Here is a 57,671-nt window from a genome sequence, read left to right as displayed (position 1 = left end):
ATGAAGCAGGCGTAGTTGATCCTTATGTAGCAGACGTGCGCCCTTGTGATATGGATTTTTCCATTGCAAGCGCAGATCTGGATCAACCGCATCCATTCTTTTTTACACAGACTGACGATATACAACCGCAAACACAGAGCACAGTTGATTGCTTGAATCCGCTCGCAACCTATATTCCGACCGCTGAAACAGCCCGGGCAGAGCTGAGTAACCCGGACAGGCGACGGTTTCTCAGTGCAGCCAGAGGCTCTTTTAAGGTGCCCACATTGAGAAATATAGAACTCACCGGGCCTTATATGCATAACGGGAGTATGGCGACGCTTGGGCAAGTCATCGAGTTTTATGCCCGTGGCGGTAACTTTGAAATAGATACCATAGAATTAATAAAGATTTTTAACCAACCGCCCTTATTGGATCCTCAACGACTGGAAGATTTGCTCAATTTTTTAAAAAGCTTGACTGATGAACGCGTACGGTATCAGAAAGCGCCATTCGATCATCCCGAGTTGTTTGTTTCAAATGGCCATGTTGGGGATAACGTATTAATAACCCTACCTAACCTATTTAACCCCATCCTTGCAGCAGATGAAATACTGGTGATCCCAGCCGTTGGCGCCGGAGGTTCGAGCGAACCGCTGCAACCGTTTGAATTTTATCTCGACGAATAATGCATATTACGAACGCGAACAAACCAGTTTGTGAAATCAACGTAAACGATAAAACGTGATTTGAGAGACCTGATTTCGCAACGATGAATAAAGAGGAAGAACTGTGTTTATTGCTATAAAGAAAATTACCGCCGATCTGGCCGTCATATCATTACTAACCTTTTATACCGCATCACTGCTGTCGGCCGGCGGCTTTGGTCCGTTACCGGTATCGTTGAAAGGCGCGCCCGCACCAGAAGTTCCAGGACTTCTTGATGGCCCCGATCCGATTATTGTTGATCAGGAAAAAGCGATTATTCTCGGCAAGGCGTTATTTTGGGACATGAATGTCGGCAGCGACGGCGTAGCCTGCGCCACGTGTCATTTTCATGCCGGCGCTGACCGGCGCACCAAGAACCAGCTTGCGCCAATCGGCAGGAATAGCGAGTTACCCGCCGAATTTTCATTCGGTAAAAATGGATCCCTGCGCGGACCCAATGCGACTTTGAAAAAAGTTGATTTCCCGTTTTTTGATCTCGAGGATCCTGTAGATCCTCGCAGCCCAATTACATACAATAGTGACGATGTCGTTTCCTCGGCAGGGACTTTTGGCGGAAACTATCTCGATACCAGCTGGTTCCATGACGTCAATGACAACTGCGACCGCAGCATCGATCCGGTTTTTCATGTTGGCGCCAAAGGCACGCGCAAGGTCGAACCGCGTAATACACCAACCGTCATCAATGCTGCTTTTAATTTCCGCAATTTCTGGGATGGGCGCGCCAATAATATATTCAACGGCAGCAGTCCTTGGGGAGATCGCGATCCCAATGCCGGAATCTGGGTAAAAAATTCGGATGGAACGGTGACCAAGCAACGTTTACGATTAATCAATTCATCACTGGCTTCACAGTCAGTAGGCCCTCCGATGGATGGTTTTGAAATGTCCTGTGAAAATCGAACCTTTGCCGACCTCGGGCGTAAACTGTTTTACCGTATACCGCTCGAGCACCAGAATGTACACTGGAACGACAGCGTGCTCGGAGATCTCGCGTACAGTACCGAAGGTACGCTAAGAAAAGGATTAGAAACCCGCTATTACCGATTAGTTACCGAAGCATTCAATCCAAAATACTGGTCGTATACTCGCCGTGACCGGTTCGGTTCTCCGCCACCGGGTTCACAAATGGCTCGTTTACCTTATTCACAGATGGAAGCCAATTTTGCGATGTTTTTCGGATTGGCACTGCAAATGTATCAATCAACACTGATTTCCGATGATTCACCGTTTGATCGCAGCGCCAGAAATGAACACGGGACGCCCATTGATCTGAGCGAATCGGCGCAGCGCGGCATGGAAATTTTTCGCGATTCACATTGCGCTTTGTGCCATGTCGGCCCGAATTTTACGTCATCTGCAATCGAAACCAACGCTTTCATACAAAAAATTCATCCAGAAGCATTCGGCAATGAAACTACCCGGGTCAGTGTAACCGATGTAGTGACGCTATTGCCTTTAAATGGTGGATTCATGTTTCAAGATGTTGGTTTTGCCAGTACAGGCGTGACGCCGGAGAAAAACGATCCCGGTCTGGGCGGTTTCGATCCATTCGGCAATCCGTTATCTTTCGCCGACCAGTACATGCAGTTGCTCGTTGGTAGTGAAACCGGTGTTGTAGACCCGTATGTGGCGGATATACGTCCTTGTGATCTGGAGTTTCCTATCGCACTGGATATTGACGGTCCACATCCGCTGATTTTTACGCGTGCAGACGGTGTTCAACCGCAGGAACATGATACTGTGGATTGTTTTAACGCGCCTGCAACATTTGTTCCAACCGTTGAAGCAGCACTTGCAGAATTACAAAAACCCGACAGAAGGCGGTTTTTGAGTGCAACCCAAGGTACATTTAAAACACCAACACTCAGAAATATCGAACTGACCGGACCTTATATGCATAATGGCGGTATGGCAACGCTCAGACAGGTGATTGAGTTTTATGCCCGTGGCGGAAATTTTCATCTCGACACGATAGAATTTGGTAAGTTTTTTGTGCAACCCCGTTTGCTGGAACCACAACGACTGGAAGATCTGCTGAATTTTTTAAAAAGTTTAACCGATGAGCGTGTACGCTATCAAAAAGCACCATTCGATCATCCTGAGTTGTTTGTTCCACATGGCCATGTGGGCGACAATCATAGTATTGAAGCAACGAGTGAACTGAGTGAGAAGCTGGCAGCCGATGAAATACTGGTGATTCCAGCGGTTGGCGCTGAAGGTTCAGCAGAGCCTTTGCTGCCGTTTGAAGACTATCTGGAATAACAACCCAAAAAAGCTTACAGAATCAGGTTCCGGTATACGGCTGGAACCTGATTCTGCAACAGTATATATTTCAGACCTCGCATCAGAATAGTCTGAAAGAGTACCCGTACTCTTTCCATCTGAATCGGCCTTTAACAACACCCCCATTCAAGAATACTTTATGAGATGATAATGCTGTCAGCGAAATAATGGGATTTTTACAATGACAGAAAAATCAGAACGACTCAGCGTATTAATTCTGGGGTATGGTGAAATGGGTCATGCGATGGAACATTTACTCTCGGCCCGCCAGCACCTGGATATCTGGGAAAAGTATCCCCAATCCGGTTTCCAATCCGCCATTCTGGAAAAAGCAGTTCCGGATGCAGATGTTGTTATTTTTTGCCTGCCGGTTAACCCGCACCGGGAAATCGTGACACATATCGCACCCTTGCTCAAGAAATCAAGCATCTGTATCAGTATTGCCAAGGGTCTCGATGAAGCAGGGCAAACAGCCGCACAAATTTTCGAAGATGTTCTCAATCCAAAAAATGCCTATGCGCTGCTCTATGGCCCCATGATCTCTGAAGAGATTTGCGCGGGACGCTATGCCTTTGCCCAGCTTGGCTGTTTAAACCATTCCGTTTATAACAAAATCCATTGCTGTTTTCAACATACCCATCTTTTTATTGAACACTCTGATGACATTCCCGGAATCAGCTGGTCTGTTATTCTGAAAAATGTCTACGCCATGATTTTTGGCATGGCTGATGAATTGCAATTGGGTGACAATATGCGTGGTTTTCTCAGCACAGCCGCACTACGTGAACTGAGTCAGATTGCGCATCACATGGGCGGGAAGGAAAACAGTTCCTATCACCTTGCAGGTTTGGGAGATCTCATCACCACAGCCACCAGCGAGGATTCCCATCATCATACGCTCGGCCGCATGCTGGCCAGGGCCGAAACCGGAAACATAACCGGCGAAGGGGTTCATACACTTGAAATGGTCTGCAAACACCGATTATTTGACATCGCCGATTATCCGCTTTTTCAATTGATTAGAAATATTGTTAAACGACCCACAAATGTTTCTCGTAAAATAACTAATTTTATAAAACACACATACATCACACATGAGAAATAGTCATTTATGGAAAACCTTCTTCCGAATACGAGCATTACTGTTCAGGCACCATTCAGGTTTCTCCGTTACTCTATATCCAACCAATCATAAGGGTAATTCGTAATTATCATTTTGCCGGTATAAAATGAGTTCAGAATTAGACAGAAGGATTTTATATTTAAAATAAAAATGAAAAAATGATTTTAATTTGGCATTGATGAAATTTGATATTCCTATATCATGTTACGACTAATGTTTGAAAAACAAACTACATTATCTTTTAACCATTCTCTATAATTTTTGCATTTTTCATAAAGGCCTTACGCAGACTATGCAGACCTTTTCATTGCGGTATCTATTTTTTATTCTTTTTTTTATTTTTCATTCGACGTTACTATCGGCGCAAGGATCTTCAAAACTGACCATCAAGGAACTACAAATCCTGGGTTTGCAAGCAAATGGTATGGTGCATGCAGCACGTTCGCAAATTGAAATGGCTGAGGCGGATGTGGTAGCGGCCAGTGCTTTTCCCAATCCCAATGTCTCCTTCAAAATCGGACCTCAAAGTAAGCGATTACCTCCATCGATAACTGGCCCATCTAATGACTATCGTGAAGTAAACGTAAGTCAACCCATCGAAAATCCTTTTTTTCGTTCCGCCCGCATTGACTCAGCTGAAGCACGTGTTGAGGCAAGACAGGCCAACTTGGACCAAGTACGTGCCGATCTTGCCGCACAATTAAAAGTTCGCGCCTACGAATTACTGTTGCGCCAGGAACAGGCGCAAATGGAAACCAGCATTTATGACCTCATGAAAGAAATACAACGGCGTATTAAAGTGAGTGTGGAAGTAGGCGAAACCGCCCGCTTTGAATTAATTCGGGCGGATACCGAAGTACTGAGTGCTGAAAACCGTATGGAAGCAGCCTTGTTAAATGCAAAGCGCGCACGGGTGGCTTTGATACAGCTGGCCGCTGGCGCATTGCAAAGTAGTTTTGAAATTGATGCATCGCTAGAAGACAGAGTTAATTTTCCTTCGTTAGAAGAATTACGGCAAGAAGTTGTTGCATTGAACCCGGATATTTTGCGCCTTGAAGCCGAACAAAACAGCGCTAATCTGCGCATTGATCAGGAAAAGGCATCAGTTTTGCCTCGCGTAAATATTTTGTATGAAAATTATCAGGACGCCCAGTTTTCCACCAATGTGGCAGGTGTAAATCTGGAAATTCCTTTATTTTATAGACGTCGTGGCGAGATTGATAACGCCATTTACGACTCGGCCCGTATTCGTGACACGCTGACATATCGCCGTTTTGAAATTGGTCAACAACTTGAATCAGCCTGGCAAGCCAAAGAAATCGCCCGGCGCAGAGTCGAAATGTTTGAAGGTGGCATCGTCACAGAGGCGCAATTGGCGCTTAATATTGCACAAACAGCTTATCGCCTTGGTGAACGTGGTTTTATCGAGGTACTGGATACACAACGTGTCCTGCGCGGCGTGCTTGCTGAGCTGCTTCAGGCTCGCTTTGAATTACAGTCTGCAGCCGCAGAAATAGATCGACTACGCGCCCATTATCCCAAGGAGCATATCATCGAATGAAATTCTCAATCCGCATTAACTTCTGCTTCCTGATCATCGTTCTTCTTACTATAGCCTGCACCAATGGAGAAAACACAAGCGACCAGGAAAACAAAGAATCGGCTAAATTGACTGATGCCAATGAGTTAATCAATTCAAACATCATTACACTCAGCTCTGAAATGGCGGAGGGTATTAAAGCTGACACACTCAGACTGATTAGTCTGGCGGATAAAATTCAGGTACCCAGTCAGATCCAAGTCAATGAACAGCAATTGATCCGTGTCGGTGCAAACGTCACAGGGCGCATAGTCGAAGTAAACGTTGAATTAGGCGATCACGTTGACGCCGGCACGACTCTCGCTAAAATTTCCAGTCCTGAACTAACTACAGCGCAGTTAGCGTATCTTCGTGCTCATTCTATGACAGCTTTAAATGAACGCGCGACAAAGCGTGCAAAACTGCTACTTGACGCAGACGTGATTGGTGCAGCAGAACTACAGCGCAGAGAAGCCGAATTACAGGTCTCAAGGGCTGAGCTCAGCGCGGCAAAAGATCAATTACGTTTACTGGGTGTATATAAAAACGCAGTCGATGATTTGGTCAGGCGTGGACAAATACTCCCCTCTGTCGGTATCTCATCTCCTAAAAGTGGCACTATCATTGAACGTAACGTAGTAGCCGGTCAGGTGGTGCAACCATCCGATCAATTGTTTAAAGTCGCTGATCTATCGACTGTTTGGGCGGTTGGCGATGTACCCGAACATATTGCCAGTAATGTGATGGCTGGCCAGCATGTTGAAATTCAGGTGCCTGCTCTTGGAAATATTACGTTAGACGGTTTGATTATTTATGTCTCCGACACGGTCAATCCCCAAACAAGAACAGTGATGGTACGAACAGTCGTTGAAAATCCAGACCGCAGACTTAAACCCGCCATGCTGGCATCTATGCGCATCATAGAAACTCCGCAAGAACAACTTGTACTACCTGAATCTGCTATCGTGCGTGAATTAAACAAAGATTATGTATATCTAGACAAAGGCAACTACACTTATTTACGTATACCGGTAGAATTGGGGCCTGAGATAGGCAATTTACGTCCTGTCATATCGGGACTCTCAGTCGGACAACATATTGTAATCGATGGCGCTTTCCATATAGATAGCGAACGCAAGCTCGAGAGAAAGGAATAACTCATGTTGTCATCCATTGTACAAGTCATGCTCAGGCAGCGGCTTCTTGTCGTTATTATTGCACTCATTCTGCTTGCTTTTGGTTTACGGGCTGCCACTAAACTTTCAGTCGATGCGTTTCCGGATGTCACCAATGTTCAGGTTATCGTAGCCGCACGCGTTGAAGGGCGTAGTGCTGAAGAGATTGAGCGTCTGATAACAATTCCGGTAGAAATTGCCATGACTGGCCTGCCCGGCCTGATAGAGATGCGCTCTCTCAACAAAAGCGGTTTAACCATTATCACGTTGGTATTTACCGATGAAACCGATGTCTATTTTGCCCGGCAACTCGTGATGGAGCGTTACATCGGTGTCGTAGATCAACTACCACGTGGTGTAGTTACGGAATTGGGTCCGGTAACCACAGGACTGGGCGAAATATATCAGTATACATTGGATCATCCTGATGACGGTAAGCGCGAATTAACCGTGGAAGAATTGATGGAGCGCCGCACGATTCAGGACTGGGTAGTACGTCCCATGCTGCGCTCAATTCCGGGTGTTGCCGGAATAAATTCACTCGGCGGTTATGAAAAACAGTACCAAGTATTGGTCAACCCGGAAAGATTGCGTCATTATGATCTGACACTGTCACAAGTCGATCAAGCGCTCGAGCATAATAACGCTAATGCCAGTGGAAATATCCTGGAATTGCACGCTGAGCAATACCTGATACGAACAAATGGATTGATCTCGACTCTTAATGACATCAGGAACATTGTGCTCAAGGAAATTGATGGCATTCCCGTATTTGTGCGCGATGTCGCCGAAGTGGAATTTGGCGGGCCCGTGCGTCAAGGCGCATTGATCAAAGGCGGATACACAGAATCAGCGGGTGGTATTGTCATGATGTTAATGGGCGGCAACGCCAAGGAGATTGTGGCGAAAGTTCAGGAAAAGGTCATTGAAATAAATGAACAGAACCTGTTACCCGGTGGCCTGCAAATTGTCCCTTTTTACGATCGATCTGATTTGGTTGATGCTGCACTATGGACGGTAACCAAGGTATTGATCGAAGGTATTATTCTGGTCATTATCGTCTTGTTTATTTTCCTGGGCGATGTGCGTTCCAGCGTGATAGTTGTGGCAACATTGATTATCGCACCGCTGATTACCTTTATCATTATGAATCAGCAGGGTATTTCGGCCAATCTGATGTCATTGGGGGGGCTGGCAATTGCCATCGGCCTCATTGTGGATACGACCGTCGTGGTGGTGGAAAATGTTTACCATCGATTGGGACATGCTGGTAATTCCTTAAAAGAAAAGTTAATAGTTATACGTGATGCCGTGCAGGAAATCGGAACTCCTCTGATTTTCGGCATCTGTATTATCATACTGGTATTTTTACCTTTGATGACCTTGGAAGGCATGGAAGGCAAAACGTTCAGCCCACTGGCCTATACCATTGCCATTGCTTTGGCGGTTTCATTAATCGTCTCGCTAACGCTATCTCCAGTGCTTTGTGCTTATGGCCTTAAGGGCGGCGCCAATCATGACACGCCGGTTATTGCATATCTCAAAAAGCGGTATCAGAGCCTATTGAATAAAGCACTGGCTCATGAAAAAACAACTATCTTGGTTGCAGTTGGCTTGCTGATTTCTTCCTTTATGCTGTTTCCGTTTTTGGGTACATCCTTTATTCCAATATTAAAAGAAGGTGCATTGACGCCTGTGATTATCAGGGCACCGTCAATTTCATTGGAAAATTCGATAAAAATAGAATTTGAAGCGATGAAGCGAATTGCTTCTGTACCCGGGGTCGAAAGCGCGGTTTCCAGACTCGGGCGTGGCAAAGAGCCATCCGATCCCGCAGGACCGCATGAATCAGATCCTATTGTCGCGCTGGATCCGGAATCGGGACGAACTCAGGAAGAAGTGGATGAAGACATCCGTAAAGTGTTGTCAACCTTGCCCGGTGTCAGCATCGCCATTTCTCAGCCGATCGCGCAACGTGTTGACGAAATGATTACAGGCGAACGTTCTCAGGTTGCTGTAAAAATTTTCGGCGACGACCTGGAGCAATTGCGACTATTGTCTGAGCAACTGGCGCGGATAATCAGAACAGTCAGAGGTGCCCGGGATATCCGGGTACAACCGTTATCGGGACAGCAAACCCTGGTGATTGATATTAACCGTGATGCCATTGCGCGATACGGAATCAATGTTGAAGATGTCAATGATTTGATCCGGACCGTTGGTGGCAAAGTAGTTTCGACTGTTTTCGAGAACGAGCGGCGATTTGAACTGGTTATGCGTCTACCACTGGAATTTCGTGACAATGTTGATGCAATTAAAGATCTGTTATTGCGTACCCCAGAAAAACTCCCTGGTTCAAATGGCGGCAAGGTTCCCGGCGGCGCACTGATTCCCCTTGAATCCGTTGCTGATATCCGGGTCGTTGACGGCCCGGCACAAATTAATCGCGAATTTTCCAAGCGCCGTGTTGTGGTTGGCGCCAATGTTCATGAGCGTGACATGGGAGGATTTGTAGAGGAAATACAACAGCGGGTAGCGGAAGAAATGAAACTGCCGGAAGGTTATTACTTTGAATGGGGCGGCCAGTTTGAGAATATGGAGCGCGCCATGGCCACGCTTTCCGTTATCGTGCCATTAACCATCGCAGCCATTTTCTTTTTATTGTTCATGTTGTTTAATTCGGTCAAATTGGCTTCACTGATTATCATGGTGCTTCCTTTCGCTTCAATTGGAGGAATCACAGGTCTATTTATTTCTGGAGAATACTTATCAGTCCCCGCTTCGGTGGGCTTTATTGCCTTATGGGGAATCGCCGTTTTAAATGGCGTTGTACTGATTTCATTTATCCGCGACCAGCGTGAGCAAGGCGTTGATGTGTCGACTTCGGTCATACGCGGGTGCGAACAACGTTTCCGTCCCGTTTTGATGACTGCAACAGTCGCCATGCTCGGGTTGGTGCCCTTTTTGTTTGCTACTGGCCCGGGCTCAGAAGTACAGCGGCCACTGGCGATTGTTGTGATAGGCGGATTGATCACATCAACGTTATTGACACTGGTTGTTTTACCCACGCTGTATCGCTGGTTTGACGTAAAACCCAATAGTGACGACGATGAAACACAGGATGATCAACCTAAAAAAACCGAGCCACACTCACCATTATCTGAAGTACAGGAAAAAACGGTAGCAACAGTACCTTCGGATCAGACAGACACGACAACAATTGGGGTGCCTTCCGCAAAAACAACCTGATTATATTATTAATCAGAAATCAGAATATTAATGAAGAATTCCTGCGACATTTACCTGGCCAGGAATTCTTCAAAAAATCCTTCTTCAGGCATTCATTCTCCAAAACATCCCCATAAAGACATTTAAAAAACCGTTTGTAGAACCGGTCGGAATTATTGGCGATCGGGATTATATTCGCGTTTTTTGCTGAAAAGCATTGCTTCCAGAACCAATTCTTCATAATATCTCCTCGGAATATACAAGAATTCTCCCAATATAAATCACAGAACCGCAGAATATAGCCATGATTAAACCAGATAAACAAACTATCGCTTCTACATTGACAGTGCGTCCGGTAATGTCATACCGCGATATGAGTGATTTTATTGATGTTCCATGGCATATCTATACCGATGATCCGATGTGGGTGCCACCATTGCGCCTGGAACGGCGTTTTCATTTTTCCAAATACAATCCCTTCCTGCAACATAGCGAATGGCAGGCCTGGGTTGCATACCAGAATAATCAACCAGTCGGAAGAATCAGCGCACAAATCGATACCCTGCATCGAGAACGGTATGGCAACGATACGGGCCATTTTGGCTTATTTGAATGCGTTGATGACGACAAAGTCTGCAACGCATTAATATTGCATGCCGAGTCCTGGCTTGCCGCCAGACAAACGCGTCAAATCACCGGGCCATTCAACTTGTCGATCAATCAGGAATGCGGTATTTTAATTGATGGATTTGAAACACCGCCTGTTGTCATGATGCCGCATACCGCACGCTGGTATCCAAGATTGCTCGAGGAACAGGGTTATCAACCTGTCAAAGACCTGCTCGCCTACTGGATAGCGGTAGATTTTGAAGCACCACGCGTTATGCAGCAACTCATTAAACGCCATGCCGATCAAATTCATATCAGAACAATAAAGCGCAAACAGTTTGCCGAAGAAATGGAAGTGCTGCGCGATATTTTTAACGATGCCTGGTCTGAAAACTGGGGATTTGTCCCCTTTACCGAAGCAGAGTTTGCTGAACTGGGTAGCAGTCTCAAATATCTGGTACCAGATGAATACATCCAGATAGCAGAAGTCGATGGATACCCTGCAGCATTCATGGCGGCATTACCGAATCTGAATGAAGTGTTTGCGAAGCTTAATGGCCGCCTGTTTCCCTTAGGCTGGCTGAAACTGGTCAGAAAACTTAAAAAGCATGAAATTCATACCGCTCGCATTCCGTTGATGGGCGTTCGCCGACAATTCCATAATACACCTTTGGGTATGGCGCTGGCCTGCAGGGTGATTGAAGCACCCAAGAAAATCGGACTTGAACACGGCATAAGTGGCGTAGAATTGTCATGGATACTTGAAGATAACATGCCTATGCGCAATATTCTGAAAAATCTAGGCAGTAAGGAATACAAACGTTACCGTATATATGGGAAAACGCTGTGAGCAATCAACAGGAAACAACGCACCAAAAATTTGCCGCATTGGTACTGGCCGCGGACCGGACGACAAACGATCCAATTACACTGCACACCGGCGCAGCCTGCAAGGCTTTTGCACCGGTAGGGGGAACACCCATGATTATTCGCGTTCTGGATTCACTTGCTGCCAGTAATTTGGTTGGCTCCATTGTATTATGCGGCCCACCCCGTTCCAGACTGGATGACTGCCCTCCTTTAAAAAAGCGAATTGAATCGGGCGAAGTAAAGTGGCTTCCCAACATGGATACACCGGGCCGCAGCGCCGAGCAGGGATTGCATCATCTGCCTGATGACATGCCTGTTCTGTTGACAACAGCCGACCACGCATTACTGACGCCTCATATCGTTCAAAATTTTTTAACCGAGTCGTTAATTACCGATAGCGACGCAACCGTTGGCATCGTTACAGAAAAACAAATGACTGCGTCATTTCCAGATTCAAAACGAACAGTCTTCCGGTTGCGTGACGGCGGATTCTGTGGCTGCAACTTGTTCACATTCAAACCAGGCGGACGTGCACTCGTTACGTTCTGGCAACAGGTTGAAGGTATGCGCAAAAAACCATGGCGATTGATTTCACAAATTGTTGGCCCTGATATTGTATTGTCTTATCTCTTCAGACGCTTGTCGCTGGAAAAAGCCCTCAACATCCTGGCAACCAAATCAGGCGTTCACGTAAAAGCCATTTTACTGCCCGAAGCACGCGCAGGTATTGATGTTGACAAAGTTGAAGATTTGTTACTCGCCGAATCCATACTCAACAAGGCGCCCGTTCCTTTCTATAAACGCCGGAAACCGCTCAATTGATTTTTCATGGTTGCTTATCCAATGGGATACCGCTTTATTTCTGACAGGATTTGTACATGAAAATTATTGAGCGGTATATTACCCGTGAACTGGCCATTCCCTTTATTGTCGTTATCCTGATTCTTGTGGGTTTATTCGCAAGTTTCAGCAGTGCACGCTTTTTAGCGGGCGCAGTTACTGAAACATTGGGATTGGGCGCACTGTTCAAGCTGGTCATGCTAAAAACACTCATCGCATTGGAGGTGCTGATCCCTGTAGCCCTTTATATTGCCATAATCAGCGGTCTGGGCAGATTAAATAAGGATCATGAACTCAATGTATTACGTTCTAACGGTATCAGCGGCAAACGCATCGTCTTCACTGTTTTAATGGTTGCCATACCGGTTGGCATTATCAGCGGAATGCTTTCCGGTTATGTCCGGCCATGGGCTTATTCAGAAAGCTATATTCTTGATGCGCAAGCGGAAGCCGAACTCAACACCAACCGCTTTCAGGCTGGGCGGTTTTATGGCAGTGAACGCAGCGGCAGAGTTGTTTATGTGAAGAGTAAAGATGATGCCAACAAGCAAATGAACAATATCTTTCACTATATCAAGACACCTGAGGCCAGTGAAATCATTATCGCCGAAGAAGCGATACAAGTTCAGCCCGCCACCCAAAATGAACGGCCCAATATACAGTTATCAAATGGCTATATTTATCAATTGACACATACCGCATCCCGGGATGACACGATAGCGTTTGAAAAGCTGACTTATTTTACAGACAGTGAACTCGCACTCAGATACCGGCGGAAAGCTGCGCCCACAAGAACGCTTTGGGAATCCGAGGAACCTTGGGAAATTGCCGAGCTGCAATGGCGGCTTTCGCGCCCAATTTCAACGATATTAATGGCCCTGGTCGCGGTAACATTTATTCAAACGGCGCCGCGTCAGGACAAGGCCACAAAAACATACCTGCTTGCCGCAATTGTTTTTGCGGTCTATTACAATCTGAGCGGTCTGGCCAAGAACTGGGTTGAGCAAGGGGTTGTTGGCACCATGCCGGGCGTCTGGTGGCTTTATCTCACCATATTCACCTTGTTGCTGTTATATGCGCTAAAACCTGGTCAGAAATTATTTTCCCTTCGGTAATGCTTATTTTTCGTTACATTTCAATTCAGGTGCTGATTGGCTTAGTGATCGCCACAGCTGTTTTATTGCCTTTGTTCAGCTTCTTTGACCTGTTGGATCAACTGGATGATGTCGGCAAAGGAACCTATCGGACGATTGACGCTTTTTTATATACTTCATCATTGTTACCGCGCCGTTTTATCCAAATTGCACCTTTTATTGCCTTACTGGGCACCGTTGCCGCGCTTGGAACCTTGGCAGTAAATTCCGAGTTGATCGCGATGCGTGCCGCCGGAATCTCTCCATTACAAATCAGTTTAGCGCCGGTCGCAGTTGGCATTGCACTCATTCTATTGATTGCGGGACTTGAACAGTTTGTCGCGCCACAACTGCAACAAAAAGCCATTTCAAACCGGGCTGTCGCTTTGAATCAAACGGCTGAATTGGGCAAAGGACTCGGTATCTGGACGCGCAACGAGCAAAACATCCTGCGAATTGGATACATGCTGCACGCCAAAAGAGCATCAGATATTGAAATTTTACATCTTGATCAATCAGGCTTCTTGTTGGCACATATACACGCGCAATTCGCCGATATTCGCAGTAACGATGCATGGATCTTGACGAATGTGGTCATACGAAAGTTCACCGAAAATGATATCGAGTTAAAGCGCGCTAAAACGCTGAGCTGGAATTCCTTCTTGAATCCTGAAGACATCGCAACGCTTACAAAACCGCCAGAGAGTCTTTCGCCAGTGGAACTCGTTCGCCATGTGGATTTTCTGCGCAGCACCGGACAGGATGCCGATTCCTATGCACTTGCCTTATGGCGCAAAGCAGGCAGCGCACTGCTCACTATTGCAATGTTAATGCTTTCAATTCCGTTTATTTTTGGATCGATTCGCTCGGGCCTGGCCAATAAACTGGTACTGGCCGCCCTGATAGGCGTTGCAGTGTATTTGCTTGATCAGATTTTTGCCAATGCGGGCTTATTATTACGCCTGGAACCCGCCTTCGTAGCGCTCGCGCCCAGTTTAGTACTTATTCTGTTGGCTATACTTTGGTTACGAAGAATTTTTTAAAATTCCGGTTGTTATAATACAATGATCAATCTTAAAGGCTTGGAAGTGTCGACAAGCCGCTTATCAGAAAAACGAATAACACCCTATCAATAGAATAAAAAATATGCCAAAGACAACATCCATCTACATTCTAGGCGCAAACAATACCAGGCTGTGGGGGCTGGATGGCCGTGAGCGGTTACACCGCATGATAAAGGCTATCGACAACGTCATGTTGATTGAAAACATCGATTCACTGCCCGATAACGCGCCGCTGTTGATATTGAATGCACATTATTTATTCGACGCCAGGGTACTGGCGGCATTAGTCAACATGCATGAACCCATGGTGTTATACAGTCATGACAACCAGCATGTTGCCGTCCGCACCCTTGGACATCAGGCGAGACATCTGCTCGCGGTGCTGACAAAACAAAGAGCCCAGAGACCGGAGCATATCCTGTCTGGACTGCCACACTGCACGCTCGACGATCTCAAAATCGATTTTCAGCAAAACCTGAAAAAGAAAGACCCGCCCTATATCCTGCCAGTTACCGAAAACAACCGCAAATTACTCGAAAAAGAATTATTCTCAGGGTCTTACAAAGGCGTTACCGACCTTGTCACAAAATGGCTGTGGCCGTTACCCGCTTTCTGGTGCACGCATTGGTGTGTGCGGCGCGGCTGGCAACCCAATCATGTCACGGTATTGAGCGCCGTTTTTGCACTGCTGGCCGGCGTTGCATTCTGGTACGGATTCTTTGCAATCGGTCTGATCATGGGCTGGTTCATGACGTTTCTGGATACCGTTGACGGCAAACTCGCGCGGGTTACTGTGACTTCAAGCCGTTTTGGCGATGTGCTTGACCATGGCCTCGATATTATCCATCCGCCACTCTGGTATCTGGCCTGGGGCATCGGGCTGGCGGGCACGCTGACGCCGATTGCCAACCTGGATTTGCTGATCTGGCTGATGTTTTTCGGGTACATTGGCGGGCGCTTATGCGAAGGCGCTTTTCAGTTGTGGCTCGCACCGTTTGACATGTTTATCTGGCGCAAACTGGATTCCTTTAACCGCCTGATCACTGCGCGGCGCAATCCCTGCCTGATCCTGTTGACTTATGGTTGGATTACAGAACAGCCCGATCTCGGCCTGTTACTGGTCGTTGCCTGGCACTTGCTGTCGACCGCGATTCTCACCGGGCGTTTAATTGCCGGATGGCGTGTCTGGCGCCAGCAAGGATCACTGCGTTCCTGGTTGCAGGATATCGATCCCGCTCGCGACCGCAATCAACTTGCAGTAAAAATATTTACACGCGCGCCGATTGATCCAAAAAGCCTCGAGTCCGTAAAAACCTAGTTAGCCACGGCGCTTCACCATGACGATCGAATCAAAAATTGAACGCCTAAGAACCCGGTCAGGTAAAATAGGGCTGTTAATAAACCCATTGAGTGGACAGGTTCGCAAGCGCGAAAAAGCAATCCGGCAAGCACTCGATCAGATCCCTGGCGGCATACGCTGTGAAGCATCGGATGGCCCGGGTTTTATTTCTGCAACAGACAACCTGATACAGGCTGATGTCGATCTGCTGGTGATTATTGCGGGCGATGGCACATCGCATGCCATACTGAGTCATCTTTTCGCATTATTGCCGGTTGCACAATGGCCCATTCTCATGATCATACCGGGCGGCACCACAAACATGACGCCGCTCGATCTGGGCATGCAGGGCAAACCGGAAAAGATTCTGCATCGCCTGGCCGACCACCTGCAGCAGGCCGATGCACCCGACCTGGTCCAGCGGCCGGTGTTATGCATTACACAAAACGGACAAAACACAATTTACGGCATGTTTTTCGCAGTGGGCCTGGTCGCGCGCGGGGTAAAATTTTCGCGCAGCAGTGTCAAACAGATCGGCATAACGGGGGGTATTTTTACATTTCTGATCATGCTGCGTTCGCTGTTCGGCATGATTCTTGGCCGCAACCAGACTGAATGGGCGCCCGTCAACATGTCGATGATCAAAGAAGATGGCGAGAAATTTCACGGCACCTATCTTTTCGCATTGATCAGCGCGCTCGACTGCCTGTTGCTAAACATCCGTCCCTACTGGGGCCGGGAAACAGCGCCACTCCATGTCACATGGGTCGATCAACACCGCAAAAAATTGTGGCGATCCGTGTGGCCGTTGCTAACCGGGAAAGGCCATTTACTTAAAACACAGGACGGCTATCATAGCCATAATGCAACTACACTCACCATTTATTTAAATGACGAGTATATTGTCGACGGTGAATTATACCGGTCGACCGATTCCGACGAACCTTTACGCATCAGCGCAACACAACCTGTTACATTTCTTGTTCTTTAATAACCCCTGTCATGTCAAATTCAGCACCGTCATTAGCCAAAACACTACCCGAAGAACTGATAGCAGCAGTCGCCGTACAAAGCACGCGCAGCGTTTCACCGGATTACCCGGCTTTTGTGGACGCCTTGCTGGAACGATTTGGCACGTCGGCAGATGCTGTTATTCTTTATGGATCATGCCTGCGCACCGGCGAGCTTGATGAAGGCATTGCCGATCTTTATGTGCTGGTGGACGATTACAAGAATGCTTACACACAGCGCTATTTAGGTCTTCTGAATGCATGGCTGGCGCCGAATGTGTTTTATCTCGAAGTGTCCCATCAAAACAGGACACTGCGCGCCAAATACGCGGTTATTTCCACATCGGATTTTGAAAAAGGCGCGCAGTACTGGTTTCATTCCTATATCTGGGCGCGCTTTGCGCAACCGTCTCGACTGCTTTACGTTCGCGACGACACCACCCGGCACCGGATATACAGCGCATTGGCGCACTCGGTCATCACCTTCCTGACACAAGCCGGCAAGGCGTTGGAAAGTAATCCATACACTGTTGAGAGTATCTGGACCCGATGCCTGATGCTCAGCTACGCCGCCGAAGTACGGCCTGAAGACGAAACCCGCGCCCGCCACCTGGCCACAATGAATCTCGATGATTTTACCCGGCTGACAAAGGCAGCCTGCCCTGCGCTTGGCGAAATTTTTATCGATCAACCTGACAGCAACACCTATCTATGCCAGAATACCGTCGAAACCAGCCGGCGCGCTTTAAGGCGCTGGCGCCTGCGCCGCTGGCAGGGCCGTGTTCTGTCAGTTTTGCGCCTGTCAAAAGCCACGTTGACTTTCAGAGACTGTCTGGATTATGCCGCCTGGAAAATTGAACGGCATACCGGTGTGCGGCTCGAGATTACGCCCTGGTTACGCCGCCATCCGATCCTCTGGGGTTTAAAAGTCATGTGGCAACTGCTACGCCGCGGCGCCATACGTTAAATGTACACCCCTAATCCAACCATACAACCTGTGACGGAGGAACCATGAATCCAAAAACTTTTTTACCTGCACTGGCACTTTTTCTACTGCTTGGCGGCTGTTCGACCATGTATTACGAAGGTCTGGAAAAAATCGGCATACCCAAAAGAGATGTTATGGTCTATCGCGTGGAACAAGCACGTGACACGCAGGAAGAAACCAAAGAACAATTCAAGTCGGCCCTGGAGCAATTCACCGCCGCAACCAATTTCCATGGCGGAGACCTGGAAGCGATTTATACCAAGCTGAATGATGAATACGAAGCCAGTGTCAGCAAGGCCGAAGAAGTCAGAGGCCGTATTGAAGACATCGAAGATGTCTCTCAGGCGCTATTTGAAGAATGGGAGCAGGAAATTGCCCAGTACAGCAACGCCAATCTGAAACGCAGCAGCCAGAATAAACTGGGCACGACCAAAACACATTACCGCCAGTTAATCGCTTCCATGAAAAATGCCGAAGCCAAAATCGAACCGATACTCAGCGTTTTCCGAGACCAGGTGATGTTTCTCAAACACAACCTGAATGCCCAAGCGATCGCTTCGCTAAAAAGCGAGCTCGGCAATATTGAGTCGGATGTCTCCGCATTGATAGCTTCCATGGAAAAATCAATCAATGAAGCCAATGCATTCATCAATACCATGGAAAACAAATAATACGATTTATAACAATAAATTGAGATGTCATCCGGTGAACGCCCGGTATCACTGCAATCCATTCGGTATTCGCTGTATTGCCTTGCAGCCACCTGTTCACCGGTGCTCAGTCTGAAGAGCATCGCTTGATACTGAAATTTGGTGCCGAATATCGGCAAATGAAATCGGCTTGTTTTTTACCTTGCGGCAAACATTTTGGTACAAAACCGGGCACGCTTTCAAGCACTCGAGGGGAAAATTTTATACCCTGAAAAGGGGAAAAAATGTTGAATGTTGTATTGCAAGACCTGGTACCGGCCTGCTCGACCTGACCCCAGTTTTCAGCGCAAGTGTCAATAGCGGAGCAAAAATGTACCAGATAGCGCGTTAAAAGTGTACCAGTAAAGTTAATAAAAAAGAGGAATTAATCCTCGGGTTTAGCGCTTTTATTTTTTATATTCCGGGGTTGAAATAAAGCGCAGTGTATTCCCCAACTACTCATTATTTTTTTTGGTGTTCTCCTTTCCTATAAGTGTGGAATTCATTGATTGTTTTTGTCGCTTCTTACTTGCAGCCAGGCGATACGATTCACCATTCATTTCCAGGATATGGACATGGTGGGTCAAACGATCCAGCAGTGCGCCGGTCAATCGTTCTGACCCCAGAACACTTGTCCATTCGTCAAACGGTAAATTCGATGTGACCAGGGTGGCGCCATGTTCGTAACGGCGACTAAACACTTCAAACAAGAGCTCTGCGCCTACTGCAGTAAATGGCACATAACCCAGTTCGTCGATGATCAACAATTTGGTGTTAGCCAGCTGTTTTTGCAATAGACGCAACCGTTTCTCATCACGCGCTTCCATCAATTCATGTACCAAAGCTGCGGCCGTCTTAAAGACAACGCTCAAACCTTTCTGACAAGCGGCCAGCCCTAAAGCTAACGCTGTATGCGTTTTGCCAACGCCCGAAGGCCCCAATGCAATGACATTTTCACGCTTGTCAATCCATTCGCAGCGCATCAGCTCTAATACCAACGATTTATTCAATTCTGGAATTGCAGTGAAATCGAAGGTATCCAGGCTTTTAATCACCGGGAATTTTGCCATACGTATACGCCGCTCAGTATTGCGTCGCTCACGGTCGATACGCTCAAGCTCACATAACCGTAATAAGTAACGCGCGTAATCAACACCTTCATTTGCGCATTCGATTGCAACCTTCTCATATTCACGAGCAAAGGTCGAAAGCTTCAATGCCTTGAAATGATTCTCCAGCAAAACCTGTGGTGTAACTGTCGTGGAAATCGATGTTTCATTCATAATGACTCTCCATTACAGGTTTTTGAGTTGCTTCGGATATTTGCAACAGGCTTAAGTACGTCCTAGGTTCGGTGGGTAGTACATTGGCATTGGGTAGATAGGGGTAACACGTCAGATCGAGTTTCGCTGGCCGTTGTTCAATTGCACACAGAATCAGATGCTTGATCGCGTCAAATCCAATTGAACCCAAATCAATCGCTTTTTTTATCGCATGTTCAACTTGCGCTTGGCTAAAATTCTCCAGTAGCCGCAAAACCTGGATATATTCCTTGCGACCACGCCGTTCCAACCGCGCTTCAAGCAATCGGCGCAAACGATCAAATACTTCGGGCAGCACCCAATCCTGGAGGGGCGCCGCCTGATCCAATGCGCGCGGCTTTTGTTCCAGCAATGCCAAATAATGCAGCGGGTTATAGATGAATTCTTCCCGGCCATAGCTGCGTTGATGTCGTGCAATGGTGTCCGCACCCAGACAAATATCAACATGATCAACGTAACCTTTGACCAGCACTTCCCGATGACCGTACTGAGTGGGTACCGAGTAGTCGTTGGTTCGATAGCGCACCAGAGACAGAGAAGATACACGAGTCGAAATCTTGTGGCATGCATCAAACTCAGCTGCAGGCAATGCCATGAGTGCAGCAGCATCACGCTTCATACGCTCAGCAATGGTTTCAGTTTGCCCACGTAGCTTAGCTTGTTGGCGTTTGATACAACCGTCCAGCAACCTGGTGTTCAAGGCATCAAAATTATCAGCTATCGGCAACGGCACCATGAAATGGCGACGATTGAAACCAACCATGCCTTCAACATTGCCTTTATCATTACCCCGCCCTGGACGTCCAAATTTGTCTTCAAACAGATAATGACTTTGCAGTTCACTGAATGCTTTAGTCCGCTTACGCTTGCCATCACCCAGTATTTTAGCGACGGCGAGCCTGGTATTGTCATATAAAATAGATTGCGGCACACCACCTAAAAACGCAAATGCAGCAACATGCCCATCCAGAAAGGATTCGGTATCTTCCGTCGGATAGGCTTTGACAAAGCAGCCGTCCGAATGTGGCAGATCAAGACAGAAATAATGAAACCGTACCAGCTTGCCACCAATATAACCGTCAGCTTCGCCAAAGTCTACCTGAGCGTGGCCAGGTAAATGGACCAGCGGCATAAACATCTCCTTCTGCTGAATCTTGGCTTTATAAACATAATTACGCACAATGGTATAGCCGCCAGTGAATCCATGTTCATCGCGCAATCGCTCCAATATCCGGGTTGCCGTATGACGTTGTTTGGGATGAACTGTTTTATCAGCTTCAAGAATGGCATCTATAATGCCAGTGAAAGCGGCTAGCTTTGGTGAAGCAGGAGAACTCTTGCGCCGGTAACCTGGCGGTACCGCATATTGACACATCTTCTTAACAGTCTCGCGGTGAATACCAAAATAACGCGCGACTTCTCGCTCGCTTTTGCCTTCAACCATCACCGCCCGTCGTATTTTTACATATAGTTCCACTGAATACATCCTTTCGCCTTTCACTTGGTGCTAAACGCATCAGCTTACAGGCATCAGACTGGCACACTTTTATTCCGCGATATTCGCAAAATCTTGTGCGCTTCAGTGGTACATTTTTACTCCGCTATTTACAACTGGGCATGTGTGCCTATAAAACGGATATACACGACACCATAAGCATAGTTGATCCATACAATAATCCTGTATTTATTGTCTGCTATATTAAAAACGACTCTGCAATCTTTGAGAACACTGGCAGTTCTGAAATCTGCTTTAACTTCTGTGGGGTGATTTCCAGTTAGCCTTTAATGCATGTCTGTACCAGGCAAGTGTGGGCTGAATCGCATCGGTGAAGGATGGATCATTTTCCCAGAACGCTTTCAAGGTCGACAGTGCTATAACTTTCATTAATAGGATTAATGTCCCATCATGGGACTTTGGCAACTATTTTGATTGCACAAGTCGGGTCGCGAATCAAGAAAAAGAGTATTTGTTTCACTCTATGTCAAGATTATTCTGTTTGGAACTTCTAAACGCGCTTATCACGTGACATCACGTGGAGAGGCCGGCGTGAAACATTTACTAAGACGATGTGACGGCCTGAGATGCAATCAGTCACGTGCTCGACTGAAATCTACCGAACCACCTCATGTTTGCGCTTTCCTTTTCAGTGCTTTTAACATTGGCAGCAATTCTGGGATATCATCCTGAATAATGCTCCAAAGTGTGTCATTGTCGATACCGAGATATCCGTGAATGAGTCGGTTACGCGTAGCAATGATCATTCGCCATGGAATTTCTGGATGAGCTGAACGGACACCATCCGGTATGTGAGAGGCGGCTTCACCAATGAGCTCGAGGTTGCGTAGAGTGGCATCATAAGTTAATCCACTTGTTACAAAATCGCTCTGATCAAGTCCATCTGTATAAGTGAGTATTTTTTCGGCAAACTCGATCATATCATCAAGATAGAAACGCCATTCACGTTTGCTGGTATCAGACATTGATCTGTTCTTGTTCAATGTAAGGACGTAGTTCAGGACGAAGTGCCTTTTCAGTCACCAAGTCTACCGGACAGTTGAAAAGATCCTCCAGATAAAATTGCACGCCAAAATAGCGTTTGGAAGTAGCGGGCCCGTCAAACGCTACCAGTATATCGATATCGCTGACATTGGTTGCCTCATCACGCGCTGTAGAACCGAATAGCGCGAGCCTGACCACACCAAAACGTGCTTGTAATTCCGGTTTGCTACGGGTTAGCAATTCAATGACGCGTTGCTTATTCATCGTTCAATCTCTTGTGGATCACTTTCATTTCCTGAAGCTTCTTATGGATCAAAACATTGAACACACTAAAATCATATATATCATGCCAACAATATAACATCTACTATGCTGCGCGCAAAATGCGGAATTAATCAACACAAATATTGATCCGCCACATTCAAGCCACATTAAACCAACAAGTGGAAAAAACCAGGGCCGCGAATCAAGAAACATAAGTATGCACATGCTACAACTACGTCAAGACTACTCCGCTTAGCATAAAATATCGGAATGTTTTCGATCAAAAAATGGCGCTGGCATTTTCTGTCGAGTACGGGGTTTTCTGTAGACCTGCAGAAAAAGCAGCCTATCCTTCTGCGAAGCGCTTACACTGCTTTTTGGCGGAAAATTGCCTGATTTCTTATAGGGTTGTTTGGATTGCGCTGAACAAATACTTTAAAACCAAGGCTGGCTAATGGTTTCTACTGTATCCAAATCTTTGACATTGAACAAGTAAGGTGTGGGGTAATCTCAAAAGGATAACTTTTTTGACCTTATGCCGCATCCTTGGTACATTCTGAACTTTTTAACCGGACTACTGTTCTTCGATGCGCATGAATACAATTTCTGAAATTACGTTGCCCCACATGTTGCCTCCGGACGATCAGCAACGTACTGTGTTACATAATCATGTGCACGCTCGGCCGAGTCAGCGCATCCGTTTACCTGCGCTAGTAGTTTACGTGGCAGTACTTAATGATAATGTCACGCTTGAACAAGAGTGTGAACACCTGCGCCGGCTTCCTGACCAAGAAACGCTTATTATTGACCACTTGCAGAACAACTTTCTGCGCCTGAGGTTGCAGGGTTATACCTTGAGGTGGGAGCGCCATACAGAGTTTACACGCTATTCACTTGTTCAGAATTTGCCTGAGAACGCACAGCTAGGAGCCACAGATCCTGAATTACTTTCATCCTTGTCCTTGCCGAAAGGCTGGTTGGCGGCCATTCCTGGTCGAACCTTTGCCGCAATTAAATTGGTTATGATGCATGGCGACTTGAGTCAACCTGATGAGGCGCTGACGCTAGCACGTAACTGGTTTGGTGAACGCCCTGTGGTGGCTTCGCTTATCGGAAGAAATAGTCACTCACTCGCGGCGACTGATTTCGTGCTGCGTGACAGCGGCTTTGAGCGCATGCTGGTGGTTGAACCGACGGAGACATCCGAGTCACGGACCGGACGTGTTGCCCAGCGCCTGCTCGAAATTGAAACTTATCGGCTGATGGCACTGCGGGGCTTGCCCGTAGCGAAACAGCTTGCTCCAGAGCTGAGTAATGCTGAACAGCAATTGGCAAATATCACTGCACTCCTGGAAAACAAGGCAGTCTCTGAACAAGAATTGCTAGACAGGTTGGTTTCGCTGGCCGGACATATTGAGCGCGCCACAGTTGAGCATATGTATCGCTTTGCGGCTACACGCGCCTATGACAAACTGGTGACGCAACGCATCGCCGAACTAAGGGAAGTAGCCATACCGGGTACACAAACGATGGGCGAGTTTATGCGTCGTCGTCTTTCACCGGCTATGGCAACAGTTGAAGCGACTGCACAGCGTTTGGTTTCGCTCTCTGAGCGAATTTCACGAACCAGTGACCTGCTTCGCACGCGAGTCGATATCATCACTGAAGCACAAAATCAAGAGTTACTCGCAAGGCTTACGCGTGGACAGGAATTGCAGCTAAGACTACAAAGTACAGTAGAAGGTCTATCGATTGCAGCTATCTCATATTACGTGGTCAGCCTGGTGGTGTATTTGGCTAAAGCAGGAAAGGCTGCTGGTTTACCGATTCATCCTGAGATAATTGCCGGAGCAATGATTCCAATTGTACTGTGGGTTGTGTGGTACATAACGCGTCGCATACATGATAAATTTCTAAAACTGAATTAATAACGTCTGGATGCCTGCTATGTATTTTAATATGGAGCATAGAATTTAATCGATGCCACACACAAGTCAGCTTTGAATTCCTTGCCGGTAGCTACAAGGCCTATACGTTTGAGTTTATCTTTATGGAATTTTGTCGTTGTCCTATAGGCTTTAATATCCTCAAAGGAAATACGGATTGCTTTCCAGTCAGATACGGCTTTAAAGCTGTATCGATACGATTGCCATGGCAGCCAAAGATCAGTCGTGCGAAAGTGAACATTATAATGTTCATCGTTACCGGAAACGATAATTTCAACACCGGTATAAGATGAAGCATCAAATGCCCCATCATTAGTTAAATCCAGTGCCATTTGGACAAAACCGCCATTATTGTCGGTAGAAACATCACCACGCATGCGTAAACAGTTTCTTCCTTTGGAGCTATCCAGTGTTAGCTGACCATTGGAGACGCCTCCCATAACTTGATCGGTAACCATTCGCCACTGTGTGCCAAGGTTAGAACTAAAGTTGCTGGTGGTTCGATCATCAATAATTAAATCTTTTGCCAAAGTGATATTCCAAGTCGAAATATATAATGATAAACCGATCGAAACTTTAAGTATAAAAAGGACATTCGATAATTGAAAATTCATAGTCTGTCACCCAGCCTATTGTTTGTATTGGTTTCAGTGAGCTCTAGTTAAATTTGGAGCATTTTAAATGCATACTCTTCTTTTATAATGGTGGCTGCACCAATAAAATTGACGAATCAACTTCAGCTATAAGTTGTTCTGCGACTGAGCCCACGAAAAAACGTTTCACAAAAACGGGGTCACACAAAAACGGGGTCACACACAAAAACGGGGTCAGATCTTGCAATGCAGCACACAAAACACCTAGGTGTCACCGGGGCAAGTTTTGAATTGTAACAAACGTTAAAAATGGATGGAATCTTGACCTGCAACAAATGATAAAAAGCGAGTGTCGGAAATTCTGGAATAGAAAGATATCGATTGGTTTAACTTCTGTTTTTCCAATATTCAGGTTCTCTATGGAGATGCATTACTGCAAGAATGTAAATGCTATCCTTTTCTTTTGAGTATAAAACGCCATATGGAAACCTTCTCACCAAAGAACGTCGATATCATTATCAATTACTGGCCACGCATCTGGAAAAAGGATAATTCGCTCCACGGCAGAGTGAATTTCAATGGCTAAGTCGAAACCAAGACCAGTTTCAATTCCTTCATAATATTCAATGACCTTGTTTAATTCTTCTGCTGCGTCAGGATGAAACGTAACTTTCATTAATCAAAGTTATTCCATATTTTCTGAAAAACTTTGTCTGCAAGTATCGATTCAACTTTTCCTGAACGTAATTGATTAAGCCGTTGTTATGCCAAACTTGCCCATTTGATATCAATATCTGTTTCTGGTGAATTAAGGCTTTTTAATAGAGAATCCAGCACTAACGCTCTGTCTTCTACAGGCAAAGACATAGCCTCTGCAATTAAATCTTTTATTTTCATACTATTTGCTTGGCCTTTAAGTTTAATTTAATATGACTATCTCAATAATAATTAGCGTAAAGATGAAAGTCCAAATTTTTTAAAGAAACACGTTTTATAGCACGTATAGGGTCTATATTAAATGCTTATTTCTGGCAACATATTCTAACGAAAACGGTGTCTTGCAATACAACACTTATTTGCAGGTATTTCAACCGTAATGGGCGCTCAATTTTAAATCGGCATCAACAATGGCTTTCTATCGTAACAATGTCATTGCCTGGTGAGAGGGATTTTAAAATAGAATATGGAGCCTTTTCCATATTCACTTTCGACCCAGATTTCACCTCGCATAAGTTCTACGATTTTGCGAGCAAGTGCCAGACCTAACCCTAGGCCACCAAATTGACGGGTAGATGAGGTATCAACTTGACTGAAGAGTGTAAAAAGTTGACTTTGCTGCTGCGGAGAGATGCCGATTCCGGTATCTCGCACGGAAAAATGCAACATGGAACGCCTATGGGTATCACCATCAAGGACAACGCTTACTGTTACGGATCCACCGGGCTCGGTAAACTTTACTGCATTATTACCAAGGATCATGAGCAATCGTTGAAGCCGTTTCGGATCACTATTTATGACTTCGGGAACATTGTTCGCAATATCGAGCGTGAATTGCAACTTCTTTTTTTGTGCATCTTCCTCTATCACTTTAGCCGCATTTGTGATGATCTCCCTGAGCGGGAAATCTATCTTTTCCAGCTGTATTTTGCCGGATTCGATCTGGGAAATATCCAGAATTCCACTGATTATTTCTAACAGATTGTTAGCAGCCTCAAGCGTTCTATTTACGTATAAACGTTGATTTTCATCTAATGATGACATGAGCATCAATTGTGACAACCCGATCACAGCATTGAGGGGGGTGCGAAGTTCATGTGAAACGTTGGCCAAAAAATGACTTTTCGCCTGATTGGCGGATTCGGCAACCTCTGCCGCTTTCAGAATGGCCTGCTCCGCCATTTTCTGCTCGGTTATATTGACTATTATATAAATAATACCTTTAGTTGCGTCTGCGGATTCTATTGACTTACCATTGATAAAGCACCAAAGGATGGTGCCATTCTTGTGCTTAAATTGATACTGACCCTCAAAAATTTTCCCTTGAGTTAGCTTGGGAAAAGATTCCATGTTCATCCGTTTATAGTCATCCGGATTGGCAAAGAGTAATTCTAAGCCTTGTTCCTTAAATTCATCCAGTGTGTAACCAAACATATGACTCATATGCTGATTGGCCCAACAAAAATGGTTTTCAGTAAGCTGGGCAATCGCTACGACAGCATTGTCGAGAATGATTTCACGACTGCGCAAAGTTTCGGTAAGTGTGTTAGCCATGGAACTGATACTGTCAACCAAGATACCGATTTCATCGTTATGTGCATGCGCGATATGGTGAGAATAGTTTCCTTCTTGTATCAGTTTGGCGTCCATCCCCAGTGTTGATAGAGGAGTTATGATACGCGCCTTGAAAATAACAAATGCGTAAACTGAAAAACCGATGGTAACCAAGATCAATACGATGATTAATAAAAGCAAGTACTGTTTGTTCTTATTTGCAGATTCCAATTCATTAGCATAACGCTGTTCCAAGAGACTGAAAAAATCATCAATTGGTTTCATAATGCGGGACTTGGCCTCGTGATATTTTTTGCCATAAAGCAACTTAATTGCCATCTCCAGGTCTGCTGCCGCTCTGACTGCAAACCGTCCTGAATCGTCCCGATACAACCCCTTAACAGCGTTCATTGCCGTATCTTCTAGATATATCAGGTCATCAGACTCTCTTTTAGCTTCGGTAAGTTTAGCGATCTCTTGTGGAGTAAGCCCCAAATCAATCATACGTTTTTCGATACTATAACGCTCGCCATCCTGATTAAGCAGAGCATCATCGACTGTGACATGATCCCAATACGAGCGGGTATAACCGGCTGGGCGTGGCTGCTGACCATCACGGATGGCAATAATTGCTCGAAAAAAGCTCTGGTAGCGCTCATCACCCGTTACAACATAGGTGCGAGCAAAACGAGTTAAATCATCTGAAGACTGTTTGAGTTCAGAGGCGAGTCTAAAGGCCTGATATTTGTCTGCTTCCAATACCTTATAAAGCTTTTCCTGCTGTAAAAGAATGATAGCCGTTACCGCCATAACGCCTACCAATATTGTATAGATGGCGGCAATCAACATAATTAAATTACGAATGGATAACATAAGCTATATCAGACTAAGGTATTGAGATATTAAAAGAGGGTGTTCAAAATTCTGTGTCAGTTTGTCAATCACCTAACGCGCTTCGCTTGTTGACCACTGAAACCGGTGACCGATCGACACAATTCGTGTCGATACGCTAACCAGTTTCAGCGGTGACATAAAAATCTGTATTAAATTCATAAATCCAGCGCCGCATCCAAACGCCCCTCAAAATATATCGCAAGCTGGGATAATGTCAAATTCCAGTTTAGTATTGGCATTGTCCATTTTTTGCTGGCGTTTTTGATACCAACATACAATAATTTCAACAGACTGTTTTCATTCGGAAATCCACCTTTGGTTTTTGTCAGTTTGCGAAATTGGCGATGTACGGCCTCAATGGTGTTGGTTGTATAAATCACACGGCGTATCGGTTCAGGATATTTGAAGTATACCGATAAATTTTCCCATTTGTTGCGCCAGGATTGAATCACGATGGGATACTGTTTTCCCCATTTGGCTTCCAATGCATCAAGCGCATCTTCAGCTGCATCAATGGTCGGCGCTTTGTATACCGGTTTCAGGTCAGCCATGAATGCTTTTTGATTTTTTGACGCCACATATTTCATCGAATTGCGGATTTGATGAATAATGCATAACTGAACCTCGGTTTCTGGAAAAATACTGTTGATTGCCTCAGGAAAACCCACGAGTCCATCAACGGCGGCAATAAGGATATCCTGTACGCCACGGTTATTTAAATCTGTCAGTACGGAAAGCCAAAACCGGGCGCCTTCGCTTTCCGATACATACAACCCTAGTACTTCCTTCTTTCCTTCAATGTTTAAGCCAAGTACGGTATAAACTGCCTTGCTGATATAACGGCTGTCTTCTTTCACCTTGTGATGTATGGCATCCAGCCATACGAACGGATAGTGACTATCCAGCGGGCGCTGTTGCCATTCCCTAAGCTCCGGAATAAGCTTATCTGTGACTGCGCTGATCGTCGCCGTTGAAACATCAATGCCGTACAGTTCGGCAATATGCCCAGAAATATCCTGATAGCTGGAACCCAACGCAAATAACGATAAAATCTTGCGTTCGATTTCATCGGTAAGATGGGTCTGATGCTTTTTAACCAACTGTGGTTCAAATGTACCGTTGCGGTCTCTGGGTGTTTCCAGTTGAAAACTACCTGATGCTGATTTTACAGTCTTTGGCGTCGTGCCATTCTTCCGGTTCTGTTCATCCCCGGATTTGATATGCTGTTCAAGTTCCGCCGCCAATGCAGCTTCAGTGAGTTGTTTGATCAATGGCGTTAATATGCCATCTTTTCCATTCAAATTCCGCCCCGCTTTCAAGGATTCCAAGGCTTCTTCAAAATCAAATTGCACTGTAGTCTTGTTCATTCGTCACTCCTATAAAATTTAATACTAAAGGAATGACACAGAATTTCTAATACTCCCTATTAAAAAACAAAAACGGAGTTATACAGAAAATGGGGACTCATCTTTGGGTCTTGCAATCCAACACCCATCTACCCCATCTTTCTCAATAACCCACCTCGTAATAGAATAGCATATTGCATTCCAAACTCATCCGCAGTCACTTGCTAAACAAAGGCAGCAAAGTGACAACCAGCCCTCTAGATAATTCGCCACCCATCTACCTGACTGAATCATATGTATTACATCAATCTCACCGTGAAATGACATTAACATGCATAAAAGTCTCTTAAGAGCACCCTCCCCAATATGCTAAACTCCCCTCAGCCTTAAATATCAAGTTTCAGCATGAAAACCGATTCAATCCCGTTATACACTAAACCCTATATCGCGCCAAAATGGCTGCGCGGTGGCAATGCGCAGACGATTTATCCCTATTTGATGCGCCAGAAGCCGCTGTTTGTCTACCGTCGTGTGCGCTGGGAGCTCGATGACGGAGATTTCGTCGATATCGACTGGCTCGACGGCAACAAGAATGCGCCGCTGGTGGTTATTTTTCATGGTCTGGAGGGCGGTTCGAACAGTCATTACATTATCAGCATCAAGAATATCCTGCAGCAATACGGCTAGCATAGCGTGGTGATTCACTTCCGCGGCTGTTCCGGCTCGCCGAACCGGTTGCCACGGGCTTATCATGCGGGAGACTCGACGGAAATTGACTGGATGATCAGGCGTATTGTGCAGGAAAACAGACAAAACAACGCCGACGAGCAGCCTGTTTATGCCATTGGGGTATCTTTGGGCGGCAATGCGTTGCTAAAGTGGCTCGGAGAACAGGGTGAAGCGGCAAAAAGCTGGATCAATGGCGTTGCGGCCATATCCGTTCCGCTCGATCTCGCTGCCGCGGGTGCTGCGCTCGATTCAGGCTTTAATCAGGTCTATACGCACCATTTTCTGAGCATGCTGAAGTACAAGGCATTTGAGAAACTGGAAAAATTTCCGGGGCTGTTTGATGCAAAAGCGCTATCAAAATGCAGGACAATTTACGATTTTGACAATATCGTCACCGCGCCCTTGCACGGCTTCAAAAATACCGACGACTACTGGCAGCAATCGAGCAGCAAGCAATGGCTGCCGCATATACAGGTGCCGACTTTACTGATTAATGCACAGAACGACCCGTTCATGCCGGCTTCAGTATTGCCGGAAGCCGATGAAGTATCAACCGCAGTGACTCGGGAATTTCCCGATGAAGGCGGTCATGCCGGTTTTATCCTGCCGCCTTTTCCCGGAAAACTGGATTGGCTGCCGAGGACGATGATCAGTTTTTTCCACCATCAATGTAAATAATTCTGTCAGCTACGATAAAAACCGCGCCACAAACGCATTGCTGACAGCTTTTCCCATCGGAATACGAACACGGTGACCGCTGCCCGGCGCAGCAAATACCGGCTTGCCTTTGGTATCGAGCATCTGGGTCAATTCGACAATCTGATTTCCGGAAGGATGAATGATTTCCAACCGGTCACCGACCTGGAAACGGTTCTTGACCAGTACTTCCGCCATACCACTGGTTTCGTCAAACCCGCGTCCTTCACTGGCACCGGACGTTTTCACGCTTTGCGAGTCAATCAAACCGTAGCTCGGTGTTGTTTCTTTACCGTTTTTTTTCGATGCGCCCGATTCAATTGATCCATCACTTTTTCCCAAACGCCGCGTCGAATCCATAAGCTATAGTGATCGTAAACCGTTTTCCACGGTGGAAAATCATTGGGCAACAGTCGCTACTGGACTCCACTGTGGCCCCTATTTTTCTGCTTTTTGACGGAAAACCACCTAATTTCTTATAGCTCTATCTTTGGTTTTTTGGTTACGCTGAACAAATACTTCAAGTGTTTTTAAGCACGGTTGCCCTGATAGGATACGGTGGTGCACTTGATTTTTGAATACGGGATCCCAGATTTCCCATTACGTGGAATTTCTAATGGAAAATCTGGGATTATACTTGTTTAAACGGTCCACACAGGATCGATTGCAAACGATGATGAGTTATCAACGATTTCTTCAGGAATAACCTGATCGTAGCCCGATAGCTCAGTCAAAGAAGGTGAATCAATTCCAGCAGCTTGAGCATCAGTAAGTGATACATTAAAGTAAACATCAGTCATATCAATTGTGGAACCGTTTGTCAGTGTCGCAGAACTACGTTCCAAATGGAGATTATCTTGGGCATCAATGAAAGGCAATTCAGTAAATGCTACCGCTAAACTCTCAATGCCTGCGTCTGTTAAGCTTACCAGTTCACCATTATCGGTTTTGTGGTTACCGTTGGCATCCCGCCAAACCAATAGGCTGGAAAAATCAGCATCATCTGCATTAACAATTTTGTCGTTGTTGCTGTCGTAGGACGCCAGCTTGGTAAAACCGTCACCCTTATTAGATCCGCCGAATAATTCGGAGATATCGTCAATAGTGCCATTATTGTTAGTGTCGATAGCCAGTAAACCATCGTCGCTACCAACCCAGCCCGATTTAATGGCATTCCCATCACCAAGCAAATCGAAAGTTCCTTGTGCATCTTTTCTGGAAACAGTTTCCACACCATCTCCATCTAAGTCGATTACGATCGGTGTGATAGCAACATCCCAGCTCAGGTCATTCTCACCGGCGTCAAGATAGGTCCAATCGGTGTAAGTTGTATCGCCAGAAAGCTTATAGGCATCGCTGTCGATATTATCGTTCGATCCGATGTCTTTATATCCCCAAAACCAATCGCTCATGTCAAAGTTACCACCCCACCCACTATCATGTCGAACACCAGCTTTATCGAAATGGACATAATAATAGCCTTCATTCAAATTGGTGAATAAATAATTACCGTTACTGTTTGTGGTGGTTTGCGCTGCGACATATTGGTTGCTTCCGTTCCTAGCATATAATGTAACAGTAATACCGCTAATACCCGGTTCATTCGAGTCTTGAATGCCATTGTGATTCATATCTTCCCAAACACGGTCACCAATGCTGGCTTTCTGGGCGATGGCCGGGTTAACGTAACCGCTGGCATCGCTGTCACTGACAGTACTGGCGGTTACGGTGGCTATGTTTATGTACTCGCCATTGCCAACGGTCTCGGACACTGATGTATTCAGTTTATTGAGCTTAAAATTATCGTTACTCCCTTCGGTGTAAGCAGAGATGATCAGGGTATCACCTGTCAGTCCACCGTCGTTAATGTCAGCCCAACGAGAACTGCTGCTACTGGTAAAGTTGTTTTCCTTGGTGAAACCCTGGAGCAAGCTATCACTGAGTGAGGAAATATCTGTTCCGTTGCGATCACCGATCCAGATGGAGATGTCACTGTCATATACAACAGAGTTAAGGAACGCCATGTCGACCGTAACGTCTTTGTCAAATTCGAACAAGAGGTAATCATCCCATCCATTGTTGTCGACTCGATGACTATCGTCATTTATGGAATTAGTGACCCCCAGGCCAGCATCGTAGACACCAATGTAACCAGTATTCCAGGCACCGAAGTTATCACGACTGTGTGCGCTGACGTCAACCGTGACTCCGTTTGCTGTAAACGTACGAATATTGCCGCTCGAGCCCGTGGTACTGGAAGAGCCGGTGAAAACGAAATTTGCATCCGAGGTCGTAGTAACCGAGAGATCCTGCGCCGACATTGTGGTAGAAGTATAGAGCCAAGTCTCGCCGGCACTCAGGATACCATCCGAACCCACATCACTAGTCACAACCAAAGTCGGGATGAAGTCGTCGGCAAAATTGTTAGGCGTTCCGTTGTCGTCCTTAACCAGAACTTCAGCTTGTGCGAAGGCTACATCACCAGTGTTCGTTACATCGTAGGTAAAGGTGACATCTGTGCCGACAGCGATTTCAGGTAACACATTGAGATCGGTAACATCGATACCATTGACAAACTTCTCGATATCGATACTGGTCTTCTGTTCAACAGCTGGGTTTATATAACCGCTGGCATCACTGTCACTGACAGTACTGGCGGTTACGGTGGCTATGTTTATGTACTCGCTATTGCCAACGGTCTCGGACACTGATGTATTCAGTTTATTGAGCTTAAAATTATCGTTACTCCCTTCGGTGTAAGCAGAGATGATCAGGGTATCACCTGTCAGTCCACCGTCGTTAATGTCAGCCCAACGAGAACTGCTGCTACTGGTAAAGTTGTTTTCCTTGGTGAAACCCTGGAGCAAGCTATCACTGAGTGAGGAAATATCTGTTCCGTTGCGATCACCGATCCAGATGGAGATGTCACTGTCATATACAACAGAGTTAAGGAACGCCATGTCGACCGTAACGTCTTTGTCAAATTCGAACAAGAGGTAATCATCCCATCCATTGTTGTCGACTCGATGACTATCGTCATTTATGGAATTAGTGACCCCCAGGCCAGCATCGTAGACACCAATGTAACCAGTATTCCAGGCACCGAAGTTATCACGACTGTGTGCGCTGACGTCAACCGTGACTCCGTTTGCTGTAAACGTACGAATATTGCCGCTCGAGCCCGTGGTACTGGAAGAGCCGGTGAAAACGAAATTTGCATCCGAGGTCGTAGTAACCGAGAGATCCTGCGCCGACATTGTGGTAGAAGTATAGAGCCAAGTCTCGCCGGCACTCAGGATACCATCCGAACCCACATCACTAGTCACAACCAAAGTCGGGATGAAGTCGTCGGCAAAATTGTTAGGCGTTCCGTTGTCGTCCTTAACCAGAACTTCAGCTTGTGCGAAGGCCACATCACCAGTGTTCGTTACATCGTAGGTAAAGGTGACATCTGTGCCGACAGCGATTTCAGGTAACACATTGAGATCGGTAACATCGATACCATTGACAAACTTCTCGATATCGATGCCAGGCGTTAGTTGAACCAGGCCCGCATCCCATGTTCTATCGGACTCGCCGGATGTAAGCACGGTTTGGATGGTAGTGCCATCTGTTACGTTGGCATCAGAATCCGCCGTGTCAGCGCCCGCGTCTTGTGTCGTGAAGCTGTGGCCTGCCGGCAGGGTTGTTTTGTCAAACTGCACACTGTAGGTGCCAGGCCGCAAACCTGTAAACAGGTAGTTACCGTTGGCATCGGTGATCAGTGGACTGCCTACGGCAACGCCGTTACTGTCCAGTAACGTGACTTTTACGCCTGCAACTCCCGCTTCGCCAGCGTCTTGTATGCCATTGTTATTCGCATCCAGCCAGACACGATCACCCAGCTCTGCGGTTTGGTACAATCCCGCGTCTGCTGTGTTATTGGTTTCACCCGCAACCAATGTGTAATCGCCTGACATTTGCGTCGCCGGGTCAATATCACTATCCAGTGCATCATCTGCACCCTGGTTGGCGTCCGTGATGATATAGCCGGCCGGTGTTACGATTCCAATACTGTATGTGCCGGGATCAACATCAAAGCTGTAATTACCGTTGGCGTCTGTGGTGGTGAAACCAATAACGTTGCCGTTGGCATCCTTGAGTTGAACGGTTACGTTTTCAATGCCGGTTTCGCCCGCATCCTGAATGCCGTTGGCGTTGGCGTCTTCAAACACTGTGTCGCCAAGCTTGGCCTGGACAACCGGGTCTTGTACGATACCCGCATCCCATGTTCTATCGGATTCGCCGGATGTAAGCACGGTTTGGATGGTAGTGCCATCTGTTACGTTGGCATCAGAATCCGCCGTGTCGGCGCCCGCGTCTTGTGTCGTGAAGCTGTGGCCTGCCGGCAGGGTTGTTTTGTCAAACTGAACACTGTAGGTGCCAGGCCGCAAACCTGTAAACAGGTAGTTACCGTTGGCATCGGTGATCAGTGGACTGCCTACGGCAACGCCGTTACTGTCCAGTAACGTGACTTTTACGCCTGCAACTCCCGCTTCGCCAGCGTCTTGTATGCCATTGTTATTCGCATCCAGCCAGACACGATCACCCAGCTCTGCGGTTTGGTACAATCCCGCGTCTGCTGTGTTATTGGTTTCACCCGCAACCAATGTGTAATCGCCTGACATTTGCGTCGCCGGGTCAATATCACTATCCAGTGCATCATCTGCACCCTGGTTGGCGTCCGTGATGATATAGCCGGCCGGTGTTACGATTCCAATACTGTATGTGCCGGGATCAACATCAAAGCTGTAATTACCGTTGGCGTCTGTGGTGGTGAAACCAATAACGTTGCCGTTGGCATCCTTGAGTTGAACGGTTACGTTTTCAATGCCGGTTTCGCCCGCATCCTGAATGCCGTTGGCGTTGGCGTCTTCAAACACTGTGTCGCCAAGCTTGGCCTGGACAACCGGGTCTTGTACGATACCCGCATCCCATGTTCTATCGGATTCGCCGGATGTAAGCACGGTTTGGATGGTAGTGCCATCTGTTACGTTGGCATCAGAATCCGCCGTGTCGGCGCCCGCGTCTTGTGTCGTGAAGCTGTGGCCTGCCGGCAGGGTTGTTTTGTCAAACTGAACACTGTAGGTGCCAGGCCGCAAACCTGTAAACAGGTAGTTACCGTTGGCATCGGTGATCAGTGGACTGCCTACGGCAACGCCGTTACTGTCCAGTAACGTGACTTTTACGCCTGCAACTCCCGCTTCGCCAGCGTCTTGTATGCCATTGTTATTCGCATCCAGCCAGACACGATCACCCAGCTCTGCGGTTTGGTACAATCCCGCGTCTGCTGTGTTATTGGTTTCACCCGCAACCAATGTGTAATCGCCTGACATTTGCGTCGCCGGGTCAATATCACTATCCAGTGCATCATCTGCACCCTGGTTGGCGTCCGTGATGATATAGCCGGCCGGTGTTACGATTCCAATACTGTATGTGCCGGGATCAACATCAAAGCTGTAATTACCGTTGGCGTCTGTGGTGGTGAAACCAATAACGTTGCCGTTGGCATCCTTGAGTTGAACGGTTACGTTTTCAATGCCGGTTTCGCCCGCATCCTGAATGCCGTTGGCGTTGGCGTCTTCAAACACTGTGTCGCCAAGCTTGGCCTGGACAACCGGGTCTTGTACGATACCCGCATCCCATGTTCTATCGGATTCGCCGGATGTAAGCACGGTTTGGATGGTAGTGCCATCTGTTACGTTGGCATCAGAATCCGCCGTGTCGGCGCCCGCGTCTTGTGTCGTGAAGCTGTGGCCTGCCGGCAGGGTTGTTTTGTCAAACTGAACACTGTAGGTGCCAGGCCGCAAACCTGTAAACAGGTAGTTACCGTTGGCATCGGTGATCAGTGGACTGCCTACGGCAACGCCGTTACTGTCCAGTAACGTGACTTTTACGCCTGCAACTCCCGCTTCGCCAGCGTCTTGTATGCCATTGTTATTCGCATCCAGCCAGACACGATCACCCAGCTCTGCGGTTTGGTACAATCCCGCGTCTGCTGTGTTATTGGTTTCACCCGCAACCAATGTGTAATCGCCTGACATTTGCGTCGCCGGGTCAATATCACTATCCAGTGCATCATCTGCACCCTGGTTGGCGTCCGTGATGATATAGCCGGCCGGTGTTACGATTCCAATACTGTATGTGCCGGGATCAACATCAAAGCTGTAATTACCGTTGGCGTCTGTGGTGGTGAAACCAATAACGTTGCCGTTGGCATCCTTGAGTTGAACGGTTACGTTTTCAATGCCGGTTTCGCCCGCATCCTGAATGCCGTTGGCGTTGGCGTCTTCAAACACTGTGTCGCCAAGCTTGGCCTGGGCGTTGGTTTGACTTATTAAACCTGCGTCAATTGTTTGATTTGATTCACCCGCTGCCAGACTGATGATGTCGCTTAATCCTGAGTTGGTGTCTGCATCGCTATCGAGTGTGTCTTGACTATTACTATTGGCATCTTTAACCGCTAAGGCCATGTTGGCAGGCGGTATAAACTTGACTTGATAGTCGCCTGCCTGCAATCCTGTGAATTGATAAAACCCAGTCTCAACTGCTGCAGTACTAAAGTCGTCTCCTGTCTTAGTAGTAGCAATCAATGTACCTGCGCTGTCGTAGAGCTCAACCACAACATTATTAACACCTAATTCACCGACATCTTGTATCCCGTTATTATTGTCATCTTGCCACACAAAATTGCCAATTTTGGCTGACTGCAGCTGGATGATGAGTGGTTGTACATTGCCTTCCGGATCGATTAAAGCCGAAAAATAGGCGTTTGTTGGTACTACATTGTTACCACTCGAAATCGCAGCCTGAGATTGCGCCACAAGAAAATCAATATCGGTACGCTCAAGGGTTTGTCGGCCATTATCAGATAAAATGTCGGGCGTAATCCCAATATTGTATTCAGCAGACGTATAGCCAAGGATTTCATAAATAGCTGATTGCACTTCTCCATAATTGAATTGGCCTGCAAATTTCGGATCTGAAGTAAAGTTTTGGGCTAGGAGCCAATTAATTTGGTCAATTTGGGTGTCTGTAATCGCATCTACACCCGCTGCGATATAATCGGCAACATTCTCGCCATCATTCCCCGTCGCATTGTAAAGTGTTGGAGAAAAATTGATCGTTAAAATTGGGTGCAGGCAATAGGCATCGTAAGTTCCATTGGGCAGATTTGGGTTTGTGCTATTGGTAATTACTGCATCATAAAAACTAGGTGCGTTGAGGTCAGGTTGTTGCCCAAGACCTGTGCCGGCCACGTTAACAGCTGACGAAGTAACGCGAAGTGTCATTATACTCATAATATATTTATTGTCTTTAATTATTCAATTATGGCGCGGAGCGTTTTTGTCTAGCGCCTAGTATAGAAATATTGTGTGAATGCTGCATCCGAAGCAAAGTTGAAGAAATGCTAACCAAATATATGATCAACTCTTTGTGTTTTTACCTATGATATTTACGTGTTCTAACGAGATAAGGCGTGTGCGAAAGGCTCATCTATCAGTTTTTACTAGTTCCTTTCCAAATCGAACGCGCATGTTTCTGGTTGTTGCAGAAGAACTGCCCTTCAGACCACGTACACGTCCAATTCAGAAAAGTTTTTCGTTTAAGTCCGACAGAATTGGTATTAATTGCAGCATAAGTGTTCGTGTTTGCGTTTCCTGATAAAACGACGGGTTAGTATCAGCACAAATTGCGATTACTTACACACTGATTAATATCACGCTACGGACTATTATTTTTTAAAGTAATTTACGATAGCAATTGCCAGTGCGCCGATGCCTATCAATGCTAAAACACCGGGAATTGGCACTGGATTGAACGAGGGAGCCGCTAGAACAGGGGCGCTGGTTAATGCTAGAGCTGAAAATGCGACTATTTTTTTCATTTTTGTAACATTCCTTTTTTACGTAATGGATTATTTCTAAGAATAATTATTCAGAACAAACCTTTAACATAAGTCAAATAGAAAGGCGTTAGTTTGCTCTGTAAAAATTCAAGCAAGAATTACGCCATTAACTCAATCCCTGCAATTGGTTTAACACAATTAATTGATAATTAATGGATAATTATGAGAAGAAAATGATTAAATAGCTGGCTGATAGTTGGGGATGATTCTGTAATGATAGTGAGTGTAAAAAATCTCGACACTTAGAAATTTTGAATGAACGGCATTAAACCCAATCCTTGCAATTGGTTTAACACAATTAATTGATAATTAATGGATAATTATGAGAAAAAAAAATAATTAAATTGCTGGTTGATAGTCGGAGATGATTCTGTAATGATAGTGAGTGTAAAAAATCTCGACACTTAGAAATTTTGAATGAACGGCTTTACAGCTCATCCGGCAAGTGCATACTTTCGAAATAGCAAAATAGGGGTCAAATCTTGTAGCAAAATAGGGGTCAAATCTTGCAACCCAACACCCTCCTTACCCCATCTTTTCCAACAACCCAACGCATAATAACATAATGCACCCAAAACTCATCCGCAGTCACTTGCTAAACAAAGGCAGCAAAGTGACAACCAGCCCTCTAGATAATTCGCCACCCATCTACCTGACTGAATCATATGTATTACATCAATCTCACCGTGAAATGACATTAACATGCATAAAAGTCTCTTAAGAGCACCCTCCCCAATATGCTAAACTCCCCTCAGCCTTAAATATCAAGTTTCAGCATGAAAACCGATTCAATCCCGTTATACACTAAACCCTATATCGCGCCAAAATGGCTGCGCGGTGGCAATGCGCAGACGATTTATCCCTATTTGATGCGCCAGAAGCCGCTGTTTGTCTACCGTCGTGTGCGCTGGGAGCTCGATGACGGAGATTTCGTCGATATCGACTGGCTCGACGGCAACAAGAATGCGCCGCTGGTGGTTATTTTTCATGGTCTGGAGGGCGGTTCGAACAGTCATTACATTATCAGCATCAAGAATATCCTGCAGCAATACGGCTAGCATAGCGTGGTGATTCACTTCCGCGGCTGTTCCGGCTCGCCGAACCGGTTGCCACGGGCTTATCATGCGGGAGACTCGACGGAAATTGACTGGATGATCAGGCGTATTGTGCAGGAAAACAGACAAAACAACGCCGACGAGCAGCCTGTTTATGCCATTGGGGTATCTTTGGGCGGCAATGCGTTGCTAAAGTGGCTCGGAGAACAGGGTGAAGCGGCAAAAAGCTGGATCAATGGCGTTGCGGCCATATCCGTTCCGCTCGATCTCGCTGCCGCGGGTGCTGCGCTCGATTCAGGCTTTAATCAGGTCTATACGCACCATTTTCTGAGCATGCTGAAGTACAAGGCATTTGAGAAACTGGAAAAATTTCCGGGGCTGTTTGATGCAAAAGCGCTATCAAAATGCAGGACAATTTACGATTTTGACAATATCGTCACCGCGCCCTTGCACGGCTTCAAAAATACCGACGACTACTGGCAGCAATCGAGCAGCAAGCAATGGCTGCCGCATATACAGGTGCCGACTTTACTGATTAATGCACAGAACGACCCGTTCATGCCGGCTTCAGTATTGCCGGAAGCCGATGAAGTATCAACCGCAGTGACTCGGGAATTTCCCGATGAAGGCGGTCATGCCGGTTTTATCCTGCCGCCTTTTCCCGGAAAACTGGATTGGCTGCCGAGGACGATGATCAGTTTTTTCCACCATCAATGTAAATAATTCTGTCAGCTACGATAAAAACCGCGCCACAAACGCATTGCTGACAGCTTTTCCCATCGGAATACGAACACGGTGACCGCTGCCCGGCGCAGCAAATACCGGCTTGCCTTTGGTATCGAGCATCTGGGTCAATTCGACAATCTGATTTCCGGAAGGGTGTATGATTTCCAGCCGGTCACCGACCTGGAAACGGTTCTTGACCAGCACTTCCGCCATTCCACTGGTTTCGTCAAACCCGGTAATATCGCCGACATACTGGCTGCGGCTCGATTCTGAATGACCGCGCAAGTAATTCTGCGTCTCATGTGTCTGATGACGCTGATAAAAACCGCTGGTATAGCCGCGGTTGGCCAGTCCCTCGAGTTCTCCAAGCAATGACGGATCGAATGCTTTTCCGGCCATGGCGTCGTCAATCGCCTTGCGGTAGACCTGTGCGGTTCGGGCGACGTAGTAGACCGACTTTGTCCGGCCCTCGACCTTGAACGAATCAACCCCGATCTTGACCAGCCGTTCGATATGTTCCACCGCGCGCAGGTCTTTTGAATTCATAATATAAGTACCATGCTCATCCTCCATGATCGGCATAAGCTGACCGGGGCGCTCTTTTTCTTCAATCAGATAAACCGCGTCGGCCGCCGGGTGGCGTTTCACACTCGGCTGCTGGCTGGTGGTTTCATTGTTCGCTTCGTTTAAGGCTTCATTAAAATCGAAATCGATTTTTTCGATTGCTTCAATATCTCCATTGTCTCCTTCCCCGCCTGCCGTCACTTTATAATCCCAACGGCAGGAATTGGTGCAGGTGCCCTGATTCGGATCGCGGTGATTGAAATAGCCGGATAACAGACAACGCCCCGAATATGCAATGCACAACGCGCCATGCACAAATACCTCGATCTCCATGTCCGGGCATAAATCGCGGATCTGCGCGATTTCATCGAGCGACAGTTCACGCGACAGAATAACGCGTGTCAGGCCGATTTTTTGCCAGAACTTGACGCCCATATAGTTGACGGTATTCGCCTGTACGGACAGATGAATGGGGACATCCGGCCATTTCTCGCGCACCATCATGATCAGTCCCGGATCGGCCATTATCAGCGCATCGGGTCGCATGGCAATCACAGGCTCCATATCCGCCAGATAGGTTTTAACCTTGGCGTTATGCGGCATGATATTGCTCGCGACAAAAAATTTTTTCCCGAGTGTATGCGCCTCGCTAATACCCGTTCTTAACTGTTCCAGGGCAAATTCGTTATTGCGGGCGCGCAGGGAATAACGCGGCTGCCCGGCATACACCGCATCTGCGCCATAAGCATACGCCGTGCGCATTTTTTCCAGTGAACCGGCGGGAAGTAAAAGTTCTGGAGTCGTCAACATGAGGTAAAATTAATAATGTGAACAAAAAAACAAGATAGGATCGATGTCCTGTTTTGAACAATCAATCGACAAAGCGTTCAATTGTACCACCTATGTCCATAGCATCTGCCGAATCCGCATTTATACATTTGCGCCTGCACAGTGAATTTTCAATTCTGGACAGCACTGTCAGAATTAATAACGCTATTGCAAAAGCGGCTACCAACCAAATGCCCGCATTGGCGATTACTGACCTGACCAACCTATTTGGCGCAGTAAAATTCTACCAAAATGCCCGCAAAAACGGAATCAAACCCGTTATCGGCTGCGATGTCTGGATCACCAATGAATCGGCACGAAACAAACCGGCGCGTATTTTATTGCTGTGCCAGTCCTATGCAGGATATTTACTGCTGTCACGCCTGTTATCGCGCGCGCATCTTGAAAATCAGGTGCACGGCCGCGCTGAAATCCGGCTGTCCTGGTTGCAGAATGAAGAAAGCGGCATGGATGGATTAATCGCGTTATCCGGCGCGCGTTTTGGCGATATCGGTCAATCCATCCTAAAAAACAATTTTCAGCAGGCTGAATTACAGGCAAAAGAATGGGCTGCACTTTTTCCAGACCGGTTTTATATCGAAATACAGCGCGACGGCCATGAACAGGAAGAATATTTACTGCAACAATCGCTGATTATAGCCAGCAAGCTCAATCTGCCAGTCGTCGCAACACAATCGATTCAGTTTCTCGAACCGGATGACTTTGACGCACATGAAGCCCGTGTTTGTATTGCAGAAGGTTATATTCTTGGTGACCGGCGACGTCCCAGGAAATTTACCCGAGAACAATATTTCAAAACGCAGCAGGAAATAGCCGCGCTGTTTGCAGACGTACCCGCTGCATTAGCAAACAGTGTCGAAATCGCCCGGCGTTGCAATCTGGAACTCGAACTCGGCGTCAACAAGCTGCCTGTATATCCGACGCCAAATCACGAAAGTCTGGAAGACTATCTGAAAAGCCAGGTTGCCGCCGGACTGGAAAAACGCATGCAGGCGCTCTACCCTGAAGAAAAGACGCGCCATGAACAGCTGCCCCGATACCAGGCGCGCATGGCATTTGAAGTGGACACCATTATTTCCATGGGTTTCGCAGGCTACTTCCTGATTGTTGCCGACTTTATCAATTGGGCCAAGCTCAATAACGTGCCTGTTGGACCGGGACGGGGGTCCGGCGCCGGTTCGCTGGTTGCATTCTCACTGGGTATCACGGACCTCGATCCACTACGGTACGATTTACTGTTCGAACGCTTTCTCAACCCGGAACGTGTTTCCATGCCGGATTTCGATATTGATTTCTGCCAGGACAGGCGTGAACGGGTGATCGACTATGTCAAACAACGCTATGGCACACAAAGCGTTTCCCAAATCATCACCTTTGGCACGATGGCTGCAAAAGCCGTGGTTCGGGATATCGGGCGCGTACTTGACCTGCCGTATAACTTTGTCGACCAGCTGGCGAAACTGGTTCCTTTCGAGATCGGCATGACATTGAAAAAAGCGCGCGAACTGGAACCGCAACTAAACCAGCGCGCAGCCGAGGAAGAGGATGTCCGTAATCTGCTCGAACTGGCTGAAAGCCTGGAAGGGCTGACCCGCAATATCGGCATGCACGCAGGCGGCGTCTTGATCGCACCGGGGAAAATTACCGATTTCTGCCCGGTCTACTGCACCGAATCGGCCGATTCGGTAGTCAGTCAGCTCGACAAGGACGATGTCGAGAAAATCGGTCTGGTTAAATTTGATTTTCTTGGATTACGCACACTGACTACACTCGATCGCGCCGTCAGTTACATCAACCAGTCCCGCAATCAAAATTTTTCAATCGGTGAACTGCAACTGGATGACGCCGCAACCTACGCATTATTACGGCAAGGTAACGCTATCGGCGTTTTCCAGTTTGAATCGCGCGGCATGAAAGACCTGCTGCAAAAAGCAAAACCGGATCGCTTCGAAGACATTATCGCGTTGGTCGCACTCTACCGCCCCGGCCCGATGGATTTGATTCCTGATTTTATCGAACGCAAACATGGCATTCAAAAAATTGAATACCTTGATCCGCGCCTCGAACCGATCCTGAGTTCGACCTACGGTATCATGATTTATCAGGAACAGGTGATGCAAATCGCCCAGGTCATTGGTGGCTACAGCCTGGGCAGCGCCGATCTGCTGCGCCGCGCCATGGGCAAGAAGAAGGTTGAAGAAATGGCGCAGCAACGCGATATTTTTGTAGCCGGAGCAGTTAAAAACAATCTGAACGAACAAAATGCCATTGAGCTGTTCGGCCTGATGGAGAAATTTGCCGGTTACGGTTTTAACAAATCCCATGCCGCCGCTTATGCGCTCATCGCCTACCAGACCGCATATCTGAAAACCCACTATCCAGCAGAATTTATGGCGGCCTGTTTGTCGGCTGACATGGACGACACCGATAAAGTCCATATCTTTATTGAAGACAGTCTGGCAAACGGACTGACCATTTTGCCGCCCGATATCAATCTGTCGGCATATCGTTTTGTTCCAACCGACCATAAAACCATCCGGTACGGCCTGGGCGCAGTAAAAGGCACCGGCGAATCGGCAATTGGCGCGATCATCAAAGTTCGTGAACAAAGCGGCGCTTTTAAGGATTTGTTTGATTTTTGCAGTCGCGTAGACAGGCGCATTATCAACCGGCGCGTCATAGAGTCGCTCATTCGTGTCGGCGCATTCGATTGCCTCTATGAAAACCGCGCCAGCCTGTTGGCTTCAGTCGGAATAGCCATGGAAGCAGCTGAGCAATCGAGCCGCAGCGCAAATCAAACCGGTCTGTTCGATGATTTCGACGAAGCAATGCTGCAACCTGCATTGATTGCAAGCGGCCCGTGGACGGAGCGGGAAAAACTGCAGCAGGAAAAACAGGGCCTTGGTTTTTATTTCAGCGGACACCTGTTCGATACCTATGTTGATGATATCAGGCCGTTTGTCCGTACCGCGCTCGACCGATTAAATCCACAGCGCGAAACGCAGCTGGTGGCGGGCATTATTCATGCTGTTCGCGTTCAGATGACACGGCGCGGCAGAATGGCCGTCGTCAGTCTCGATGATGGCAAAGCCAATATTGAACTCATTGTATTTGATGAATTATTCAATATTCACCGTAACTGGCTCAAGGAAGATCAACTGCTGATTGCAGACGCCAAAATAGGCATTCGCGGTCAATACAACGATAAAGAAGGTAGCGATGAATTGCGTATTACTGCGGAAAAGCTGTACGATCTTGCCGGTATTCGCACCCATTTCGCCAAGCTGATCAGGCTTCACTGCAACCCCGACACCCTGCTTGCAACTGCGGCTTTGAAAACACTGCTCATGCCCTATTCCAACCAAAACCATTCTGACCACCCTGCCAGCAGGAGCAATGGAGAGTTATTGTGTCCGGTGTCTCTGGTCTACCAGAACCAGGAAGCCGCGTGTGAAATTACCCTGGGTGACAACTGGCGGGTCAACCTGCACGAGCAACTGTTGCAGACGTTAACACAGCACTTCAAGGCCGAAAATATTGAAATTGTTTATTGATGACTATCGAATGTTTCCGCTCAAAGCAACTGTTTCCTCATTCATATCGAAACTTTAGCGCCTGTTCGAGTTCACAATCAAGGAATAAACCGAACAGCGTTTCCAGTTTGGCCTGCGCACCCACGGCTGAAAAATATCAGGGCAAATCGGGCCCATTCAGTTGCGCTTGGCCAGAAAATGAATAAGCCACGCAACAATCCCCGATAGGGCTATACCCATAAATAGCCCTATTTCATAGCGTTGAATATTGCCAAGGACTTGTTCGAGTGTATGGCCGAAGATATAGCCCAAGACGCCGAAAACAATGGCCCAAATGAATGCGCCAAGAATATTTAGGCTCAGAAATTGCAATGGTGGAATTTTGCTCGCACCCAGCAAAAATGGAGTCATCGTTCGTAAGCCATAAAGAAATCTAAAACCCAGTATCACCTGTATCCGATGGTTACGCAACAATTCAAGTACTTTCAGAGATTTGTGTTTCAGGCTTGGTCTTTTTTCAAGGAAGCGCTCGCCTTTTATATTACCCAGAAAGTAGAGAAGCTGGCCATTCAGGAATGTGGCTAGAAAAGCACATGCTATAACCCATATCAATTCAAGATAGCCCCTGTGTGCAGCAAAGCCACCCAGGATAAGAAACGTTTCACCTTCCAGAAAAACGCCTATTGTTATTGCAATATAGCCATATGTTGATATTAATTCTTCTAAAGACATTCTATTTTAGTAGACCACTATCACCGGATTACTATGCATCTGGAATATATAAATTCTATAGCTGTCATGCGGCTTTGCCATGCCATTATAAATGGTGCATTAAAAATACCGCATTGCGCATCAAATGTGAGATAGGTTGAGTTAAGTAGACAGGCCAGACATAAAATTCATGTTCCGGTGTTGAGCGTGGCAAACTGCATCGACGTCAATAGTGAAAGCACTCAATATCCAGCCCTGTTTGTTACAAGCTGGATTCGAGTCTAAGTACTTCATCCAGCTTTATGTTGGTTCCTCCCGTGTCTTTAAAAACGGTACCCACTTTTCTGTTATTAAAGTGTTCTATATTGAGGTTATAGACTGCTTCAGATAGTGGAAAATATTTAACCTCAGTCACCCTCTCCCGCGCATGCTTCATATAATAATGTACAAATTCCTGGACTTCTGGCTTGTTCGTTGATTTAGCGCTGACGTAGATGAATAGTGGGCGTGATAACGGTTGATAGCTATCGTCTTCTACAGTAGCGGCAGACGGAAAAACGGCTCCTTTTCCATTATCAACACCAACTGCACTGACTTTTTTACTGTTTTCAATGTAATAGGCAAAACCGAAATAGCCCAATGCATAGTGATCGTTTGCGACACCTTGTACCAGAAGATTGTCATCCTCTGAAGCAGAAAAGTCACCACGACTTGATTTTGCTTTGCCAACAATTGTCTTAGTGAAATAATCAAATGTGCCGGAATCTGCACTCGCACCATAGAGATGAATTTTTTTGTCAGGCCAGGCAGGATTTATTTGATTCCAGTTGGTAATTTTACCTTGGGCCTCAGGTTCCCAGATTTTCTTCAGTTCATCGACTGTAATGGTTTTGCTCCAGGTGTTCTTTGGATTGACAGCGATGGTTATTGCATCGAAAGCAACAGGCATTTCAATATACTGCACCCCCATTTTCTTACAGGCATCCATTTCCAAAGCGGTAATAGGACGAGAAGCGTTAACAATATCAATTTCATTCTGACAGAATTTCCTGAAGCCACCCCCTGTACCAGAGATACCCACCGAGATACGGACCGATCCGCGTGTGGCTTTCTGAAAGTCTTCAGCAACTGCTTCTGTAATTGGGAAAACAGTACTGGATCCATCAATTTTAACGATTGGGCTGGCTTTGGCGATACCTGCAGTAATCGTGGCGCTCAATAAAATAATGGTCATGGTGAATGCGCTATTGTTAATTGGATTCAACATTTATGATCTCCAAATGATAAACATGAGTGAAAAAATTCTGGCATATTTTATCGCGTAGCCTGCGCATGTTTAAGGGAAGCAAACAACACTGTAAATTGAGAGCCTTTTCCTTTTTCACTCTCAAAGGACACTGACCAGCCATAACATTCACAGATACGTTGAACGATTGCCATACCCAACTTAACTCTATTCGAATCGTCCGACTTGTCGTTCACATTTCGATTAAATATTTTTTCTTGCATACAGGCGTCAATACCAACGCCAGTGTCAGCAACTGTGAGTTGATTGGATGTTAATGACACCGTAATCATACCCTGTTCGGTATATCGAAATGCATTTCTTACCAGATTGGCAACCAGAACACTGAGAATTCCCGCAGGTGCGGATACTTTAAAATGAGCAGTCTCTACCACCCTCACTTCGATGGGTTTGTCACCGAGCCATACACGTTGCTGTTCAATCACTTTGTATACAATGGGTCCCATTTCATAAGAATAATGAGCGGTATCCGATTCATTATAAATTTGCGCCAAAATCAAGAAAGTTTCGATCAATTCAGAGATTTCGCCGACTGCGCGTTGAATCCGCTGAATTCGTTCCTGTTCTATAGTAGATAGATTTGGTTTTGCAGCCAATACTTCAGCAGTCAAGCTAATGATGGTAACAGGTGTCCTTAATTCATGACTGACATTGCCCGCAAATTCTTTTTCGCGAATCAAAAGCTTTTGCAATTTTTCATGAGTACTCTGTATTTCGTGAGCCAGAAGACTTATTTCATCGTCGTTATTGAACTCAGACAAGTTAAGGGGGATTTCTGGCTTGTTTCGGGATGCAGTGATATGGTTGGCGAGTTGTGTAATGGGTTGGGTGACTTTGCGTGCTTCCCACCAACCGATAACGTATGCAATTATTAACATGAGTATCGAACACAACCAAACGAGATGGATAAAATCTTGTTTACGCTTGTGGATATTCGTATCATCAAATTGTACGGTGTAACGGATACCATCATAATGCTTGACCAGTACGCGATAGTTTCGATCTTCATACATCACGTCGTGAATGCCTTCTGGCAGATCACGTAAAAGTACGGGCATGTCGGATATTTTATCGAGCGGTGTTACGTAAATAATTGTGGTACGCGAATGAAACAACCCAAGTGAACGCGCAGTTTCAACTTGTAGGCGGAATTGATCAAGCTCAGCATGTAATATGTCATCAAGCATGTTGGTTTCAGTAGATTTCAATGCAGCCACAAAACTCAGTCCAAGCATCAGTGTTAATGCGGCTCCAAATACTAAAAACGCATGCGTAATACGCTGTGCTATTCGATTAACCATCTACATGATTGTCCGAGAGCTTGTATCCGAAACCACGGATAGTATGTAGAATCGGAGAATCAAACGGCTTGTCTATCAGCTGGCGCAAATTGGAGATATGTGTGCGTAAGGCATCGCTATCCGGTGGATCATCTTTCCAAACTGCGTATTCGAGATCTTCACGCGTGATAACACGATGCGGATTCTGCATCAAAAACATCAACAAACGAAATAGTGTCGGATTAAGGTTAATGAGCATACCCGCACGATAGACTTCGTGAGCGTCCACATCGAGCGAGAGATCCCCAACCACCCATTGGGTGGCCGGTTTATGGCTTGCGCGTTCGGACAAAACCTTAACGCGTGCCGCGAGCTCTTTTAGGGAAAAAGGTTTTGCCAAGTAGTCATCTGTGCCTGCATTGAAGCCTTCCAGTTTATTCTCGAGCGAATCTCGGGCAGTCAACATAATCACAGGAATTTGCCGTTTGGCATCGTGGCGAAGTCGGCGACAGAGGTCGATACCATCAATTCCCGGCAAGCATAAGTCCAGGATGATTGCATCATAGTTTCCCGAGACCGCAAGATGCAAACCTGTTACACCATCACCTGCTGCATCAACCGTGTAGCCATAGGCTTCCAGGTAATCATAAATACTAGCGGCGATATCTTTGTTGTCTTCTATGATCAGTACTTTCATGATTGTATTTCCTACCTATATATGACCCGTTAATTACAGCAATGGCATTTTGACCGAGGGGGAAAAATTCATAAGGAACAACCTTTAAATCATTGTCAGTATATTTTCTTGCTGTACGTATGAACATAGCCCAAGTGTAACGTAGACAATGTCAAGATCATGTTAAAAAATTAAAAATAAAGCGTGACTCTGCAGCAGCATCCATTGGGTTTTGTATCTTGGCAGAACGACACAAAGCCAATCAGATCAATTATCAGAAAAATCTCAGATTAACAAATCATTAACATTAATTTAACTTGGTATTCACATACATTCCATTATCGTTCGAATCGTAAATTGTGATGCAGCGCTATCACTAGGCTACATTAATCATCAACTATCGAATAATTTGGAGGAATGAGATGAATAAAAATACGCATGTCTGCAGCTTGCTTCTGACTGCCGCATTGGTACTGCCAGGGATAGTATTCGCTACAGATGCATCAAAAAGCCAGCCGATAAATGAAAAGACGCCAATAGAACAACAACGCGAACAAACCCAAACGCTTGTTCACAAAATGATGGGGCATATCAGCATGGCGCAGTTTGCGCTGAGCCTCAAGCTCCCCGATGAAGCATCCAGTCATATCGAAAAAGCACAGGACATTGAAAGCGAATTAACGCAACAATCACCAGAGTTCAAGATAAATTCTGCATTTAAGTACGGCAAGGTCACCTACGATGAGAGTCAAACGATCAAGGAACACTATGTTCCCGTTGTGGACGACATACTCTTGGTCAGTGACTATGAAGCCACCTTCAAACATTCAAAAGAAAAGGGCATGAAAGAAACCGGGGCAGCCCTGGTTCATGTGAATGTCATGCTTGACTTGCGTCAGGTTAAGGCAAGTCTAGATAGGGCAATGCTGGATATAAATAACAAAGATTATGTGAAGGCGCAGAATGCGCTTGCTGCACTTTTCAAGGGTGCTATTGTTGATGAAGTAGAGATTGACGATCCCAGACTGGCGATCTTAGGAAATCTGTCGCTTGCCAAGGGGTTCCTGAATAATGGACAGTACGATAAAGCCCGCTTTACCCTTCAATATGTACAAAAACGTCTCAACGAAGCCAAAAACACACGCCTTTCCAACCTTGATCAAGCCAGCGTAGAAGCGCTTTCGATAGACCTGGATAAATTACAGGCTGAGCTAAGGAAGGAGGATCCAACGCTGACCGAGCGCATCAGTGCGCGATTCGATCAATGGAAGCAAACGGTCAAAGGATGGGTTCATTACAATTAATTTAAATCAGGAGGCACTGCATATGAATGATTAACAGAACAGGTATTGTGAAACCCATATATTTTAATTTTCAACAAGCAATGAGGTATTTCTATTATGAAAAACACATCAACGATTATAGCAGTCGGTATTTTAGCGCTTTTATTCAGTGGCCAGATCAGTGCAGCAGGATACGGCGGGCAAACTGACTCTATGGACAAAGCTCAGACCGAGTCTATCGGAAAATCAGATTATTTGTCAGAAGCAATCAAACATGCAGAGATGGCCCAAGCAAATAATGCCGATGCCAAGAAAATTCTTCAGCATGCAGAAAAAAGCTTAGCGTTTGATAGAAAAGCTGAGAAACAGGTGCTTGGAAAAGGTAATAGCAAGGAAGCCGAGCATATTACTGCGTCAATCAAGCACTTGGAAGAAGCGATAAAGCATGCAAAAATGGGGCATGCCAATGTAGCCAGTCTACATGTTAATGATGCGTTAAAAGAGATGCATCAATTTACCGCCAATTAAAATTTAAGAAACAGGGTGGCAACTATACGGTTTGATCACATTTGACAAATGTGATCAAACATTCCGTCTCAACGCTTTCGTCTAAGGATTTCATCATGCAAACAACGGATCATCAGCCTGATTTATCGAAGCTTTCTACCAAGTGGTTAAAAATTTTTGGTGTTATTTTTATTTTGGGCGGTATAGCCGCTTTAACTGTACCTGTGATCGCAGGCATTGCCATTGAGCTATTATTAGGGTGGGTATTTTTTGTGGGGGGCTGTTTCCAATTAACGGTCGCTTTCGCCTCACGTCAGCATAAAACGTTCTGGTTTAAGTTTATATGGGCAATTATTTTTGTGTTAGTTGGCTTATGGTTGATACTGAGTCCGGTTGAAGGCATACAGGCATTAACCTTTGCTGTTGGCATGTTATTTCTTGTCGAGGCTGTCATGAAAGTCACCTTTTTCTGGCAATGGTACAATGAGTTTAAAGCTGGCTGGATGCTGGTCAGTGGCATACTGTCTTTCATCATCGCTATGATATTGTTAAGCGGCTGGCCGCAGCAGTCTGCAATATTGCTGGGCATTCTTGTTGGAGCTAATTTAATCGGAAATGGTGCAGTGGCTTTACTGATGAGTTTTAGAATGATGACCTTTGAGAGTACCGGGCGTGAGAATAATGCACCCGGATCAGGGCTATCTCCTATGCAGAAACCTGAAAACAAATGATCATTTTATTCGATAAGACATCAAACTTTCGTTCGGTTTTTCACAAAATACTTAAGTAACCGATAATATTATAGTCTCAAGGAGAAGCACATTCGCGTGACTTTCTCGATCGATGCTCACAGCAACGTCACTAAACCATGTTTGTTGATCATGGTGCATTTGCCACGCTGAAGCTGATGCGACGCAGCACTTAAAGCACCCGATATTATTCTGGCCGCAGACGTTCCCGCAACCCTGAATTGATTAATCGCCGCCATTCAAGCGTGAATGGCAGTGGCGAATATAATTCATCACGGGTTGGCTATGAATCAGGGTTGGAGTCTGGAGAACCGGAAGGATGCTATCCATAGATTCAGAACTTTCCCACTGGCAGGGAGCAACGCGCACCCCAATCACTTCCCAATAATGTGCGCACATAAGAAATGATATTATCAAACAGGCATTGTGCGCTGGCGTACCCAGGAAATGTTTCAAATTCGACTGCTTAATTTAATATCCAGTGTTGCGCTTCACTGAAATGATCATAGGGAAAATGTTTAATTTTTGCAGCAATAAAATGTCCTGCTATGTTTTCAGCCAAATCACCCAGTTCAGAGTCTGTAACGAGCGCCACATGTGATAGCTTACTGTGATGATTCTTAATAAATTCAAGATGTTTTATGAACGAACCGAAAGACTCCCAACCTGGAAATGCCTGCGCACTGATAATGAGCCCCCTGAGTTTTCCGTATCTTTCTATATAGGGATCAATGACACTGGCTGCTTCATCAAAATCCTTTTTTGACAAAGCGCCATCCGGTTTTAAAATTGCTATGCCATTGATACTGTCCAGTTCGATTTTTAACATTTTTTCTTTAATCCTATAACATTAACAAGTTTCGTTTAAGCTCAGATTCAAATGCAATGATGACTCCGCAACGCATTAGAGAAACGCAGCCATCGTTCCAAGCACTGGTGATCCGAACATTTACTGCATAAGCTATTTCTTTGCGAGCAGCCTGAAATTTACAGCATTATTTACATCGTTTTACTACAATTCTAGGGCTTTATTCTTCAATCGTTGGCGAAGAATATCCACCTCAGTTCAGGTTATTGCTTACGATTTTCCATTGCATAAGCCAGGGCGCTGCGAAGCGAATCAAGAAGCGTATCGTAGGCATCTCTTTTGGCCGATTTGCCTTGACTGAATTGTTTTAACAAAATACTTTGCGCCTGAATTGCATTTTGAAGTGGAATGTCCAGACCATCACAGGCCAGCATGTGGCGTGCTTCTTTTAAAGGCACCAAAGGATCGCCGTTTCTACCACCTTGCATAATATCTTCAGCAAGACTAATTAAATCATCGGCGGCGTTGCCGGCAGCATCTTCCAGCAGCATCTGCAAGGATGTATGTACCAGAGGGAACCATGTAAGCATCTGAGCGTAATCCTCTCCCGTCCTTGCCTTTATGATGGCATCGATCAACATGACAGAGCGTGCCGCAGCTCCACGACTAGCGGCAAGCTGTAAAGTGGTTCCAACGGAGGCCAATTCACTCGCTGCCGTCGACTGATCATTTGTTATCAGCGCAGCCTTGGAACGCATAGCCAGATTCAGGCTGGCGGACAGCTCTTCGGCCACGATCAGCAGAATGCTTTCACCTGGACAATAATTTCCAGCCTTTGGAGAGGTAACGGCAGTTGTTGCGTTAGCAGCATGGGCTGGCATGTTGAGCAACAGCGCCAACAAAAGCGTGCTTATTAGGAATAGATGTTTACGGGTGTGTATAAGTTGTCGATTCATTGGTATTTCTCCCCTCTAAGTATTCTTCCATGTGCCTATAGGAATGAGGTATCTCAACGAAAATAAACTGACTCATCCACATTTATTTTCCGAATTATATTCCTTTCCGATAGGATTCTGGTTCGACTGATTGGCGGCACAGCGCGTAACATCAATGCCGCATAATTATTAAACAATACACTAAAAATTTGGGCCTCACGCACTCATTGCTACTAATCGAAAGAAAATCCTTGTTCATACTTTTCCCAAGTTTTATGGAGTTTTAGGTATGCAGATGAAAAACCTTTCTTCGTATGTTCCCAGGTCTCCACAAAACCACTTTTCAAACTGCCGTACCACTGCGCCATTTGAATCCGCTGCATGCGGAGCGTTTTCAGATTAACACGCGCTCTTTCGCGACTAGCCTGTTTCATGTTTTCCCAATTGTTGTCGACGCTTATCTCCAACGCATCAATGCAATTACCCAGGTTTTCTAAGGCGGTTTTAATTTTATGGACTGCTTCGCCCCCTTGCACATTGGTATAATCTTTAAGCGATTGAATAAGTTTCTGTGTTTGCTGATTAATTTCCATAATCGATACGCTATTACTGGCTGTATCGGCATTGCATGGCGACGTTACTCCAAGTCCAATGATCTTCAATATAAGAATGCGTGTGAAACTGTTCTTTTTTTAAGTCTCATTTATGCCTCCATTTAATCAGGTAGTCTGCTGATGCTCAATTATGTTGCATATTGATTTTTCATAAAATTTATTGAGCGCACATTTATATATTTGATAGCCAAGCTGAGTTCATTTTAAGGAATTGAATGCCAATGAAATGTTAAAGTCCTGTTAATGTTTTCTTAAACCCAAAATTTTTACTGTGATTTTGTTTGGAGAATGTTTTCAGGATAAAAATGACTGATATATATGAGATTGTGTGGTTTTTGTTAGAGCATTCTTAATCCGGCACATGAAAGCCATCGGGGTTTGATGAACTTGGTTTGATTCACAGTTGAAAGGCCAGCCACAACAACAAACCTTCTACAGTCTCACGCCAAAAGCCTGGTGGGTGCGGAGTATAAGTTATCGCAGTGCTTCGCTGATGCTCGATCCACTGGGCAAAACGCCTGACATCGGTCGATTGGTAAAATGCAATCATGAGTTCATAATTCAGAAACAGGCTGCGCTCATCGAGATTGGCTGTGCCGACCAAGGCAAGCTGGTCATCAATCACGACTGCCTTGGCATGGATCATTCGGGGTAAAACCCGGATGCGGGCTCCTGCCGAGACAAGTTCACGTAGCGCACGGTGCCGGACAATATCCGCCAAATAGTGGTTTGATTTTTTTGGAATAAGCAGATCCACCTTAACTCCGCGGCGGGCCGCGAGTGTCAGCGACATAAGCAGAGTGGCATCAGGAACAAAATAAGGACTCACCATCAGTATACGATTGTGCGCATTAAAAAAGCTCGAGACTAATACTGTATAAATCGTGTCGTCGATTTGATCGGGACCACTCGCTATAATTTGCCCGACAATAGCACCCGGTTGCAATTCGCGGTTAGTCGGCTTGCGTGGTCTGGCGAGTGTTCCGCAGGTTGCAAATTTCCAGTCTTGCTCAAAAAGCGCTTGCGCTTGCATCGCCAGGAGTCCTTTCAGATCAAAACTCAGATCAATCCAGGGGATATCGGCGGGCGTTTGTGTCGAATCGCCTTCGAAATACTCAGCCGCAATATTCCTTCCTCCACACCACAACCACTCGTCATCGATTATGGCCATTTTTCGGTGATTGCGGAGATTGGTGCGGCCCTGCAGCGAAGAGCGCAGTGGCGGTACGAATAACGCCACTTGGATTCCTGCAGCTGATAAACGCTTAAAGTCACGGCGACCGCCAAGATAAACGCCGATACCATCAACCAACAATCTCACCCGAACACCATCACGTGCCCGTTTTTTCAGGATTTGGACGATCTCGTCCCCCAGCCGGTCGCGCGCAATAATAAATGTGCATATATCAATCGTGTGCTGCGCATTGTTGATCATATTTCGCAGGGCTAGCAATGCTTGCGTCCCATCTTCATGAATGTTCAGTTGCTGATAAGCGCAGGCTTCAGGTAACGACATAATGGCTGCGAGCTGTTGTGTTCGAGCAGTAAGCGTGTTCGAATATTGAACCGGCCTTATGAATTCTTGGGGTTCGTTTGCTGGGAGATAGATATTTACTTTGCGAATACCGAATATCAGATAAAGCGGCAATGTAATATAGGGAAACAAAACAAGTGCGATGACCCAGCCAATTGCCGCCGAAGGATGGCGGCGCAAGTGCAGATTGTGTGAGGAAATCACATAAATCGCAACGCCCGTCATCACGATAAGCAAGTGAAACGTAAACCAGTTTTCGAGCAGTAGCATTAAAATTGAACGGGCGAAGACTGATAGTGTTCGGTGACCAGTCTAACAGGCGTGCAGAAAAGCTGCTCTGCAAACCGAAAAGACTGTCGAGTCGCTTTTTCGGTCAATTCCCTCTTGCTTTTTAGATTATTTTTCTCATGCATTTGCCTAACACGATAGCCAATCAAATAAAACGTTCTGCATTTAAGGACAGGAAACATATGAATCCATTGCGATTTGTTTGTAACAGAAAAAACATTTCAGCGAATCGCTGTTTATCAATGACTGAACTGCCTGATTAATCTCCGAATGCGCTGACGCTATAGGGGTCTATCCATGCGTATCGCTTTGGGTGTTTCCACATTTATGGGCGGTATTCTGTCAATCAGTATGTCTTTGGGGGAGTCAACGGCTGGATGAGGCGGACTGTCAATCTGGATATCATCGGGCGTCTCCACATTCAAGGGAGGTATGCTATCAATCAGTATATCTTTGGGAGATTCAACATTTGGATGAGCTGGAATATCAATCTGAATATCATCGGGAGTTTCAACGTTCATATAGGGTGGTCTGTCAAGCAGTATTTCGTCTGGCGCACTGACCGCACTGGGTTGATCCAAATTTAAGAAATTTTGTTCATCGCTTTGTACTGCTTCCTCTGCATATGCGAACAGGGTAACCGAGAAAAGAATCACGCAAACCACAAAAATTATTTTGAGAGTGTTAGCGGTACCAATCATGATTAGCCTTGTCAAGAACTTCGCCTAAAGAGTTAAAAAGATGTATGCATTTGCTTGTTTATCGCGATTGGATTAAAGCACCGTCTGTTTTTTGGTTAAAATTTTCATGCATGAAGTCGATTGATTCGCAATTAAGCTGTGTTTGAGTTTGTTTTATGGATGCGATCATAACACCTCATTCGAACGCTTCGAGAAAAAAATCCGCTAAAAAACTTAAAACACATTCTCAGAAAATAGGAAAATGTAGAACAGGTCAAATGTCATTTAAGCTACGCATCGCAAGCTACGGCAGCTTTACCGCACTGAATTCAACACCAACATCAGGATAGCTGGAATGCTATTGTCCATTTCTCTCGCACGCTAACCCTCCAGCAACGGACTCATCGGATATTCCAGTACTTCCTT

General features: G+C 46.1%; 40 protein-coding genes and 5 pseudogenes (2 of these 45 running past the window's edge). 22 read left to right on the top strand and 23 right to left on the bottom strand.

What is annotated here, in order from left to right:
- From MRK00_09670 to MRK00_09605, 14 genes are all read left to right on the top strand, one after another.
- Nucleotides 1–668 carry the final stretch of a cytochrome-c peroxidase gene (locus tag MRK00_09670; GenBank protein ID MDR4517635.1) on the top strand. Its footprint begins 1,612 nt before the window's first position, so the window shows 668 of its 2,280 coding nt (coding positions 1,613–2,280); the start codon falls outside the window, past its left edge; it ends in the stop codon at nucleotides 666–668.
- A gap of 103 nt (nucleotides 669–771) precedes the next feature.
- Entirely contained in the window at nucleotides 772–2,970 is a 2,199-nt protein-coding gene (locus tag MRK00_09665) for a cytochrome-c peroxidase (GenBank protein ID MDR4517634.1), read from the top strand.
- Nucleotides 2,971–3,172: 202 nt separating this feature from the next.
- Nucleotides 3,173–4,096: a hypothetical protein gene (locus MRK00_09660; GenBank protein MDR4517633.1), complete on the top strand. Its 924-nt coding sequence runs from the start codon at nucleotides 3,173–3,175 to the stop codon at nucleotides 4,094–4,096.
- 310 nt (nucleotides 4,097–4,406) lie between these two features.
- Nucleotides 4,407–5,675 (top strand): TolC family protein, encoded by a 1,269-nt coding sequence (locus tag MRK00_09655; GenBank protein ID MDR4517632.1) that lies wholly within the window; start codon nucleotides 4,407–4,409, stop codon nucleotides 5,673–5,675.
- Nucleotides 5,672–6,850 (top strand): efflux RND transporter periplasmic adaptor subunit, encoded by a 1,179-nt coding sequence (locus MRK00_09650; protein ID MDR4517631.1) that lies wholly within the window; start codon nucleotides 5,672–5,674, stop codon nucleotides 6,848–6,850. Before MRK00_09655 ends, MRK00_09650 begins: the two co-directional genes overlap by 4 nt.
- A 3-nt stretch (nucleotides 6,851–6,853) precedes the next feature.
- Nucleotides 6,854–10,117: a CusA/CzcA family heavy metal efflux RND transporter gene (locus tag MRK00_09645; GenBank protein ID MDR4517630.1), complete on the top strand. Its 3,264-nt coding sequence runs from the start codon at nucleotides 6,854–6,856 to the stop codon at nucleotides 10,115–10,117.
- Nucleotides 10,118–10,400: 283 nt separating this feature from the next.
- Complete coding sequence (locus MRK00_09640; GenBank protein ID MDR4517629.1) at nucleotides 10,401–11,555, top strand: N-acetyltransferase; 1,155 nt, start codon at nucleotides 10,401–10,403, stop codon at nucleotides 11,553–11,555.
- The gene (locus MRK00_09635; protein MDR4517628.1) at nucleotides 11,552–12,397 is read left to right on the top strand and encodes a nucleotidyltransferase family protein; all 846 of its coding nucleotides are present in this window, start codon (nucleotides 11,552–11,554) and stop codon (nucleotides 12,395–12,397) included. The genes MRK00_09640 and MRK00_09635 overlap by 4 nt, the downstream gene beginning before the upstream one ends.
- Before the next feature lie 56 nt (nucleotides 12,398–12,453).
- Nucleotides 12,454–13,530: an LPS export ABC transporter permease LptF gene (gene lptF / locus MRK00_09630; GenBank protein ID MDR4517627.1), complete on the top strand. Its 1,077-nt coding sequence runs from the start codon at nucleotides 12,454–12,456 to the stop codon at nucleotides 13,528–13,530.
- Nucleotides 13,530–14,591: an LPS export ABC transporter permease LptG gene (lptG, locus tag MRK00_09625; protein MDR4517626.1), complete on the top strand. Its 1,062-nt coding sequence runs from the start codon at nucleotides 13,530–13,532 to the stop codon at nucleotides 14,589–14,591. Before lptF ends, lptG begins: the two co-directional genes overlap by 1 nt.
- A 103-nt stretch (nucleotides 14,592–14,694) precedes the next feature.
- Entirely contained in the window at nucleotides 14,695–15,930 is a 1,236-nt protein-coding gene (locus MRK00_09620) for a CDP-alcohol phosphatidyltransferase family protein (GenBank protein MDR4517625.1), read from the top strand.
- A gap of 19 nt (nucleotides 15,931–15,949) precedes the next feature.
- Nucleotides 15,950–16,942: an acylglycerol kinase family protein gene (locus MRK00_09615; GenBank protein ID MDR4517624.1), complete on the top strand. Its 993-nt coding sequence runs from the start codon at nucleotides 15,950–15,952 to the stop codon at nucleotides 16,940–16,942.
- A gap of 11 nt (nucleotides 16,943–16,953) precedes the next feature.
- Nucleotides 16,954–17,928, top strand: coding sequence for a hypothetical protein (locus MRK00_09610; protein MDR4517623.1), 975 nt, complete (start codon nucleotides 16,954–16,956; stop codon nucleotides 17,926–17,928).
- Between the two features lie 44 nt (nucleotides 17,929–17,972).
- Nucleotides 17,973–18,620, top strand: a complete 648-nt coding sequence (locus tag MRK00_09605; protein MDR4517622.1) for a DUF2959 domain-containing protein — start codon at nucleotides 17,973–17,975, stop codon at nucleotides 18,618–18,620.
- Nucleotides 18,621–19,093: 473 nt separating this feature from the next.
- Here MRK00_09605 and istB read toward each other — a convergent pair whose 3' ends face one another.
- The 5 genes and pseudogenes from istB to MRK00_09580 all read right to left on the bottom strand — a co-directional run bounded on the left by istB (nucleotide 19,094) and on the right by MRK00_09580 (nucleotide 22,724).
- Nucleotides 19,094–19,921, bottom strand: coding sequence for an IS21-like element helper ATPase IstB (istB, locus tag MRK00_09600; GenBank protein MDR4517621.1), 828 nt, complete (start codon nucleotides 19,919–19,921; stop codon nucleotides 19,094–19,096).
- On the bottom strand, nucleotides 19,914–21,446 hold the full coding sequence (istA, locus tag MRK00_09595) for an IS21 family transposase (GenBank protein MDR4517620.1): 1,533 nt from the start codon (nucleotides 21,444–21,446) through the stop codon (nucleotides 19,914–19,916). Before istA ends, istB begins: the two co-directional genes overlap by 8 nt.
- 119 nt (nucleotides 21,447–21,565) lie before the next feature.
- Nucleotides 21,566–21,670 (bottom strand): annotated as a pseudogene (locus tag MRK00_09590) (type II toxin-antitoxin system HigB family toxin).
- A gap of 414 nt (nucleotides 21,671–22,084) precedes the next feature.
- On the bottom strand, nucleotides 22,085–22,441 hold the full coding sequence (locus tag MRK00_09585) for a DUF86 domain-containing protein (protein MDR4517619.1): 357 nt from the start codon (nucleotides 22,439–22,441) through the stop codon (nucleotides 22,085–22,087).
- Nucleotides 22,434–22,724, bottom strand: a complete 291-nt coding sequence (locus MRK00_09580) for a nucleotidyltransferase family protein (GenBank protein MDR4517618.1) — start codon at nucleotides 22,722–22,724, stop codon at nucleotides 22,434–22,436. Before MRK00_09580 ends, MRK00_09585 begins: the two co-directional genes overlap by 8 nt.
- A 259-nt stretch (nucleotides 22,725–22,983) precedes the next feature.
- Between MRK00_09580 and MRK00_09575 the strand changes: the two are divergent.
- Nucleotides 22,984–23,130, top strand: a pseudogene (locus MRK00_09575) (IS66 family transposase).
- A 187-nt stretch (nucleotides 23,131–23,317) separates the two neighbouring features.
- On the top strand, nucleotides 23,318–24,652 hold the full coding sequence (locus tag MRK00_09570) for a DUF3422 domain-containing protein (protein ID MDR4517617.1): 1,335 nt from the start codon (nucleotides 23,318–23,320) through the stop codon (nucleotides 24,650–24,652).
- Between the two features lie 26 nt (nucleotides 24,653–24,678).
- On the opposite strand, the gene MRK00_09565 is transcribed toward MRK00_09570, so the two are convergent.
- The 4 genes from MRK00_09565 to MRK00_09550 form a co-directional block, all read right to left on the bottom strand.
- Entirely contained in the window at nucleotides 24,679–25,284 is a 606-nt protein-coding gene (locus MRK00_09565; GenBank protein MDR4517616.1) for a CIA30 family protein, read from the bottom strand.
- 472 nt (nucleotides 25,285–25,756) lie between these two features.
- Nucleotides 25,757–25,939, bottom strand: a complete 183-nt coding sequence (locus MRK00_09560) for a hypothetical protein (GenBank protein ID MDR4517615.1) — start codon at nucleotides 25,937–25,939, stop codon at nucleotides 25,757–25,759.
- A 473-nt stretch (nucleotides 25,940–26,412) separates the two neighbouring features.
- Nucleotides 26,413–28,407: an ATP-binding protein gene (locus tag MRK00_09555; protein MDR4517614.1), complete on the bottom strand. Its 1,995-nt coding sequence runs from the start codon at nucleotides 28,405–28,407 to the stop codon at nucleotides 26,413–26,415.
- Nucleotides 28,408–28,583: 176 nt separating this feature from the next.
- On the bottom strand, nucleotides 28,584–29,795 hold the full coding sequence (locus MRK00_09550; GenBank protein MDR4517613.1) for an IS256 family transposase: 1,212 nt from the start codon (nucleotides 29,793–29,795) through the stop codon (nucleotides 28,584–28,586).
- 384 nt (nucleotides 29,796–30,179) lie between these two features.
- Here MRK00_09550 and MRK00_09545 point away from each other — a divergent pair.
- Nucleotides 30,180–31,181 (top strand): annotated as a pseudogene (locus MRK00_09545) (alpha/beta fold hydrolase).
- Nucleotides 31,182–31,190: 9 nt separating this feature from the next.
- On the opposite strand, the pseudogene MRK00_09540 reads toward MRK00_09545, so the two are convergent.
- From MRK00_09540 to MRK00_09530, 3 genes and pseudogenes are all read right to left on the bottom strand, one after another.
- Nucleotides 31,191–31,412: pseudogene (locus tag MRK00_09540) on the bottom strand (U32 family peptidase C-terminal domain-containing protein).
- 428 nt (nucleotides 31,413–31,840) lie between these two features.
- A complete protein-coding gene (locus MRK00_09535) occupies nucleotides 31,841–38,539 on the bottom strand; it encodes a hypothetical protein (GenBank protein MDR4517612.1) in 6,699 nt (2,232 codons plus the stop codon).
- 434 nt (nucleotides 38,540–38,973) lie between these two features.
- Nucleotides 38,974–39,126 (bottom strand): hypothetical protein, encoded by a 153-nt coding sequence (locus MRK00_09530; protein ID MDR4517611.1) that lies wholly within the window; start codon nucleotides 39,124–39,126, stop codon nucleotides 38,974–38,976.
- A 797-nt stretch (nucleotides 39,127–39,923) separates the two neighbouring features.
- On the opposite strand from MRK00_09530, the pseudogene MRK00_09525 reads away from it, so the two are divergent.
- Nucleotides 39,924–40,925 (top strand): annotated as a pseudogene (locus tag MRK00_09525) (alpha/beta fold hydrolase).
- 9 nt (nucleotides 40,926–40,934) lie between these two features.
- On the opposite strand, the gene yegQ reads toward MRK00_09525, so the two are convergent.
- Nucleotides 40,935–42,299, bottom strand: a complete 1,365-nt coding sequence (yegQ, locus tag MRK00_09520; GenBank protein ID MDR4517610.1) for a tRNA 5-hydroxyuridine modification protein YegQ — start codon at nucleotides 42,297–42,299, stop codon at nucleotides 40,935–40,937.
- Between the two features lie 95 nt (nucleotides 42,300–42,394).
- On the opposite strand from yegQ, the gene dnaE reads away from it, so the two are divergent.
- Nucleotides 42,395–45,895, top strand: coding sequence for a DNA polymerase III subunit alpha (gene dnaE, locus MRK00_09515; protein ID MDR4517609.1), 3,501 nt, complete (start codon nucleotides 42,395–42,397; stop codon nucleotides 45,893–45,895).
- A 156-nt stretch (nucleotides 45,896–46,051) separates the two neighbouring features.
- Here dnaE and MRK00_09510 read toward each other — a convergent pair whose 3' ends face one another.
- The 4 genes from MRK00_09510 to MRK00_09495 all read right to left on the bottom strand — a co-directional run bounded on the left by MRK00_09510 (nucleotide 46,052) and on the right by MRK00_09495 (nucleotide 49,868).
- Nucleotides 46,052–46,606 carry a DedA family protein gene (locus MRK00_09510; protein ID MDR4517608.1) on the bottom strand — a complete coding sequence of 185 codons (555 nt, stop codon included), beginning with the start codon at nucleotides 46,604–46,606 and terminating at the stop codon, nucleotides 46,052–46,054.
- Between the two features lie 241 nt (nucleotides 46,607–46,847).
- Entirely contained in the window at nucleotides 46,848–47,852 is a 1,005-nt protein-coding gene (locus tag MRK00_09505) for a PstS family phosphate ABC transporter substrate-binding protein (protein ID MDR4517607.1), read from the bottom strand.
- A 47-nt stretch (nucleotides 47,853–47,899) separates the two neighbouring features.
- Nucleotides 47,900–49,192: a HAMP domain-containing histidine kinase gene (locus MRK00_09500; GenBank protein MDR4517606.1), complete on the bottom strand. Its 1,293-nt coding sequence runs from the start codon at nucleotides 49,190–49,192 to the stop codon at nucleotides 47,900–47,902.
- Nucleotides 49,185–49,868: a response regulator transcription factor gene (locus MRK00_09495; protein ID MDR4517605.1), complete on the bottom strand. Its 684-nt coding sequence runs from the start codon at nucleotides 49,866–49,868 to the stop codon at nucleotides 49,185–49,187. The genes MRK00_09500 and MRK00_09495 overlap by 8 nt, the downstream gene beginning before the upstream one ends.
- Nucleotides 49,869–50,269: 401 nt before the next feature.
- Between MRK00_09495 and MRK00_09490 the strand changes: the two genes are divergently transcribed.
- The 3 genes from MRK00_09490 to MRK00_09480 all read left to right on the top strand — a co-directional run bounded on the left by MRK00_09490 (nucleotide 50,270) and on the right by MRK00_09480 (nucleotide 52,368).
- Nucleotides 50,270–51,151: a YfdX family protein gene (locus tag MRK00_09490; protein ID MDR4517604.1), complete on the top strand. Its 882-nt coding sequence runs from the start codon at nucleotides 50,270–50,272 to the stop codon at nucleotides 51,149–51,151.
- Between the two features lie 96 nt (nucleotides 51,152–51,247).
- Entirely contained in the window at nucleotides 51,248–51,658 is a 411-nt protein-coding gene (locus tag MRK00_09485; GenBank protein MDR4517603.1) for a hypothetical protein, read from the top strand.
- Between the two features lie 50 nt (nucleotides 51,659–51,708).
- Complete coding sequence (locus MRK00_09480) at nucleotides 51,709–52,368, top strand: HdeD family acid-resistance protein (GenBank protein ID MDR4517602.1); 660 nt, start codon at nucleotides 51,709–51,711, stop codon at nucleotides 52,366–52,368.
- 484 nt (nucleotides 52,369–52,852) lie between these two features.
- Here the strand turns inward: MRK00_09480 and MRK00_09475 are convergent, their stop codons facing one another.
- The 6 genes from MRK00_09475 to odhB form a co-directional block, all read right to left on the bottom strand.
- On the bottom strand, nucleotides 52,853–53,215 hold the full coding sequence (locus MRK00_09475; protein ID MDR4517601.1) for an STAS/SEC14 domain-containing protein: 363 nt from the start codon (nucleotides 53,213–53,215) through the stop codon (nucleotides 52,853–52,855).
- Nucleotides 53,216–53,457: 242 nt separating this feature from the next.
- Entirely contained in the window at nucleotides 53,458–54,150 is a 693-nt protein-coding gene (locus tag MRK00_09470) for a hypothetical protein (GenBank protein MDR4517600.1), read from the bottom strand.
- A 212-nt stretch (nucleotides 54,151–54,362) separates the two neighbouring features.
- Entirely contained in the window at nucleotides 54,363–54,722 is a 360-nt protein-coding gene (locus tag MRK00_09465) for a hypothetical protein (GenBank protein MDR4517599.1), read from the bottom strand.
- A 418-nt stretch (nucleotides 54,723–55,140) separates the two neighbouring features.
- Entirely contained in the window at nucleotides 55,141–56,547 is a 1,407-nt protein-coding gene (locus MRK00_09460; GenBank protein ID MDR4517598.1) for a phospholipase D-like domain-containing protein, read from the bottom strand.
- Between the two features lie 299 nt (nucleotides 56,548–56,846).
- The gene (locus tag MRK00_09455; protein ID MDR4517597.1) at nucleotides 56,847–57,281 is read right to left on the bottom strand and encodes a hypothetical protein; all 435 of its coding nucleotides are present in this window, start codon (nucleotides 57,279–57,281) and stop codon (nucleotides 56,847–56,849) included.
- 345 nt (nucleotides 57,282–57,626) lie between these two features.
- Nucleotides 57,627–57,671: the end of a 2-oxoglutarate dehydrogenase complex dihydrolipoyllysine-residue succinyltransferase gene (gene odhB, locus MRK00_09450; protein MDR4517596.1), read on the bottom strand. It continues 1,242 nt past the right edge of the window; 45 of the gene's 1,287 nt are visible here — the last part of the coding sequence; the start codon falls outside the window, past its right edge; it ends in the stop codon at nucleotides 57,627–57,629.

This window comes from Nitrosomonas sp. (assembly GCA_031316255.1).
Taxonomy (GTDB): Bacteria; Pseudomonadota; Gammaproteobacteria; order Burkholderiales; family Nitrosomonadaceae; genus Nitrosomonas.
The sequence above is the reverse complement of the archived record's forward strand: the minus strand, read 5'-3'. Positions and strand labels throughout refer to the sequence as shown.

Bases quoted from the DNA above. Each gene is read 5' to 3' on its own strand.
- MRK00_09460 (MDR4517598.1), bottom strand. From the start codon at position 56,547: ATGCTACTGCTCGAAAACTGGTTTACGTTTCACTTGCTTATCGTGATG.
- MRK00_09620 (MDR4517625.1), top strand. From the start codon at position 14,695: ATGCCAAAGACAACATCCATCTACATTCTAGGCGCAAACAATACCAGG.
- istA (MDR4517620.1), bottom strand. From the start codon at position 21,446: ATGTATTCAGTGGAACTATATGTAAAAATACGACGGGCGGTGATGGTT.
- MRK00_09505 (MDR4517607.1), bottom strand. From the start codon at position 47,852: ATGTTGAATCCAATTAACAATAGCGCATTCACCATGACCATTATTTTA.
- MRK00_09660 (MDR4517633.1), top strand. From the start codon at position 3,173: ATGACAGAAAAATCAGAACGACTCAGCGTATTAATTCTGGGGTATGGT.
- MRK00_09500 (MDR4517606.1), bottom strand. From the start codon at position 49,192: ATGGTTAATCGAATAGCACAGCGTATTACGCATGCGTTTTTAGTATTT.
- MRK00_09535 (MDR4517612.1), bottom strand. From the start codon at position 38,539: ATGAGTATAATGACACTTCGCGTTACTTCGTCAGCTGTTAACGTGGCC.
- MRK00_09530 (MDR4517611.1), bottom strand. From the start codon at position 39,126: ATGAAAAAAATAGTCGCATTTTCAGCTCTAGCATTAACCAGCGCCCCT.
- MRK00_09645 (MDR4517630.1), top strand. From the start codon at position 6,854: ATGTTGTCATCCATTGTACAAGTCATGCTCAGGCAGCGGCTTCTTGTC.
- MRK00_09610 (MDR4517623.1), top strand. From the start codon at position 16,954: ATGTCAAATTCAGCACCGTCATTAGCCAAAACACTACCCGAAGAACTG.
- MRK00_09655 (MDR4517632.1), top strand. From the start codon at position 4,407: ATGCAGACCTTTTCATTGCGGTATCTATTTTTTATTCTTTTTTTTATT.
- MRK00_09555 (MDR4517614.1), bottom strand. From the start codon at position 28,407: ATGTTATCCATTCGTAATTTAATTATGTTGATTGCCGCCATCTATACA.
- MRK00_09565 (MDR4517616.1), bottom strand. From the start codon at position 25,284: ATGAATTTTCAATTATCGAATGTCCTTTTTATACTTAAAGTTTCGATC.
- lptF (MDR4517627.1), top strand. From the start codon at position 12,454: ATGAAAATTATTGAGCGGTATATTACCCGTGAACTGGCCATTCCCTTT.
- MRK00_09650 (MDR4517631.1), top strand. From the start codon at position 5,672: ATGAAATTCTCAATCCGCATTAACTTCTGCTTCCTGATCATCGTTCTT.
- MRK00_09490 (MDR4517604.1), top strand. From the start codon at position 50,270: ATGAATAAAAATACGCATGTCTGCAGCTTGCTTCTGACTGCCGCATTG.
- dnaE (MDR4517609.1), top strand. From the start codon at position 42,395: ATGTCCATAGCATCTGCCGAATCCGCATTTATACATTTGCGCCTGCAC.
- MRK00_09465 (MDR4517599.1), bottom strand. From the start codon at position 54,722: ATGGAAATTAATCAGCAAACACAGAAACTTATTCAATCGCTTAAAGAT.
- MRK00_09550 (MDR4517613.1), bottom strand. From the start codon at position 29,795: ATGAACAAGACTACAGTGCAATTTGATTTTGAAGAAGCCTTGGAATCC.
- lptG (MDR4517626.1), top strand. From the start codon at position 13,530: ATGCTTATTTTTCGTTACATTTCAATTCAGGTGCTGATTGGCTTAGTG.
- MRK00_09585 (MDR4517619.1), bottom strand. From the start codon at position 22,441: ATGTCTGATACCAGCAAACGTGAATGGCGTTTCTATCTTGATGATATG.
- MRK00_09605 (MDR4517622.1), top strand. From the start codon at position 17,973: ATGAATCCAAAAACTTTTTTACCTGCACTGGCACTTTTTCTACTGCTT.
- MRK00_09570 (MDR4517617.1), top strand. From the start codon at position 23,318: ATGAATACAATTTCTGAAATTACGTTGCCCCACATGTTGCCTCCGGAC.
- MRK00_09510 (MDR4517608.1), bottom strand. From the start codon at position 46,606: ATGTCTTTAGAAGAATTAATATCAACATATGGCTATATTGCAATAACA.
- istB (MDR4517621.1), bottom strand. From the start codon at position 19,921: ATGAATGAAACATCGATTTCCACGACAGTTACACCACAGGTTTTGCTG.
- MRK00_09475 (MDR4517601.1), bottom strand. From the start codon at position 53,215: ATGTTAAAAATCGAACTGGACAGTATCAATGGCATAGCAATTTTAAAA.
- MRK00_09640 (MDR4517629.1), top strand. From the start codon at position 10,401: ATGATTAAACCAGATAAACAAACTATCGCTTCTACATTGACAGTGCGT.
- MRK00_09580 (MDR4517618.1), bottom strand. From the start codon at position 22,724: ATGAATAAGCAACGCGTCATTGAATTGCTAACCCGTAGCAAACCGGAA.
- MRK00_09470 (MDR4517600.1), bottom strand. From the start codon at position 54,150: ATGAATCGACAACTTATACACACCCGTAAACATCTATTCCTAATAAGC.
- MRK00_09495 (MDR4517605.1), bottom strand. From the start codon at position 49,868: ATGAAAGTACTGATCATAGAAGACAACAAAGATATCGCCGCTAGTATT.
- MRK00_09615 (MDR4517624.1), top strand. From the start codon at position 15,950: ATGACGATCGAATCAAAAATTGAACGCCTAAGAACCCGGTCAGGTAAA.
- MRK00_09560 (MDR4517615.1), bottom strand. From the start codon at position 25,939: ATGAAAGTTACGTTTCATCCTGACGCAGCAGAAGAATTAAACAAGGTC.
- MRK00_09485 (MDR4517603.1), top strand. From the start codon at position 51,248: ATGAAAAACACATCAACGATTATAGCAGTCGGTATTTTAGCGCTTTTA.